Annotated in this window: 55 protein-coding genes (1 of these 55 cut by a window edge); 32 read left to right on the top strand and 23 right to left on the bottom strand. The window is 61.1% G+C overall.

The genetic code is table 11. The features are described 5' to 3' along the window. The 4 genes from AC19YS_RS17875 to AC19YS_RS17860 form a co-directional block, all read left to right on the top strand. Positions 1-294, top strand: partial view of an N-acetylglutaminylglutamine amidotransferase gene (locus AC19YS_RS17875; protein ID WP_119742388.1) — the final stretch only. It extends 1,479 nt beyond the left edge of the window; only the last 294 of its 1,773 coding nucleotides appear in the window; its start codon lies off the left edge, out of view; it ends in the stop codon at positions 292-294. A 3-nt stretch (positions 295-297) separates the two neighbouring features. Then, on the top strand, positions 298-2,046 hold the full coding sequence (gene ngg, locus AC19YS_RS17870; RefSeq protein WP_106576547.1) for an N-acetylglutaminylglutamine synthetase: 1,749 nt from the start codon (positions 298-300) through the stop codon (positions 2,044-2,046). Positions 2,047-2,379: 333 nt separating this feature from the next. Next, the gene (locus AC19YS_RS17865) at positions 2,380-3,564 is read left to right on the top strand and encodes an osmoprotectant NAGGN system M42 family peptidase (protein ID WP_106576546.1); all 1,185 of its coding nucleotides are present in this window, start codon (positions 2,380-2,382) and stop codon (positions 3,562-3,564) included. 73 nt (positions 3,565-3,637) lie between these two features. After that, positions 3,638-3,865, top strand: a complete 228-nt coding sequence (locus AC19YS_RS17860; protein ID WP_064453367.1) for a YheU family protein — start codon at positions 3,638-3,640, stop codon at positions 3,863-3,865. Positions 3,866-3,872: 7 nt separating this feature from the next. Here AC19YS_RS17860 and csrA read toward each other — a convergent pair whose 3' ends face one another. Both csrA and AC19YS_RS17850 read right to left on the bottom strand, forming a co-directional pair. Then, the gene (gene csrA / locus AC19YS_RS17855; protein WP_124418124.1) at positions 3,873-4,064 is read right to left on the bottom strand and encodes a carbon storage regulator CsrA; all 192 of its coding nucleotides are present in this window, start codon (positions 4,062-4,064) and stop codon (positions 3,873-3,875) included. A 228-nt stretch (positions 4,065-4,292) separates the two neighbouring features. Next, complete coding sequence (locus AC19YS_RS17850) at positions 4,293-5,108, bottom strand: SDR family oxidoreductase (RefSeq protein ID WP_106576544.1); 816 nt, start codon at positions 5,106-5,108, stop codon at positions 4,293-4,295. 331 nt (positions 5,109-5,439) lie between these two features. On the opposite strand from AC19YS_RS17850, the gene AC19YS_RS17845 reads away from it, so the two are divergent. Next, entirely contained in the window at positions 5,440-5,592 is a 153-nt protein-coding gene (locus tag AC19YS_RS17845) for a DUF3309 family protein (protein WP_003236711.1), read from the top strand. Positions 5,593-5,646: 54 nt separating this feature from the next. On the opposite strand, the gene AC19YS_RS17840 is transcribed toward AC19YS_RS17845, so the two are convergent. The 5 genes from AC19YS_RS17840 to AC19YS_RS17820 all read right to left on the bottom strand — a co-directional run bounded on the left by AC19YS_RS17840 (position 5,647) and on the right by AC19YS_RS17820 (position 11,436). After that, a complete protein-coding gene (locus AC19YS_RS17840; protein ID WP_106576543.1) occupies positions 5,647-7,734 on the bottom strand; it encodes an LTA synthase family protein in 2,088 nt (695 codons plus the stop codon). 417 nt (positions 7,735-8,151) lie between these two features. Continuing rightward, the gene (locus AC19YS_RS17835) at positions 8,152-8,343 is read right to left on the bottom strand and encodes a PLDc N-terminal domain-containing protein (protein WP_003172956.1); all 192 of its coding nucleotides are present in this window, start codon (positions 8,341-8,343) and stop codon (positions 8,152-8,154) included. A gap of 67 nt (positions 8,344-8,410) precedes the next feature. Beyond that, on the bottom strand, positions 8,411-8,941 hold the full coding sequence (locus tag AC19YS_RS17830) for a hypothetical protein (RefSeq protein WP_119742386.1): 531 nt from the start codon (positions 8,939-8,941) through the stop codon (positions 8,411-8,413). Positions 8,942-8,982: 41 nt separating this feature from the next. After that, a complete protein-coding gene (locus tag AC19YS_RS17825) occupies positions 8,983-9,498 on the bottom strand; it encodes an ankyrin repeat domain-containing protein (RefSeq protein ID WP_169367304.1) in 516 nt (171 codons plus the stop codon). A 111-nt stretch (positions 9,499-9,609) separates the two neighbouring features. Beyond that, the gene (locus AC19YS_RS17820; protein WP_200625010.1) at positions 9,610-11,436 is read right to left on the bottom strand and encodes a long-chain-acyl-CoA synthetase; all 1,827 of its coding nucleotides are present in this window, start codon (positions 11,434-11,436) and stop codon (positions 9,610-9,612) included. Positions 11,437-11,830: 394 nt separating this feature from the next. Here AC19YS_RS17820 and AC19YS_RS17815 point away from each other — a divergent pair, with 394 nt between their 5' ends. Next, positions 11,831-12,109: a DUF3509 domain-containing protein gene (locus tag AC19YS_RS17815; RefSeq protein WP_016970113.1), complete on the top strand. Its 279-nt coding sequence runs from the start codon at positions 11,831-11,833 to the stop codon at positions 12,107-12,109. A gap of 58 nt (positions 12,110-12,167) precedes the next feature. On the opposite strand, the gene AC19YS_RS17810 is transcribed toward AC19YS_RS17815, so the two are convergent. From AC19YS_RS17810 to aroC, 4 genes are all read right to left on the bottom strand, one after another. Further along, positions 12,168-12,434 (bottom strand): response regulator transcription factor, encoded by a 267-nt coding sequence (locus tag AC19YS_RS17810; protein WP_200625011.1) that lies wholly within the window; start codon positions 12,432-12,434, stop codon positions 12,168-12,170. 208 nt (positions 12,435-12,642) lie between these two features. After that, entirely contained in the window at positions 12,643-13,173 is a 531-nt protein-coding gene (locus AC19YS_RS17805; protein ID WP_200625012.1) for an acireductone dioxygenase, read from the bottom strand. Then, on the bottom strand, positions 13,170-14,336 hold the full coding sequence (locus AC19YS_RS17800) for an MFS transporter (protein WP_234452690.1): 1,167 nt from the start codon (positions 14,334-14,336) through the stop codon (positions 13,170-13,172). The genes AC19YS_RS17805 and AC19YS_RS17800 overlap by 4 nt, the downstream gene beginning before the upstream one ends. A 52-nt stretch (positions 14,337-14,388) precedes the next feature. Beyond that, complete coding sequence (gene aroC, locus AC19YS_RS17795; protein WP_106576536.1) at positions 14,389-15,480, bottom strand: chorismate synthase; 1,092 nt, start codon at positions 15,478-15,480, stop codon at positions 14,389-14,391. A gap of 143 nt (positions 15,481-15,623) precedes the next feature. Here aroC and AC19YS_RS17790 point away from each other — a divergent pair, with 143 nt between their 5' ends. Together AC19YS_RS17790 and AC19YS_RS17785 are read left to right on the top strand one after the other, a co-directional pair. Further along, positions 15,624-16,586 carry an alpha/beta hydrolase gene (locus AC19YS_RS17790; RefSeq protein ID WP_106576535.1) on the top strand — a complete coding sequence of 321 codons (963 nt, stop codon included), beginning with the start codon at positions 15,624-15,626 and terminating at the stop codon, positions 16,584-16,586. A 99-nt stretch (positions 16,587-16,685) separates the two neighbouring features. Further along, positions 16,686-17,492 carry a hypothetical protein gene (locus AC19YS_RS17785; protein ID WP_200625013.1) on the top strand — a complete coding sequence of 269 codons (807 nt, stop codon included), beginning with the start codon at positions 16,686-16,688 and terminating at the stop codon, positions 17,490-17,492. A 137-nt stretch (positions 17,493-17,629) separates the two neighbouring features. Here AC19YS_RS17785 and prmB read toward each other — a convergent pair whose 3' ends face one another. After that, complete coding sequence (gene prmB / locus AC19YS_RS17780; RefSeq protein ID WP_106576533.1) at positions 17,630-18,538, bottom strand: 50S ribosomal protein L3 N(5)-glutamine methyltransferase; 909 nt, start codon at positions 18,536-18,538, stop codon at positions 17,630-17,632. Between the two features lie 239 nt (positions 18,539-18,777). Between prmB and AC19YS_RS17775 the strand changes: the two genes are divergently transcribed. The 5 genes from AC19YS_RS17775 (at position 18,778) to AC19YS_RS17755 (ending at position 21,561) form a co-directional block, all read left to right on the top strand. Next, complete coding sequence (locus tag AC19YS_RS17775; protein ID WP_106576532.1) at positions 18,778-19,368, top strand: cysteine hydrolase family protein; 591 nt, start codon at positions 18,778-18,780, stop codon at positions 19,366-19,368. Between the two features lie 141 nt (positions 19,369-19,509). Beyond that, complete coding sequence (locus AC19YS_RS17770) at positions 19,510-19,830, top strand: hypothetical protein (RefSeq protein WP_106576531.1); 321 nt, start codon at positions 19,510-19,512, stop codon at positions 19,828-19,830. 75 nt (positions 19,831-19,905) lie between these two features. Next, positions 19,906-20,463, top strand: a complete 558-nt coding sequence (locus AC19YS_RS17765) for a Smr/MutS family protein (protein WP_106576530.1) — start codon at positions 19,906-19,908, stop codon at positions 20,461-20,463. Positions 20,464-20,541: 78 nt separating this feature from the next. Then, a complete protein-coding gene (gene folE / locus AC19YS_RS17760) occupies positions 20,542-21,087 on the top strand; it encodes a GTP cyclohydrolase I FolE (RefSeq protein ID WP_003442011.1) in 546 nt (181 codons plus the stop codon). Positions 21,088-21,189: 102 nt separating this feature from the next. Beyond that, positions 21,190-21,561 carry a glutathione S-transferase N-terminal domain-containing protein gene (locus AC19YS_RS17755; RefSeq protein WP_200625014.1) on the top strand — a complete coding sequence of 124 codons (372 nt, stop codon included), beginning with the start codon at positions 21,190-21,192 and terminating at the stop codon, positions 21,559-21,561. Between the two features lie 103 nt (positions 21,562-21,664). Here AC19YS_RS17755 and AC19YS_RS17750 read toward each other — a convergent pair whose 3' ends face one another. Genes AC19YS_RS17750 through AC19YS_RS17740 form a run of 3 tightly spaced genes read right to left on the bottom strand, consistent with a single transcriptional unit; the run spans position 21,665 to position 24,601 of the window. Next, positions 21,665-21,985, bottom strand: coding sequence for an AtuA-related protein (locus AC19YS_RS17750; protein ID WP_106576528.1), 321 nt, complete (start codon positions 21,983-21,985; stop codon positions 21,665-21,667). Continuing rightward, entirely contained in the window at positions 21,982-23,307 is a 1,326-nt protein-coding gene (locus AC19YS_RS17745) for an acyclic terpene utilization AtuA family protein (RefSeq protein WP_500602305.1), read from the bottom strand. The genes AC19YS_RS17750 and AC19YS_RS17745 overlap by 4 nt, the downstream gene beginning before the upstream one ends. 1 nt (position 23,308) lies before the next feature. Continuing rightward, the gene (locus AC19YS_RS17740; protein ID WP_200625015.1) at positions 23,309-24,601 is read right to left on the bottom strand and encodes a CitMHS family transporter; all 1,293 of its coding nucleotides are present in this window, start codon (positions 24,599-24,601) and stop codon (positions 23,309-23,311) included. A gap of 125 nt (positions 24,602-24,726) precedes the next feature. Here AC19YS_RS17740 and AC19YS_RS17735 point away from each other — a divergent pair, with 125 nt between their 5' ends. After that, positions 24,727-25,623, top strand: a complete 897-nt coding sequence (locus AC19YS_RS17735; RefSeq protein WP_500602304.1) for a LysR family transcriptional regulator — start codon at positions 24,727-24,729, stop codon at positions 25,621-25,623. 100 nt (positions 25,624-25,723) lie between these two features. Here AC19YS_RS17735 and AC19YS_RS17730 read toward each other — a convergent pair whose 3' ends face one another. Both AC19YS_RS17730 and AC19YS_RS17725 read right to left on the bottom strand, forming a co-directional pair. Beyond that, a complete protein-coding gene (locus tag AC19YS_RS17730; RefSeq protein ID WP_106576524.1) occupies positions 25,724-26,326 on the bottom strand; it encodes a glutathione S-transferase family protein in 603 nt (200 codons plus the stop codon). 10 nt (positions 26,327-26,336) lie between these two features. After that, positions 26,337-27,503: an aminotransferase-like domain-containing protein gene (locus AC19YS_RS17725; protein ID WP_500602303.1), complete on the bottom strand. Its 1,167-nt coding sequence runs from the start codon at positions 27,501-27,503 to the stop codon at positions 26,337-26,339. An 81-nt stretch (positions 27,504-27,584) separates the two neighbouring features. Between AC19YS_RS17725 and AC19YS_RS17720 the strand changes: the two genes are divergently transcribed. From AC19YS_RS17720 to AC19YS_RS17710, 3 genes are all read left to right on the top strand, one after another. Beyond that, positions 27,585-28,019 (top strand): MarR family winged helix-turn-helix transcriptional regulator, encoded by a 435-nt coding sequence (locus AC19YS_RS17720; RefSeq protein ID WP_106576523.1) that lies wholly within the window; start codon positions 27,585-27,587, stop codon positions 28,017-28,019. 188 nt (positions 28,020-28,207) lie between these two features. Further along, the gene (locus tag AC19YS_RS17715; protein WP_500602302.1) at positions 28,208-29,554 is read left to right on the top strand and encodes an NCS2 family permease; all 1,347 of its coding nucleotides are present in this window, start codon (positions 28,208-28,210) and stop codon (positions 29,552-29,554) included. 67 nt (positions 29,555-29,621) lie between these two features. Beyond that, the gene (locus AC19YS_RS17710) at positions 29,622-30,263 is read left to right on the top strand and encodes a LysE family translocator (RefSeq protein ID WP_169367315.1); all 642 of its coding nucleotides are present in this window, start codon (positions 29,622-29,624) and stop codon (positions 30,261-30,263) included. Here the strand turns inward: AC19YS_RS17710 and AC19YS_RS17705 are convergent. Both AC19YS_RS17705 and uraH read right to left on the bottom strand, forming a co-directional pair. Further along, entirely contained in the window at positions 30,238-35,514 is a 5,277-nt protein-coding gene (locus tag AC19YS_RS17705) for a dermonecrotic toxin domain-containing protein (RefSeq protein WP_500602301.1), read from the bottom strand. The two genes, AC19YS_RS17710 and AC19YS_RS17705, sit on opposite strands and share 26 nt — an antisense overlap. Positions 35,515-35,665: 151 nt before the next feature. Then, the gene (uraH, locus tag AC19YS_RS17700; protein WP_106576519.1) at positions 35,666-36,019 is read right to left on the bottom strand and encodes a hydroxyisourate hydrolase; all 354 of its coding nucleotides are present in this window, start codon (positions 36,017-36,019) and stop codon (positions 35,666-35,668) included. A gap of 388 nt (positions 36,020-36,407) precedes the next feature. Between uraH and puuE the strand changes: the two genes are divergently transcribed. The 7 genes from puuE to AC19YS_RS17665 all read left to right on the top strand — a co-directional run bounded on the left by puuE (position 36,408) and on the right by AC19YS_RS17665 (position 43,670). After that, a complete protein-coding gene (gene puuE, locus AC19YS_RS17695) occupies positions 36,408-37,334 on the top strand; it encodes an allantoinase PuuE (RefSeq protein ID WP_106576518.1) in 927 nt (308 codons plus the stop codon). After that, on the top strand, positions 37,331-37,846 hold the full coding sequence (gene uraD / locus AC19YS_RS17690; RefSeq protein WP_106576517.1) for a 2-oxo-4-hydroxy-4-carboxy-5-ureidoimidazoline decarboxylase: 516 nt from the start codon (positions 37,331-37,333) through the stop codon (positions 37,844-37,846). Before puuE ends, uraD begins: the two co-directional genes overlap by 4 nt. 78 nt (positions 37,847-37,924) lie before the next feature. Further along, positions 37,925-38,920, top strand: coding sequence for an allantoicase (gene alc / locus AC19YS_RS17685; protein ID WP_119742360.1), 996 nt, complete (start codon positions 37,925-37,927; stop codon positions 38,918-38,920). A 126-nt stretch (positions 38,921-39,046) separates the two neighbouring features. Beyond that, a complete protein-coding gene (locus tag AC19YS_RS17680; RefSeq protein WP_106576515.1) occupies positions 39,047-39,550 on the top strand; it encodes an ureidoglycolate lyase in 504 nt (167 codons plus the stop codon). 50 nt (positions 39,551-39,600) lie between these two features. Next, on the top strand, positions 39,601-40,902 hold the full coding sequence (locus AC19YS_RS17675) for a urate hydroxylase PuuD (RefSeq protein WP_500602300.1): 1,302 nt from the start codon (positions 39,601-39,603) through the stop codon (positions 40,900-40,902). A 194-nt stretch (positions 40,903-41,096) separates the two neighbouring features. Further along, positions 41,097-42,440, top strand: coding sequence for a nucleobase:cation symporter-2 family protein (locus tag AC19YS_RS17670; protein WP_106576513.1), 1,344 nt, complete (start codon positions 41,097-41,099; stop codon positions 42,438-42,440). Between the two features lie 444 nt (positions 42,441-42,884). Further along, positions 42,885-43,670, top strand: a complete 786-nt coding sequence (locus AC19YS_RS17665) for an outer membrane protein OmpK (protein WP_119742358.1) — start codon at positions 42,885-42,887, stop codon at positions 43,668-43,670. 109 nt (positions 43,671-43,779) lie between these two features. Here AC19YS_RS17665 and AC19YS_RS17660 read toward each other — a convergent pair whose 3' ends face one another. Together AC19YS_RS17660 and AC19YS_RS17655 are read right to left on the bottom strand one after the other, a co-directional pair. Then, on the bottom strand, positions 43,780-44,928 hold the full coding sequence (locus AC19YS_RS17660; protein ID WP_119742357.1) for a patatin-like phospholipase family protein: 1,149 nt from the start codon (positions 44,926-44,928) through the stop codon (positions 43,780-43,782). Between the two features lie 28 nt (positions 44,929-44,956). Continuing rightward, complete coding sequence (locus AC19YS_RS17655) at positions 44,957-45,892, bottom strand: lipid A biosynthesis lauroyl acyltransferase (protein WP_500602299.1); 936 nt, start codon at positions 45,890-45,892, stop codon at positions 44,957-44,959. 117 nt (positions 45,893-46,009) lie between these two features. On the opposite strand from AC19YS_RS17655, the gene minC reads away from it, so the two are divergent. The 8 genes from minC to AC19YS_RS17615 all read left to right on the top strand — a co-directional run bounded on the left by minC (position 46,010) and on the right by AC19YS_RS17615 (position 54,197). Then, positions 46,010-46,747: a septum site-determining protein MinC gene (gene minC, locus AC19YS_RS17650; RefSeq protein ID WP_106576509.1), complete on the top strand. Its 738-nt coding sequence runs from the start codon at positions 46,010-46,012 to the stop codon at positions 46,745-46,747. A 199-nt stretch (positions 46,748-46,946) separates the two neighbouring features. After that, entirely contained in the window at positions 46,947-47,759 is an 813-nt protein-coding gene (gene minD / locus AC19YS_RS17645; protein WP_003175251.1) for a septum site-determining protein MinD, read from the top strand. Between the two features lie 3 nt (positions 47,760-47,762). After that, a complete protein-coding gene (gene minE / locus AC19YS_RS17640) occupies positions 47,763-48,017 on the top strand; it encodes a cell division topological specificity factor MinE (RefSeq protein ID WP_003175252.1) in 255 nt (84 codons plus the stop codon). Positions 48,018-48,113: 96 nt separating this feature from the next. Continuing rightward, positions 48,114-48,749: an RluA family pseudouridine synthase gene (locus tag AC19YS_RS17635; RefSeq protein WP_106576508.1), complete on the top strand. Its 636-nt coding sequence runs from the start codon at positions 48,114-48,116 to the stop codon at positions 48,747-48,749. Positions 48,750-48,919: 170 nt separating this feature from the next. After that, positions 48,920-50,209 carry a M18 family aminopeptidase gene (locus AC19YS_RS17630; RefSeq protein WP_094951467.1) on the top strand — a complete coding sequence of 430 codons (1,290 nt, stop codon included), beginning with the start codon at positions 48,920-48,922 and terminating at the stop codon, positions 50,207-50,209. Between the two features lie 210 nt (positions 50,210-50,419). Next, positions 50,420-50,596 carry a hypothetical protein gene (locus AC19YS_RS17625; protein WP_164487957.1) on the top strand — a complete coding sequence of 59 codons (177 nt, stop codon included), beginning with the start codon at positions 50,420-50,422 and terminating at the stop codon, positions 50,594-50,596. 72 nt (positions 50,597-50,668) lie between these two features. Next, positions 50,669-52,834, top strand: coding sequence for a mechanosensitive ion channel family protein (locus AC19YS_RS17620; RefSeq protein ID WP_200625025.1), 2,166 nt, complete (start codon positions 50,669-50,671; stop codon positions 52,832-52,834). 16 nt (positions 52,835-52,850) lie between these two features. Then, positions 52,851-54,197, top strand: a complete 1,347-nt coding sequence (locus AC19YS_RS17615) for an amidohydrolase (RefSeq protein ID WP_200625026.1) — start codon at positions 52,851-52,853, stop codon at positions 54,195-54,197. 113 nt (positions 54,198-54,310) lie between these two features. On the opposite strand, the gene AC19YS_RS17610 is transcribed toward AC19YS_RS17615, so the two are convergent. Then, positions 54,311-54,535: an MbtH family protein gene (locus tag AC19YS_RS17610; protein ID WP_028617283.1), complete on the bottom strand. Its 225-nt coding sequence runs from the start codon at positions 54,533-54,535 to the stop codon at positions 54,311-54,313. Between the two features lie 83 nt (positions 54,536-54,618). Further along, complete coding sequence (locus tag AC19YS_RS17605) at positions 54,619-56,031, bottom strand: aspartate aminotransferase family protein (protein ID WP_119742353.1); 1,413 nt, start codon at positions 56,029-56,031, stop codon at positions 54,619-54,621. Positions 56,032-56,479: the final 448 nt, after the last annotated feature.

Here is a 56,479-nt window from a genome sequence, read left to right as displayed (position 1 = left end):
CCCGACGGTGGCAAGCAAGTCTTGAAAGAAGCCGCGCGCCGCGTGATCCCGAGTGAAGTCATCGACCGCAAAAAAGGCTACTTCCCGGTGCCGGGCCTCAAGCACTTGCAGGGTGACACCTTGAACTGGGTGCGTGAACTGCTGCTGGACCCAAGCCAGGATCGCGGCCTGTTCAACCCGGCCATGCTGGATCGCCTGCTGACTGACCCACAAGGTCAACTGACGCCGCTGCGCGGTTCAAAGCTGTGGCAACTGGCGGCGCTGAACCTGTGGCTCAGCGAACAAGGAATCTGATTGATGAAACCTCTTGCAGCGGCTTACAGCCAACGCTTGCTGAAGGGCCAGGCGCCGACCTACGAGCGCCTGCAGGCCCGCCTGGCTGAAGATGGCAGCCCGTTGGGCGCCGAACCGATTGCCGTGCATTGCGGATGGGGCCGGTTGTTGATCGGCCATACCTTCCCGGACCCGGCAAGCCTGGCCCAGGAACTGCTCAAGGAACAGCCTGGCGAGCGTGACATCGCCCTGTACGTGGCAGCGCCCCAGCAGATTCTGGGGATCGACCCGCAGCAGCTGTTCCTCGACCCCTCCGACACCCTGCGCCTGTGGTTCAGCGACTATCGCCCCGCTACCCGCGTGTTTCGCGGTTTTCGGATTCGCCGGGTGCAGACCGAAGCTGATTGGGCGGCGGTCAACGTGCTCTACCAGGGGCGCGGCATGTTGCCGGTCGACGCTGAACGTCTGACCCCGCGCCATCAAGGCGGCCCGGTGTATTGGCTGGCCGAAGACGAAGACAGCGGCGCGGTGATCGGCAGCGTGATGGGCCTGAACCATCAGAAGGCTTTTCACGACCCGGAAAACGGCTGCAGCCTCTGGTGCCTGGCGGTTGATCCGCAGTGCACGCGCCCTGGCGTGGGTGAAGTGCTGGTGCGCCACTTGGTGGAGCACTTCATGAGCCGCGGCTTGAGCTATCTCGACCTGTCGGTGCTGCACGATAACCGTCAGGCCAAGAGCCTCTACGCCAAGCTGGGTTTTCGCGCGCTGACCACCTTTGCGATCAAACGCAAAAACGGCATCAACCAGCCACTGTTTCTTGGCCCGGGCCCGCAGGCCGGCTTCAATCCCTATGCGCGCATCATTGTCGAGGAAGCCCACCGACGCGGTATCGATGTGCACGTGGATGACGCCGATGCCGGCCTGTTCACCCTCAGCCATGGCGGGCGCCGCGTGCGTTGCCGTGAATCGCTGAGCGACCTGACCAGCGCCATCAGCATGACCTTGTGCCAGGACAAGAGCCTGACCCACAAAGTGCTCAAAGCCGCTGGTTTGAACCTGCCGTCGCAGCAATTGGCGGGCAGTGCCGACGACAACCTGGAGTTTCTCGACGAACATCAGCGCATCGTGGTCAAGCCGCTGGATGGCGAGCAAGGCCAGGGCGTGGCGGTGGATCTGCAGACCATCGAGGACGTGCAGAAAGCCATTGAAACAGCGCGCCAGTTCGACAGCCGCGTGTTGCTCGAGAGCTTCCATGAAGGCCTCGACCTGCGCATTCTGGTGATCGGTTTTGAAGTGGTTGCCGCTGCGATTCGGCGCCCGGCCGAGGTGACCGGCGACGGCCAGCACTCCATCGGCGCCTTGATCGAAGCCCAAAGCCGTCGTCGCCAAGCGGCCACCGACGGTGAAAGCAAGATCCCACTGGACGCCGAAACCCAACGCACCCTGCACGCCGCCGGTTTTGACTACAGCAGCATCCTGCCGCGTGGCCAGACCCTGGCCGTGCGCCGCACCGCCAACCTGCACACCGGCGGCTGCCTGGAAGACGTCACGGCGATTTTGCATCCCACATTGGTGGACGCTGCCGTGCGTGCGGCGCGTGCGCTGGACATTCCCATGGTGGGCCTGGACCTGATGGTGCCTGCCGCCGATCAACCCGAGTATGTGTTTATCGAAGCCAACGAACGGGCCGGGCTGGCCAACCATGAGCCGCAACCGACGGCGGAGAAGTTTGTGGATTTGCTGTTTCCGCACAGTCAGCCGACCGCCCAATAACCTGTGGCGAGCAGATCTCGTAGGGCAAGCCCGCTTGTTGTGGCGAGCGGGCCTGCTGTGGCGATCAGGCTTGTCGTGGCGAGTGGGATTGATGTGGCGAGCGGGCTTGCCCCGCGTTGGGGCGCGAAGCGGCCCTGACCCTGGCACCCCAGTCTTTCAGCCATAACGCGTTGGCAGGTTTTGGGGGCCGCTTCGCAGCCCAACGCGGGGCAAGCCCGCTCGCCACATCAAGCCCGCCCGCCACACGACAGGCCCGCTGCCGCCACGAGCCGTCCGCCACAACAGGCCCGCTCGCCACACAAATCCGCTCGCCCCCATTCATCAGGAGTCTTTATGAGCCGAACCATCCCAGAACCGGATCTCACCTACCTGCAGAAGGTGCTGCTGGAAATGCTCGCCATTCCCAGCCCTACCGGCTTCACCGACACCATCGTGCGCTACGTCGCCGAGCGCCTGGAAGAACTGGGGATCCCCTTTGAGATGACCCGGCGCGGCACGATTCGCGCCACCCTCAAGGGCCAGAAAAACAGCCCCGACCGTGCCGTCTCGGCCCACTTGGACACCATCGGCGCCGCCGTGCGTGCGATCAAGGACAACGGCCGCCTGACCCTGGCGCCCGTCGGTTGCTGGTCCAGCCGTTTTGCCGAAGGCAGTCGCGTCAGCCTGTTCACCGACAACGGCGTGATCCGTGGCAGTGTGCTGCCGCTGATGGCCTCAGGGCATGCCTTCAACACCGCCGTGGATGAAATGCCGGTGAGTTGGGACCATGTCGAACTGCGCCTGGACGCCTACTGTGCCACCCGCGCCGACTGCGATTCGCTGGGCATCAGTATTGGTGACTACGTGGCGTTTGACCCGCTGCCCGAGTTCACCGACAGCGGCCACATCAGCGCGCGCCATCTGGACGATAAAGCCGGCGTGGCTGCACTGCTCGCCGCGCTCAAGGCGATCATCGACAGCGGCGAACCGTTGCTGATCGACTGTCACCCGCTGTTTACCATCACCGAAGAGACCGGCAGCGGCGCCGCCGCGGCATTGCCTTGGGACGTGAGTGAGTTTGTCGGCATCGACATCGCTCCGGTCGCGCCCGGTCAGCATTCGAGCGAACACGCAGTGAGTGTGGCGATGCAGGATTCCGGCGGGCCGTACGACTATCACCTGTCCCGGCATTTGTTGCGCCTGGCCTCGGACAACGACCTGCCCGTGCGTCGCGACCTGTTCCGCTATTACTTCAGCGATGCGCATTCGGCGGTCACCGCCGGGCACGACATTCGCACCGCCCTGCTGGCGTTCGGTTGCGATGCAACCCACGGCTACGAGCGCACGCACATCGACAGCCTGGCGGCATTGAGTCGCCTGCTGAGCGCGTACATCCTCAGCCCGCCGGTCTTTGCCAGCGATGCGCAACCGGCGCAGGGTTCGCTGGACCGCTTCAGTCATCAGATCGAGCACGAAACGCAGATGGAGAGCGATACGCGAGTGCCCTCGGTGGACAGTCTGGTAGGACAGAAGTCCTGAGGCTGGCAACCTGATACTGGCAAGACGGGTCCCGGCGCAGTAGCATCGCCGGGATTCCACCTCTGAGGCTTTTATGCTGATTCCCTACGACGCACTTGAAGTCGACACCCTGACCCGGCTCATCGAAGACTTCGTCACCCGCGACGGCACTGACAATGGCGATGAAACGCCCTTGGAGACCCGCGTGCTGCGCGTGCGCCAGGCGCTGACCAAAGGGCAGGCGCTGATTGTGTTCGACCCTGAAAGCGAGCAATGCCAGTTGATGCTCAAGCACGATGTGCCCAAGCATCTGTTCGATTGAGAAAGCTCTAGGGGTTGGTTTCAGGTTGCGTGACTTGGCGCTCGAGGATTTTCTGATACACCTCGGCGCGGTGCACATTGACCCCTACCGGTGCCTGGATGCCGAATTTCACCTGGGTTCCGTTCAGCTCGAGGATATGCAAGGCGATGTCATCGCCGATGGAAATGATTTCGCCTACGGCGCGGCTTAAGACCAGCATGGCGGTTGTCCTTTTGGAGTGACAGGACCTTGACCATGCGCGCTCGGAGGGGGGGCGACAATGGCTTGCCACTAAATCAGGCGAGGCCTACGCGGGCTGGTAATTTGCCTGACAGACATCAGCTGCATCGGGCTGGCCGGGTACCTATCCGTTACCGGGTTGACGCCGGGTGAAGCGCCATCCAGCGGCGCCGCTACCGGCATAACGCCTAGGTACACGCCCAACACTTCAAGCCTTAACCGCCTGAGCCTTGGCCCGCATCTTGTCTGCCATGCTGGTCATCTCGTCATACAGCACTTGCGGATTTTTCTGCTTCAACGCCCAGGCCATGCGCCCCTGCTCGTGGGGCAAAATCATGAATTCGCCCTGTGCCACACGCTGGTAGATATAGTCGGCAATGTCAGCCGCCGAAATGGGCGAACTCTCCAGCAACTTGCCCACCTGCGCCTTCATCGCCGGGGTCGGCCCGCGAAACGAATCCAGCAAGTTGGTCTGGAAAAACGACGGGCACACCACGTGCACGCCAATTTCCTGATGCTTGAGCTCGACCAGCAAGCTCTCCGACAACGCCACCACCCCAGCCTTTGCCACGTTGTAATTACTCATGGCCGGCCCCTGCATCAATGCCGCCATCGAGGCAATATTGATGATCCGGCCCCTGCTCTTCTCCAACAACGGCAGGAACGCCTTGCAGCCCTTGACCACGCCCATCAGGTTAATCGCGATCTGCCAGTCCCAATCTTCCAGCGACAACTCGGCAAAGAAGCCTCCCGACGCTACGCCGGCGTTGTTGACGATCACATCGATACCGCCCAATTTCACCTCGCACGCCTGTGCAAAGGCGGTGAGCTGGCTGTAATCACGCACATCGCAGCGCTGCACAAACCCATCGCCACCTGCCTCGCGCACCAGTTTGAGCGTTTCCTGCAGGCCCGGCTCGCTGACATCCGACAAGGCCAACTGCCAACCCTCACGGGCCCAGCGCAGCGCGATTTCGCGGCCCAGGCCGGACCCGGCGCCGGTGATCATCATGCGATTTTGCATAGGAAATAAGCCTTGTGGTTCACGTAGGAAGTGATCGGCAGTGTAGCGAAGGTTTTTCCGACACCCACGCACCATCCAATTGATGAATACCTCGGGAAAACCTGAGGCCCGGTGCGAGGGATGGCGTATAGCGTAAGTTCAATAATTTTCAACTAAGCGCACGTAATTGCGAACGCATTAAAAGAAATAAGCAACTTTGCAAAATGCTTTAAAAAAGCAGGGAATTTTCTTCGAAGTGACAGAGTCGGAGTTATTAAGGCGTCCGTACTTAAACTCACGGGCCTGTCGTTAATAACCGGTCTTTTCAGAAGGCCCTATAAGGAAAAAAACCATGAGCCTCATTCTGATCATTATCTTGATCCTGTTGTTGGTCGGCGGCCTGCCGGTGTTCCCGCACTCGCGTAACTGGGGCTATGGCCCGTCGGGTATCCTGGGCGTTGTCCTGGTAGTGCTGGTGGTATTGTTGCTGCTCGGTCGGATATAAATTCCGCACAAAAAAAGAGGCCTCATTGAGGCCTCTTTTTTTATGCCCGGTTAATTAATCCGGCTTGCCGTCAATCACGCCGGCAGTGTTATCCAACAGGCTCTTGGTGGCCGTCTGCAGGAACGACTCGAGTTTCTGCTTCAGCGCCGCCTCGTCCGGTGACTCGGGAATCACTTTACCGGTCGGGTTCGCGCCCAGTTCATATTCCCACAGCTTGGGTGGCATCTCCTTGGGCAGTACCAGAATGCGGTCTGCGGTAACCAGCGCCACCGTCTGATCGCTACCCGACGGCTTGATCACGCCAAAGCCCTTGTCGCCTTCCGGCAGGTTCAGCAGGTCACGGCCCCAGCACTGGTGCAGGGTGTCGCCACCGAGGCGGCCCATGATGGTCGGCACGATGTCGATCTGAGTGCCCACGGTGTGGTCACGCTCGCCGAACTTCTCCTGCATGCCCGGCGCAATCATCAGCATCGGCACGTTGAAGCGGCCCAGGTCCATTTCGGTGATCTGCTGCTCGTTGCCAAAACCATGGTCGCCCACAATCACGAACAGGGTTTCCTTGAAGTACGGCTCTTTACGGGCCTTTTCAAAGAACTGGCCCAAGGCCCAGTCGGAGTAACGCATGGCCGTCAAATGCTCGTTGAGGCTGCCACGGTCGGTGACTTTCTCGACCGGCAATGGCGTCGGCAACGCGTACGGCGTGTGGTTGGACAGGGTTTGCAGCAGTGCGTAGAACGGCTTGCCGCCTTCGCGGGCTTTCAACTCTTCCAGGCCACGGTTGAACATGTCCTGGTCGGACACGCCCCACGTCGGGTCGGAGAACACCGGGTTGACGAAGTCATTACGCCCGATGAAGTTGGTCATGCCCTGGTTGCTGAAGAAGCCCGACTGGTTGTCCCAGGCGAAATCGCCGTTGTAGACATACACGTCGTCAAACTTGCGCGCGCTGAGCAACTGCGGCAGGCCCGACAGCTTGTGGCTGCCTTCCGGGGTCTGCATCAGGTATTCGAAGCCTGGCAGGTTCGGGAAGCACGCCATGGTGGCGAACATGCCCTGGTGGGTGTGCGTGCCGTTGGAGAAGAAGCGGTCGAACAGCAAGCCTTCCTTGGACAACTTGTCGAAGTACGGCGTGATATTGCCCGGGCGGCCCAGGGCGCCCACCGAGTGACCGGCGAAGCTTTCCATCAGGATGACCACGACGTTCTTGATCGGCAGGGTCTTCTCGGCCGGTGGCGTATAGTCACGGCGCACGGCGGCGGTGTCGGTATCCACCAGTTTCTCTTGCGGCAGCACCAACATGTCACGCACGGTCTGGGTGGCCAGCGGCTGGTCCAGGGTGGCCTTCCAGATATTAGAGCGTTCCTCGGAGAAGCGCGCCTTGGCTGCAGCGATCAGCGACAGCGTGCCGTTGAGGCCCAACTGGTTGGCGAAGTTCGATTCGGTGGTGTAGACATCACCCCAACGCAGCGGCGGGCCTTGGCGCAAGGTGCCGCGGATGGCGACCACGGCGATCAACAGGCAGACCACAAACACGGCGATGCGGCTGTACCACGGCGCCACTTGGCGGGTACCGATGCTGCCGCCGCTGAACGGGCCGCGGGGGCGCGTTGCACGGTCGGCACCTTTGAAGGCCATGCTCAGGATCAGCGTGCCCACAGCCCAGGCCAGCAGGTAACGCACAACCGGGAAACCGTACCAGAGCATGCTCATCACGGTTTTCGGGTCTTCCTTTACATACTGGAAGACCAGGCCGTTGAGGCGCTGGTGGAATTCGCGGTAGAAGTCCATTTCCATCAGGCCCAGGAACAGGGCAATGCTGGACGCGACGGTCAACCACAAACGGAAGAACCCGCGTGCCGCCATCGCCCGTACGCTGAACAAGGCCAGCAGCAGCGGGACCAGCACGTACATCACCAGGCGTATGTCAAAACGCAGCCCGTTGGCGAACGCTTCCAGGAACGTCGAGGCCGGCGTGTCGAGGATCATCTCGCGGTTGTAGACCAGCAGCGCCAGGCGCAGCAGGGAGAACATCACCATCATGACCAATGCGCAGAGCAGCGTGTACGCCAGATGGGATTTGACGGTCGGTTGCAGCAGGCGATTTGAAGCTCGCTGCTGACTCAGGGCGTCCGGGTTTGCCATGTCGTTTCAGGACCCATTGGAAGTTTAAGTTGCGAAAAAATGCAGTGGCGTCCGTCCCTCGCCCAGGCTGGCTGGGGTAGGCGGTTAACGCGGTGGCGCAAATGGTGCCCGATCAATGGCATCAACGCCATTAATTACTGAACGTGCGCCGCGCTTGTACCTTTAACGGCACTCGAGATAGAGCCTTGGCAGCGTGATAAAGCCGGCGGATTGTCTTGGAAAAGATGTGAAAATTTCGTGCAGCGAATACTTTCGACACACAAAACGCTAAATACCCTGGAAACGAATGTGGGAGCGGGCTTGCCCACGACAGCGATGTATCAGCCCGCACAACTGTGGCTGATAAACCGTTATCGCGGGCAAGCCCGCTCCCACATTTACCGTGCCCACTCAGGATTAGAGCGGGCCCAGGCGTCGTCAGATCCGCACGTTACCGCGTGGCCCGGCGATTGCCCAGATGATCAGGCCCAAGACAGGCAGCAACAGGATCAGCAAAATCCACAGCACTTTGGCACCGGTGCTGGCGCCGCTTTTGAACACGTTGATGATCGCCCAGATATCCAGCGCCAGGATGATCAGGCCAATCAAGCCATTAAAGGTGGAACCCATGGTGTCGCTCCTAAGTGAGGGCATGCACTTGTAGGATAGTCAGCCCTGGCAGGGGTTCCGTTTTATTTCAGACGTGGACGGCAACGCGCAGGGCTTCCAGGGACGGCTCGGCCTTGATGCCGACTTCAGCGCACAGTTCCAGCACGCGCGGCAGGTCGTTGCCGTAGACCAGCACCGCCTGAATCTCGTCATCCAGCAACTGACTGAAGTTGAGCAGCACATAGCCACCGTCTTGCGGGCTCAGCGCGCTCATCTGGATCTGGATGCGGTTCAGCGCCGTCAGGTCTTCAGTCTTGGCCAACTGCTTGGGCTTGAGCGTGAACGCCACGCCCGGGCCGAACGACGCGACGATCTGTGCAAACAGGTCGCCGTAGGTGTCGGCTTGAAACAGCACCGTGTCCGGCAGGCTACCGACCACGACCCACTCACCCAGAGGAATCGGGAAAGTGTCGTCGTAGTTGATATCCGGGTTGGCCGCCAGAAAAGCAGCCGGGTCCGCGTAGGCCTGGGCCGCTTCCTCGGCGATGCGTGCCACTTCGTCCTCGCCCATGACGCCGGCGCTGATTTTGCTGATGAGTTCAACGAGGGCGGTTTGCATGGGAAAGTCCTGTGGCGAGCTGGTTTTTGAGGGCGCGTAGCCTACACCAGTTTTTGCAACTGCGCCGCCGTATCCGCCGCGCCCATGGTGTGCGCCGCCGCCAGTGCGGTCGCACCCTGGGCATCGGTGGCTTTGGGGTTGGCACCCTGGCCGAGCAGGTAGTCGAGCATTTCGACACGGTTGAACATCGCGGCCATCATCAACGCCGTGCGGCCGTCCGAGGAGGCGCCGTCCACCGGCGCGCCGCCCTCGATCAGCGCCTTGACCACGGGCAGGTTGCCCTTGAACGCCGCACCGGCCATCGGCAGCTGGTTCTTGTCGTTGGCGATCAGCGGGTCAGCCTTGAATTCCAGCAGCACTTTTACTGCGTCGGCGTGACCGTGATAGGCCGCGAGCATGAGCAAAGTGTCGCCATTGTGATTGCGCAGGTTAGGCGGCAAGCCTTTGGCCAGCAGTGCGGCGAGCATGGCGGCATCGCCTTTGCGGGCCACGTCGAAGACCTGCTCGGCAAATTCAGCGGCTTCGTCTTCGGTCATTTGTTTAGGCTGGTCTGACATGTGGGGCTCCTTGTCTGGTTGCTTTATAGGCGCCCAGTGTCGCGATGGAGTTCCCCACTGTCATGGCTTTTTTGCCGAAAGCGGTCATAGGCAGAATCAATAGCGCTGCTTTTAATAGCGGAAATGTCCGCCCTGAATCTGCGCCAACAAGTGGCCGGTGACCGGCACGTAGCAATCCGACCCCGGCAGCCAGGCATACACCGGGTCATTGCCGGCCTTGCCCGGGTCGAAGGCCTCCTCTTTGAGGCGCACTTTCTGATACTTGAAGGTGCCGGTGGTTTCCATCTTCACCTTGATCCGCAGGAACAACGGCACCGCGTAATGCGGCAACTGGCCATGGGCGAATTGCAGCAATTCACGCATGTCCAGCGAGGCCAGGGATTCACTTGGGGTGATGGCGACCATGCCAGCCCGGCCGTTGGTGTTTTCGATCTCGACACCGTAGGCCACCACTTCGGCAATCTGCGGATGTTGCAGCAGCACGTTCTCCACTTCGGTGGTCGACACGTTTTCGCCCTTCCAGCGATAGGTATCGCCCAGGCGATCGACAAATTGCGCATGGCCGAAGCCGATGCTGCGCAACAAGTCGCCGGTATTGAAATAGCGGTCGCCCTTTTCGAACACGTCGGTCAGCACCACTTTGCGGTTCTTTTCCGGGTCGGTGTAGCCGTCGAACGGTGACTTTTCATCGATCCTGGCCAGTAACAACCCCTGCCCGCCTGTTTGCACCTTGCGCATGAAACCGTCGCTGCCGCGCACCGGTTCACCGCTGTCGTTGTTGTAGTCCACCAATGCCCAATGCTGCAGGCAAAAGCCGATGGTGTTGTCGAAATTCAGTACGTTGGTGAACCCGATGTTGCCGTCACTGGCGGCATACAGTTCGCAGATATGCTCAACGCCATAACGTTGCTTGAACTGCGCCCACACGCCGGGACGCAGGCCATTACCGACCATCTTGGTCACGCGGTTATCGAGATCCTGAGCGCTGGCGGGCTGATCGAGCAGGTAGCGGCACAACTCGCCGACATAGCCCAGGGTGGTTGCGTTGAATTTGCGCGCATCGTCCCAGAACTGGCTGGCGCTGAATTTACGCCGGATGGCAAAGCCCGAAGCCCCGACAATCGCCGAGCCCCAGCACACGCACAGGCCGGTGGCGTGGTACAGCGGCAACGTGCAATAGAGGACGTCATCCGGACCCATGTCCAGCGCAATGCTGCCGAAGCTGACGGCGGTTTTGGTCCAGCGCCCGTGCTTCATGATGCCGGCCTTGGGCAAGCCGGTGGTGCCGGAGGTGTAGATATAGAAGCAGGGGTCGTTGAAGAACACTTGTCCGGTACTGGCGGGGTTGTCCACCGAGCCGTCGGCACTGGCGGCCATCAGGTCGGTATAGCCTTCAGGCAGCGTGCTTGACTGCTGATCGGCGACAAACCAGGTCCTGTGCGCCGCGATTGTCACGTGCTCACGCACGCTCGTGTAGGCCGCTACCAACTCTGCGCCCACCACGATTGCCACCGGACTCACCAGATTCAGGCTGTGCACCAGCGCCGCCTGGGTTTGCGACGTATTGAGCATTGCACAGATACCACCCAGCTTGGCCACGGCCAGCACGCTCAACAGCAGTTCGGGGCGGTTTTCGATGAACAACGCGACCACATCCCCCTTGCCGATGCCCTGCTGGTGCAGGTGATGGGCGATGCGGTTGGCACGCTGGTTGGCTTGGGCGTAGCTGAGCACACTATCGCCATACAACAGCGCCGCGCCATCTGGGTTACGAGAGGTGGCCTGTTCGAATTGCCACCCCAGGCCGCAGGGCTGGCTGGGATCGGTGACGTTCGCGGCGCGCATGCCGCGCACCACGCGTGGCAGGGCCCGAACTATCGCCGGCACCTTACGCAGTAGCTTGCCCCAAGTAATCATGTCGTCGTGCGGATGGCTCATGGCGGAACGTCCTTTTTCTTATTCTTCATATGATCCAGACACCGCATCGGCCCTGTAGGAAGAGGACGGATGCTTTGCAGGAAAATACGCCTGCCATTCTTCAGCTGTACATGTGGGATTTGAAAAGTTTTGTATCCCATGCCGCCCAGCATCAAAAAGGGAATTGCGCGGCGCCGACGCGGTCATTAACTGTAACGAGGGAGCGAAATGCCCGGCCTCGATAGCGCAAAATGCAGGATGCACGATGGCCTTTCATGCAAATTGCACGAAAGTGAAAAAACTGAAAAATTTTAAGTGCCTGATTTATAACGATTTTTTAGACAATCCAATACTGGCACAATCACTGCACCTATCACTCCATGCTTGCCAACTTGAGCCAACGGAGCTGATAGACATGAGCCTGATCCAAGATAAATTCGCTTCTGTATTCTCCCAATACGACGTCACCACTCAGCCACGCCCAGACGGCGGGATCCTGTTGACCCTGCGCAACAGCGAAGGCAAACAGGTCAAGCGTTCGATTTCGTACCAACAACTGCACACCGCTGACCAGCTGACCTGGGTCATCAGCGCCATTCGCCGCGACCTGGCCGAACAAGCCAGCGAACTGCCACAGATCTCGATGCTGCAAAGCCAGAATCGCTTTGCCCTGCCGACCTACCATTCGGCCTGAGTAATCTGAGCAAAAAAGGCCGCGACGCCGTTGAGCGTCGCGGCCTTTTTTTGTGCCTTCAACAAAGCCCCTGTCGGGCTGCTGCATTCATCGCCTGCACGCGGTTGGTGACTTGCAGCTTGAGGTAGATGTTGCGCAGATGGAATTTAACCGTGGCTTGGGAAGTGGAGCGAATCTGGCTGATTTCCCAGACGGTCTTGCCTTCCGAGGCCCAGCGCAGGATTTCCAGCTCTGTCGGCGTCAGGGGTTTGCCGCACAGGCTCAGGCGTTTTCCAACGGCGCTCGGCACGGCAAGCGCGCGACACGGCTGCTCTGGGCCACTCATCAATCTCTCTCCTGTATCAGTGGATGCCATACCACCTTTCGGATTCCTGCGATTGACAGGTGATATAAACATTGAGTCGGCAGAGAGTTACATAACGAATGGATTGAAAGCATAAGGCGCCGCATAAACAGCTACGTCTTACATTTAATTGAGTTCCTTCCCACAACAACTTCCAACCTGCCGGGATTGAACCTTTAACTATTCGCGCTTAATCGTCCAAGCCTGGAAAGCCAGCGGCACTGTCCTGGTCAGTGAACTGAGGCACACAGCCTTCGGCTGTATGGAATAAACGTAGCGCCACACAGTGCGGATTCTCGCCCACGTCGAGCCAATGCGGCATTCCGGCCGGAACCACCAGCACGTCATTCTTCTCACAACGCACGGCGTAGACATATTCGCCCACGAGCAGGCAGAACAAGCCTTGGCCCGCGATGAAGAAATGCACGTTGTCGGCGCTGTAGCGACGCGCCTTGAGGCCTTCAGCGCGCAACTCGGCGCGCTGCGGATGGTCGCCCGTTACGCTCAATACATGAGCAGAGCCGTAGCCGAGGGCATCGATCTGCGACTGGTACGCGGCGATCATCTCTGCGTCACTGGCGCCTTTTTCAATCGGGCTGGGCTGCCAGCGGTCAAAACCCACGCCGTGCTCAACCAGGGTCGAGACGATGTCGTCGAAATGGGTCAACACCTTGTTCGGGGTATCGGGTGTGGCGAGCGGATAAACAGCGACATAACTCATTGCACGGTTCCTTTATTCGGCTCTTGCAATCGAAAGCCAATGATGAGGGCGGCGGCCAGGGCCGCGACACTGGCGATGCTGAAGGTCAGGGTCGGCCCCAACAGATTCCAGCTATAACCGGCATACAGCGCGCCCAATGCGCCGCCAGTGCCGGCCAGTGCGGCATACAGCGCCTGGCCCTGGCCTTGCTGGCGGGCGCCGAAGCTGCGTTGCACAAAGGCAATCGCCGCCGCATGAAAACTGCCAAAGGTGGCCGCGTGCATCACCTGCGCCAGCAGCAGCACCCAGAAAAATTCGGCGAATGAGCCCAGCAGCAACCAGCGCACGGCGGCCAACAGGAAACTTGCCAGCAGCACCCGTCGCACCGAAAAGCGCGTGAGGATGCGGCTCATGGCCAGAAACATCAGCACTTCTGCGACCACGCCCAAGGCCCAGAGCATGCCGATCACGCCACGGCTGTAGCCCAGATGTTCGAGGTGCAGGGTGAGGAAGGTGTAATACGGGCCGTGGCTCATTTGCATCAGCGCCACGCAGGCATAAAACGCCAGTACCCCAGGGCTGCGCAATTGCCTGAGAAAACCGTCACCGGCCAGGCGATTGTCGTGGGTCGCGGGTTGCGCATTCGGTACCCACAGGCTGGCACCGATGATGCCGGCCATGATCACCACGACCACCACCGGGTAAATGTCCAGGCTCAGCCAGTCGAACAGGCGGCCCATGATCACCACGGTGAGGATGAAACCAATCGAGCCCCACAGGCGGATCTGGCTGTAGCGCGAGGTTTGCTTTTGCAGGTGGGCCAGGGTGATCACTTCAAACTGCGGCAACACGGCGTGCCAGAAGAACGCATGCAGGGCCATCACCAGCGCGAGCCAGGCGTAGGTCTTGCTGAAGAAAATCAGTGAAAAGCTGGCCAGCGTACACACTGCGCCAAACCGGACGATGGCCAGGCGCCGCCCGGTGTAATCGCCGAGCCAGCCCCACAGGTTGGGCGCCACGCAGCGCATCAGCATGGGGATAGCCACCAACTCACCAATGCGTGCGCTGGAGAACCCGAGATGATCGAAGTACAGCGCCAGGAACGGCGCCGTCGCCCCGAGCAGGGCGAAGTAGAACAGGTAGAAGCTGGACAGGCGCCAGTACGGGAGGGTCGGGCTCACCATGGACGGGGCCGCTTCGCGGCCCTGCCTGAGCACGCCCGCCCGCCACAGGCTGTCACAGCTGGCCCAGCACCGGCGTATTCACGCGTACCTCGGCATTTTGCCCGCGGTTGCGCAGCAGGTGGTCCATCAACACGATGGCCATCATGGCTTCGGCAATCGGCGTGGCACGGATGCCGACACACGGGTCATGACGGCCCTTGGTGATCACATCCACCGGATTGCCGTGCACATCAATCGAGCGGCCTGGCGTGGTGATGCTCGACGTGGCCTTGAGGGCCAGGTGCGCAACGATCGGTTGGCCCGAGGAAATACCGCCCAGGATGCCGCCCGCGTTGTTGCTGAGGAAACCCTGCGGGGTCAGTTCATCGCGGTGCTCGGTGCCGCGCTGGGACACACAGGCGAAACCGGCGCCGATTTCCACGCCCTTCACCGCGTTGATGCTCATCAGCGCATGGGCCAGCTCGGCATCGAGGCGGTCGAAGATCGGCTCGCCCAAGCCAGGTTTGACGCCTTCTGCAACCACGGTAATCTTCGCGCCGACGGAGTCCTGGTCGCGGCGCAACTGGTCCATGTAGGCTTCCAGTTCCGGCACTTTGTCCGGGTCGGGGCTGAAGAAAGCGTTGTCGTCGACGCTGTCCCAGGTCTTGAACGGGATCTCGATCGGACCCAGCTGGCTCATGTAGCCGCGGATCACGATGCCCTGGGTGGCCAGGTATTTCTTGGCGATGGCACCGGCGGCCACACGCATCGCGGTTTCGCGCGCCGAGCTGCGGCCACCGCCACGGTAGTCGCGTTCGCCGTATTTGTGATGGTAGGTGTAGTCGGCGTGTGCCGGGCGGAACAGGTCCTTGATCGCCGAGTAGTCCTTGGACTTCTGGTCGGTATTGCGAATCAGCAGGCCGATGGCGCAACCGGTGGTGCGGCCTTCGAACACGCCGGAGAGGATTTCGACTTCATCGGGCTCCTGGCGCTGGGTGGTGTGGCGGCTGGTGCCGGGCTTGCGGCGGTCGAGGTCGCGCTGCAGGTCTTCCACAGACAGCTCGAGGCCTGGCGGGCAGCCGTCGACAATGGCGACCAACGCCGGGCCATGGCTTTCGCCCGCGGTGGTGACAGTGAACAGCTTGCCGAAGGTATTGCCGGACATGCAGGGCGCTCCGTGAAATCAGTTGAATCAAGTCAACCGTAATAACTTAAGGCGGCCAGTATACGCAGGCTAACCGACTAGTTCATCCTCGAAACCTTACCGGTAGACGTTGGTCCAACCGGCACCTTCCTGATGATGGCGCGATGATGCTGCGAGTTCTGCTTTTAACCCTCACCCTGTTTTCCAGCCTGGGCTTCGCCGCCTCCCCTGTCGTGCTGCAACGGCCGATCAGCCTGGACACCGGCAACGGCGAGCTGTTTGGCTCGCTTTTACTGCCCCAATCCGACAAGCCGGTGCCGGTGGTGTTGATCATTGCCGGCTCCGGGCCTACCGACCGTAACGGCAACAGCGCCGACGGTGCACGCAACGACAGCCTCAAGCGGCTGGCCTGGGTGCTTGCCCGACACAACATTGCCAGCGTGCGCTACGACAAGCGCGGCGTGGCCGCCAGCCTGGCGGCCACGCCGGATGAACGCAACCTGACCCTGGACGCCTACGTATCCGATGCCGTGGCCTGGGGCAAGCTGCTCAAGGCCGACAGCCGCATGGGTCCGCTGATCGTCCTGGGCCACAGCGAAGGCGCGCTGGTTGCCGCGCTCGCCGCACCGCAACTGAATCCGGCCGGCGTCATTTCTTTGTCTGGCAGTGCGCGACCGGTGGATCAGGTGATCCGCCAGCAGTTGGCCGACCACCTGCCCCCTGCCCTGTTGCTGCGCAGCAACGAGATCCTCGACCACCTCAAGGCCGGCCAAGTGGATGCCGATGTGCCGGGCCCGCTGGAAGGTATTTTCCGACCCAGCGTGCAGCCTTATCTGATCAGCCTGTTTCGCGCCGACCCGTCAGCCGCGTTCGCCAAGCTGAACATGCCGGCCCTGATCATCCAGGGCACCAACGATATTCAGGTCGGCGTCGCAGATGCACGGCAACTGAAAAACGCCAAGCCCGACGCGCACTTGACCGTGATCGAAGGCATGAACCACGTCATGCGCATCGTGCCCAAGGACGTGAAAGAGCAACTGGCCTCCTACAACGACCCGAAACTGCCGCTTGCCGCCGAGCTGGGTGAGCGCATCGTGCGCTTTATCGACGGACTTCAACCCCGTTAAGCGACTATCTACCTCCAGTCCTGAGAAAAACGGCCGATAAGCCCAGGGTCGACAGTAAAAAGACTGTCGACCCGCAGGGCTTGGACAGGATCGCGCCGCATGACAACCACAGAAGCTACACCAGAACCTATTGCCGACACCCCGGCTGAAAAAACCGAGGCCGTCGAAGCAGCGGCCCTGCCGTGGGCGGACGTGCAGGCCGAACATTTCAAGATGCTACGCCTCGCGCCCCTGGCCACCGACCGTGCCACCGGTGCGCGGCCGTTGCGGTTCGTGCAGTTCGGCTATGCCGAACGCAATGACAAACACCACAGCCTGTTGCGCATGGTCATCCAGTTGCCGGGCCAGCGGGTGCGCCGCGAGCAGAACCACTTGGATATCTGGGTCGATCACGATAAGCACCGCGTGCACTTCGGCCCGGGCAACAGCCTGGAAATCGAACCGGCCAACCGGGGAATCGGTCGCTTCCTCGTCGCTCAAGGCGCGGCGTGGGCGAAAAAGAAGTGGTCACACTACCGCGTCGACGGCGTGGACCTGGCCAATAAAGACGCGCTGAACGAAGCCACGCGCTTGCGTCGCGATCACTTCCTGCGCATCCAGGGTTTTGATGTGGCCTATGCCGATGTGCAACACCTCAAAGGCAACGTGCAGCCGTGCAAAGTCAGCGCAGTGCTGGACAGCTGGAACACCGAGAAGGTGCAGTTCGTGGAAATCCTCGAAGCCGCGCAGATGCTGCAACAGGCCGAGCAGAACCTGGCCGAGCAGGAAGTGAAACTGCGCAAGGAAGAGGAAAAGGTCACCAAGTTCAAGCGTGAGGACAGCGGGCTGCGCTTTACCATCACCTGTTTGGTGGCGTTTACGGTGTTTCAGGCAGGGTTGTTGATCTGGATTGCCACGCACCGCTAGCCCGTTGGAACGCAATCAAAATGTGGAAGCGGGCTTGCTCGCGAAAGCGGTGTATCAGTCACTGATAAGTTGACTGTCATACCGCATTCGCGGGCAAGCCCGCTCCCACATTCAGGGTCAGTTTCAGTTGGGTCGGTTTACACCCGAGCAGCAAATACCGCTTGATGCGCGCGGCACTGCTCGGCCGTCAACATGAACACACCGTGCCCACCGCGCTGGAACTCCAGCCAGGCAAAGTCGACTTCCGGGTACAACGCCTCAACGTGCACCTGGCTGTTGCCAACCTCGACAATCAACAAGCCTTTCTCGGTGAGGTGGTCCGCAGCCTCAGCCAACATCCGTCGCACCAGGTTCAAGCCATCATCGCCGCAGGCCAGGCCCAACTCCGGCTCGTGCTGGTATTCGTCGGGCATATCGGCGAAGTCTTCGGCATCCACGTACGGCGGGTTGGACACGATCAGATCAAACCGCTGACCCGGCAAACCGTCGAAGCCGTCGCCCTGCACGGTGTAGACGCGCTCGTCGACGCCATGGCGCTCGATGTTCTGGTTGGCCACCTCCAGCGCCTCGAAGGACAGGTCGCCCAGCACCACTTCGGCGTCCTGAAACTCGTAGGCGCACGCGATGCCAATGCAACCGGAGCCGGTGCACAGGTCGAGGATGCGCGCCGGTGGCTGAGCCAGCCAGGGTTCGAAGCGGTTTTCGATCAGTTCGCCAATCGGTGAACGCGGGATCAGCACACGCTCGTCGACAATGAACGACATCCCGCAGAACCAGGCTTCCTTCAACAGGTAAGCGGTGGGTACGCGCTCATGGATACGGCGGTGCAGCAAGCGCTGCACGTGGGAAATTTCCTCTTCTTCCAGATTGCAGTCCAGGTAGCTGTCGGCAATTTCCCAAGGCAGGTGCAAGGCGCCGAGCACCAATTGCCGGGCTTCGTCCCAGGCATTGTCGGTACCATGGCCGAAAAACAGGTCTTCCCCATGGAAACGGCTGACAGCCCAACGGATATGGTCGCGCAGTGTGCGCAGGCGGGATGTGATCACGGGGGCAAGCTCCTGGAAAAAACGACTGGCGATTCTAACAGCCTTCGCCTGTACCGACGATGTACGAAACCCCTTCGCCATCCGTCGGTTTTCATCCAATTTGCCATCGCAGGCTTAAACAAGCCGCCCACTTGACATGGCTGCACGCCAACAACGGCGTACCTTACGATGGTAGCGATTCACAGAACCGCTCAGCCAGTGGACAATGTCGCAAAAGCCCCCCTCACAGGAGCCCCAGAATGTCCGTTCCAAAGACGATGTTTCAACTCAGCGGTCGCGGTTACGCAGCAGCCAACCTGAACCATGCGACCCTCGTGATCATCGACGCCCAAAAGGAATACCTCAGCGGTCCACTCGCCCTCTCGGGCATGGACGCGGCGGTCGAAAACATCAAGCAGTTGGTTGCCGCCGCGCGCAATGCCGGGCGTCCGATCGTGCATGTACGCCACCTTGGCACCGTCGGTGGCCTGTTCGACCCGCAGGGCGAGCGCGGCGAATTCATTCCCGGCCTGGAACCGCTCGGTGACGAAACCATCATCGGCAAACTGCTGCCGAGCGCATTTCACGGCACAGGACTGGAAAAACACCTGCAGGACCTCGGTTCCCTGGACCTCATCGTCTGCGGTTTCATGAGCCACTCCAGCGTCAGCACGACCGTGCGCGCCGCCAAGAACCTGGGCTTTCGCTGCACCCTGGTCGAAGACGCCTGCGCCACGCGCGACCTGCCTTACAAAGGCGGCATCCTGAGCGCTGAACATGTGCAACAGACCGAAATGGCCATCATGGCCGATAACTTCGCGACCCTCGCGCTGACCAAAGATCTGATCTGATCGACCTTCTGATGAGCGGCGCGGCGTGTTTATTGCCCCGCTCATCCGCAAAACCTTTTCATTTTCTGCAATTGCCTCTGGTACAGGAACAACCTGTGTATCTTCCGGTCGAAGGGCCGATACCCTGGAGGAAAGGTCGGAATGAAGATATCCGATGGTTTTGACGCTCGTCGCTTGCGCCCCAAGGGCCCGAGCAACTGGCGTCTGCGCCTGGTGGCGGGCTTTGCCGCGCTGCTGGCCATTGTAGGTTTGCTGCTGGCAGGTGCCGGCGGCGCCGGTTTTTTTGGTCATTCGCCAGCACTCGGCGAACTGAATGCCAGCCCGGGCGGCTCGGCAATTTTGTTGGTGATCGGCCTGTTGGTACTCTGGTTGGGCGTCTGGTTATGGCGTCGCAGCCGTCGGCGGATGCGTCAGCCGCTGTCGCTGAACATCGCCTCACACCTGATGAAAAAGCACGACTGATGGCGCTTGGATAGCGTTTCCTGCGCCCCGGCCGCCGCGATTTAGGTAAACTGCCCGCCCTTCGCGGAGGCTGACATGCAAGACGATGATTTTTCCCTGTTCAAAAACGAGCTGCGCGGCGTCAAGCCGATCAAGCACGACCGTGCCGACACTGGCAAACCCAAGACCGACCGGGCGCAAATCGCCAAGCTGCGCCAGGCTGCGACAGTGCGCACCGATGCCACCACCGTGGATGGCCTGTCGGACCAGTTCGTAATCGACGTAGGCCCCGAAGACGAGTTGATGTGGGCCCGCGACGGCGTGCAGGAAAGCCAGATGCGCAAGCTCAAGGCCGGCCAGATCCCGTTCGAGGGCAGCCTTGACCTGCACGGCATGAACGTCGAAAAAGCCCGTGAAACCCTCTGGGCCTTCCTGGCCGAAGCGACCAAATTCGAAATCCGCTGCGTGCGCGTCACCCATGGCAAGGCCGTGCGGTTGGATGGCAAGCGGCCGATGATCAAGAGCCACGTGAACACCTGGCTGCGCCAGCATTCCCAAGTGCTCGGTTTTACCTCCTGCCAGGCCCGCCACGGCGGCGCGGGCGCGGTGTATGTGATGCTCAAGCGCACCATGATGGAGGGGCGCGACGAGTAACAAGTGCCATCGTCAGGCTTGCAGCGATGTGTCCGCCACCGTAACCTTGCGCTTTGCGAAAATCCCACAGGTAGTTTCATGTCCCTGGAACAGAATTACACCGCGATCCTCGGCCAACTCGGCGAGGACGTTTCCCGCGAGGGCCTGCTCGACACGCCAAAGCGTGCCGCCAAGGCGATGCAGTACCTTTGCCGCGGCTATGAACAGACACTCGAAGAAGTCACCAACGGTGCCTTGTTCAGCTCCGACAACAGCGAAATGGTGCTGGTCAAGGACATCGAGCTGTACTCGCTGTGCGAACACCACCTGCTGCCGTTTATCGGTAAAGCGCATGTTGCGTATATCCCGAGCGGCAAAGTGCTGGGCCTGTCGAAAGTAGCGCGGATTGTCGACATGTATGCGCGCCGCCTGCAAATCCAGGAGAACCTCAGCCGTCAGATCGCCGATGCCGTGATGCAAGTCACCGGCGCGCTGGGCGTGGCCGTAGTGATCGAAGCCAAGCACATGTGCATGATGATGCGCGGTGTAGAGAAACAGAATTCCTCGATGATCACCTCGGTGATGCTGGGTGAGTTCCGCGAAAACGCGGCCACGCGCAGCGAGTTTCTCAGCCTGATCAAGTAACAGGCTGCGTAGGAAAAAGCCGGCGTTCATCGCCGGTTTTTTTTCGCCTGCAAATTTCAGGTAAGCTGCGGCCCCTTCTTCATGGGCAAGAGGTTTTCAGCCATGTTCGTCAAAGCACTTCGAGTGGGCCTCGGCCACGTCATCATCGCGGGCGACTTCATTACCCGCCCACGCAAAAAGCAGCGCCCCGCCGAACAACAGGCGCAGGTGAACGCTGCGGCCAAGAACCTGACCCTGTATCAGTTCCACGCCTGCCCGTTCTGCGTGAAGACCCGTCGTACGTTGCACCGCCTGAATGTGCCGGTGGCGTTGAAGGATGCGAAGAACAATGCGCAAGATCGCCAGACCCTGCTGGAGCAAGGCGGCAAGATCAAAGTGCCGTGCCTGCGCATTGAAGAAAATGGCCAGACCACTTGGATGTATGACTCCAAAGTGATCATTGACTACCTCGACAAGCGGTTCGCCGCGGTCTGATAAACACCGCGGTCAATGTGGGAGCTGGCTTGCCTGCGATGCAGACACCTCGATTTATCAGTGATACCGAGGTGACGCTATCGCAGGCAAGCCAGCGCCCACATTAGTTCGGCATCGCCAATTCGATAGCCAACAAGGCCGAGCCCAGGCACTTGCCGTGGGCATCCAGCGCCAGCGAGCGGGTAACGCCGCCGCGCAAGATGCCCGGCAACACAAAGTTCAGCGCCTGCACATTCGGCAGTTCATAACGCCGCACCGGCGCCGCGCCGGGTTCGCGCAAACCGGCAAAAAACTCGGCGACGCGCTCCGCCGTGAGCTGCTCGCACAGCAGCGGATAATCCTCAGCGCGATAGGCAATGATCGAGATGTTCGAGGTGTCGCCCTTATCGCCGGTGCGGGAATGGGCCAGGGTGTGCAGTTTCATGCTTCGATCCTCGGGTTGACCGCGCTTCGCGCCAGCAATAACGACGCCACCGCTACCACTTGCCGCACGCTTTTGCTCGCGCCGCCGCCGCCCGACGGGCCGTTGGTGTAAAGGGTTTCCACTTCATTGCCGACCCGCACCGCGTCGCTGCGTGCTTCACAGCGCGCGGCCACGCGCAGGCGCACTTCCCAGGGTTCGACGTTGCTGCGTGGGCCGTGCAGTGAATCCATGCCGATCAACTCGGCGCGCACCTCCTGCATGTTGACGCCCATCAACTCCAGCCGCTTGAGCACGATATCCCGCGCCAACTGCGCCCGTGCGACAGCTCCCGGACCGCCGTAGGACATCTGTCCCTCGCCGATCCAACCGTCCAAATAGCCGACGCTGACCTTCAATTGCTCAGGCCGCGCACGGCCATCGGCGCCCAGGGCGCGCACGCGGTCGAGGCCTTCCTCGACAAAACTCACGTGAGAAAAGTCGGCAGTGACGTCCGGCGTCAGGTAGGCCGCCGGGTCATGCACTTCATAGATCAGTTGCTCAGTACAGGTAGCGCGGCTGACCCGCCCACCAGAACCCGCCACTTTGGTGATCACCGCTTCGCCGTCGGCGTTGATCTCGGCCAACGGGAAGCCCAGGCGCGCCAGGTCATCCACGTCCTTGAAACCTGGGTCGGCAAAATAACCGCCGCTGACCTGACCCGCGCATTCGAGCAAATGCCCCACCAGCGTACCGCGGCCCAGGCGTTGCCAATCGTGCGCGGCCCAGCCGAACTCGAACATCTGCGGCGCCAGGAACAGCGAGGGGTCGGCCACGCGTCCGGTGATCACCACATCGGCATCGGCGTGCAGCGCCTCCAGTATGGCGTCGACGCCCAAGTAGGCATTCGCCGAAATCAGCCGCTCGCCCAACGAGCCGAGGGTCTGGCCGTTGTCCAGCATTAGCTCGGGCTGCAAAACCTGCAGCACGTCATCGCCCACCACCGCCACGACGTTGAGGTGCAGGCCCAATTCATCGGCAATCCGCCGCACTTCGATGGCCGCTGACACCGGGTTGGCGGCGCCCATGTTGGTGATCACCCGCAGCCGACGCTGGCCATCACGCCGGCCCACAAACGGCAGCACGCGGCGCATGCGTTCACTCAGCAACGGGTCATAACCGCCCTGTGGATCGCTGATACGTACCTGCTGCGCGAGCGCGATGGTGCGCTCGGCCAGGCATTCGAAGACCAGATAATCCAGGTCGCCCCGGCTGGCCAACTCCACGGCAGGTTCGATACGGTCGCCGGAATAGCCGGCGCCGGAACCGATGCGCAAGGTTTTCATCTCAAATCACTCCCAGGAGCAACGCGGTCAGGGTCATCAACACCGACGCGGCAAACAGAAAAGGAATGGTGAAGCGCTGGTGGTCGGCCAGTTCGACCTTGCACAGGCCCACCAACAAAAACGTCGCGGGGGTCAGCGGGCTGACCGGAAAGCCGGTGGTGTGCACGCCCAGCAATGAGGCCTGGGCCACTTGCAACGGGTCGACGCCCAGGGCCTTGCCGACTTCGGCGATCACCGGCATCACGCCGAAATAGTAGGAATCGGGGTCGAACAGCAGGCTCAGCGGCATGGAAATGAAGCCCACCACCGCCGGGATCAACTTGCCGTGGCCGGCTGGAATCTGCGCCACCGCCACTTCGGCCATGGCCTTGAGCATGCCTGTGCCTTGCATGATGCCGGTGAACACCCCGGCGGCAAGCAGGATGCTGGCCATGGTCAGGGCGGTCTTGGCATGCGCATCGATGCGTGCGCGCTGGGCGTCCACGTTCGGGTAGTTGATGCACAGTGCCACCACGGTGCCGAGCATGAACATCACCACCGGGTCGACCCAGCCGGCAATCATCACCACCATCACCAGCACGGTGAGCATCAGGTTGACCCAGAACAGGCGTGGGCGACGCAACAGGCTGTCAGCGTCGCTGAGCACGCGTTGCGGCACCGCATCGACCGTGGAACCGGCACCCAGGCCCAGGCGTTTTTCTTCGCGGCGGCCCAGCCACCAGGCACAGGCGAATACAAACATCAGCCCGACGATCTGCACCGGGATCAGCGGCTGGAACAGGTCGGCCACCGGCACGTGCAAGGCGGCCGATGAGCGCAGCACGGGGCCGGTCCAGGGCAGGAAGTTGACCCCGGCGGCCATCGCGCACACACAGGCGAGGATACGTTTGTCGATGCCCAGCCGTGTATACAGCGGCAGCATCGCCGGCACGGTCACCAGAAACGTCACCGCCCCCGAGCCGTCCAGGTGCACCAGCAGCGCCAGCGTCGCGGTGCCGACGACAATGCGCGTAGGGCGCGTCCCGACTGTGCGCAGGATACGGTCGATGATGGGATCGAGCATGCCGGCGTCGGTCATGATCCCGAAAAACAGGATCGCGAACACAAACATGCCCACCACGGGGGCGACGTTCTTGATACCGGTAATGATGAAGACGCTGGTTTGCAGGCCGAACCCGCCGAGCAAGGCGGCAATGATCGGCAAGGCGATCAGCGCCACCAGTGGCGAGAGGCGTTTGCTCATGACGGCGGCGAGCAGGCACAGGATGGTAATGACACCCAGGGTAGCGAGCATGGGTTACTCCAGAGCGGCCTTGATGGCCGGTTATTGTTTTCCCCGGAGTATTGGAAGCGGGTTAGTCTTTGTAAATTGGAATATTCAGCCGCTCACGTTCGGAAAAACAAAATGAAGCTACTCCCATGAAAAACAGCATCCAGCATATTCAGGCTTTCCTGGCCGTGGCGCGCACCGGCAGCTTCACCAAGGCCGCCAATGAACTGCATCTGTCTGCGTCAGCACTGACCGTACAAGTTCAGCAGTTGGAGGACTGGCTCGGCGTCGCCCTGCTCGACCGCAGCCCGCGCCACGTGAGCATCACCGCCGCCGGCCAGGAAGCGCGCGGGCCCATGGAAAAACTGCTGCTGGACCTGGACAACATCGTCACCGGCTCGCGCGACCTCGCCGCGTTGCGCCGTGGTGTAGTGACTATCGCCGCCCTGCCCTCGGTGTGCGCCGGTGCCCTGCCCCCGGCCTTGCGCCAGTTTCGCGAGCACTTCGCCGGCATCGAGGTGCGCCTGCATGACCTGGTGGCTCACCGTATTCATGCCGAAGTTCGCGCCGGCGAGGTGGATTTCGGTATCGGTGTGCGCGCACGGTTAAGCCATGGCCTGGCGTTCGAGCCGGTGTTGAATGATCGGCTGTGTGCGTTTGTACCGCTGGATCATCCCCTCGCCCGCCATCCTCAGTTGACCCTGGAGCAATTGGCGGATCAACCGATCATTCTTACTGGACGCGACAGCAGTGTGCGTGAGCAGGTGGATGCGTTGTTCGACGAGACGCGCCTGAGCATGAACGCCGGCATGGAGGCCAACTATATGTCCACAGTGCTGGCGCTGGTGCGCCAAGGGCTGGGCATCAGTGTGTTGCCGGAGTCGGCGGCGGACAGCCTGGAGGGGTTAAAGCGCATCACCATCGATCATCCCGGGGTGAACCGGGAGATCGGCTTGATCAGGCGCAGCGGCATGGGCTTGAGCCCGGCGGCGCAGCGCTGTTTTGACTTGCTGAAGGATCAACTGTCTGCCACAACGGACAGCTAAAGGTGGGAGCGGGCTTGTTCGCGAAAACGGTGGATCAGTCCAATCATCAGTGACTGCCCTCCCTTCGCGAGCAGGCCCGCTCCCACCTGTGGACCTGTGTTCAGTCCAGCATCGCCACATGTTTTGGATGGCTGGCCACACGCTTGAGCCACGCCTGCACCGCCGGGTATGGCGTCAGGTCAAAACCCCCTTCATGGGCCACGTGGGTGTAGGCATACAGCGCGATATCGGCAATCGAATATCGCTCGCCCACCAGGTAGGGCGTGGCTTGCAACTGACGCTCCATCACCCTCAAGGCCTTGTAGCCGCCCTTATGGGTGGTTTTGTATTCCTCCAATCGGTCTTCCGGCATGTTCAGGTAGAACTGGATAAACCGCGCCACCGCGATATACGGCTCATGGCTGTATTGCTCGAAAAACTGCCATTGCAGCACTTGGGTACGCAGGCGTGGCTCAGCCGGCAGAAACTCGCTGCCGTCCGCCAGGAAGTTGAGGATCGCGTTGGATTCCCACAGGCAGGTGCCATCTTCCAGTTCCAGCACCGGGATCTTGCCATTGGGGTTCTTGGCCAGGAATTCAGCGGTCTGGGTGTCGCCCTTGAGAATATCGACATCAATCCATTGGTACTCGATGCCCAACAGATTGAGCATCAACTTGACCTTGTAGCAGTTGCCCGACTTGTAATCGCCATAAACCTTGTACATGGGGCTCCCCTTATGCCGCTTGCGCGTGCTGTGCTTGACGGACCACCGCGGCCAGGCGCTTGAGACCTTCGTCCAGACGGGCCGGGTCGATATGGCTGAAATTGAGGCGCAACGAGCCGAAGTGTTGATCGGGCTCGGAAAAGAACGGTTCACCAGGCATGAACGCGACGTCCTGATCCAATGCTTGCGCCAACAAGGTGCGGGTGTCGAGCGGTTGTTTCAAGGTCAGCCAGAAGAATAATCCGCCCTGAGGCGTCTGCCAGTCAGCCAGATCGCCAAAATGACGCTCCAGCGCGGCCTGGAATGCATCGCGGCGCTCGCGGTAAAAGCGGCGCAGTTCCGCCAGGTGCTGCTGGTACTTCGGGGTGCCGATCCACTGCATGGCCTGCCACTGACCGACGCGGTTGGTGTGCAGGTCGGCCGATTGCTTGAGCTTGAGCAGATGCGGGAACAGATCCGGGCTGGCAATCAGGTAGCCGACGCGCAGGCCCGGCAGCAGAGTCTTGGAGACGGTGCCGGTGTAGATCCAACTGGCTTTTTTCAGGCGCCCGGCGATGGGCTGCGCACTGGCGCCGTCAAAGGTCAGTTCGCGGTAGGGTTCGTCTTCGATCAGGGTGACGCCGAACTCATCGAGCAACGCGGCGACGGCAGCGCGCTTGGCCTCGCTATAGCGTACGGCCGAAGGGTTCTGGAACGTCGGAATCAGATAGATGAACGCCGGGCGATGGCGTTCAAGGAGGGTGCGCAAGGTGCCCAGGTGGGGACCGTCGGCCTCCAGTTGCACGGTCAGGCAATCGGCGCCGAACAGTTGGAAGATCTGCAACGCCGCCAGGTAAGTCGGGCCTTCCAGCAGAACCTTGGTGCCTTTGTCGATATACAGTTTGGCGGCCAGGTCCAGGGTTTGCTGGGAACCGCTGACCACCAGCACCTGGCTCGCCTGGCACGGTACGCCCAACGCGCGGGCCTGGGCGGCGAGCAGTTCGCGCAACTGCGGTTCGCCTTCGCTCATGCCATATTGGCCGATGGTGAGCGGCATGCTGTCCCAGTTCAGTGCGAGCAGCATGGCTTCGGCCGGCAGGCCACCGGCGAACGACATCACCTCCGGGCGCTGGGCCGCGGCAAGGATTTCACGGATCAAGGAGCTTTTGAGGCGCGTAACACGTTCAGAGAAGGCCATAAGGTCACCGGTGGCAAAGCGCATGAAAAATACGTCAAACTGCTTGACCGAAATTACGACGACTTGAGTAGATACGTCAATATGCTTGACCTTAAAACCCAGAACAGCCAGCAACAGGCCATGGAAGCGTTCTTTTTCGGCTACCAGGCTTTTACCGCCAAGGCCGACGAGATGCTCGAGCGCCGAGGCTTGAGCCGTGTGCACCAGCGCATCGTGTTTTTTATCGCGCGCTACCCTGCCTTGAGCGTGAAGCAACTGCTGGAGTTGCTCGGCGTGAGCAAGCAGGCGTTGAACATGCCGTTGCGACAGCTGCAGGAAATGCACTTGGTAAACAGCGTGGCCTCCGAGGCTGACAAGCGTAAACGCCTGTTGGAATTGAGCGAGGAAGGCCAGCGCTTCGAGCAGTCCTTGCGCCGTGAACAGGTGAAATTGTTGCAGCGCGCCTTCAGCGAAGCCGGCGAAGACGCGGTCGCGGGATGGCTGGCGGTGAATCAGGCGCTGAGTGCCGCGAATTAGCCTTTCATCTTGTTTCGCACACACAACCGAAAACATTATTTGCTTTATCTGTATACAAAAGCATAATTCGCTTCGTGCGAGTTCCTGACCTATTGGTCAACAAAAACCCGCCAGTACCTCAAAGCGCTGTTGCCCACACCTGTGACCGGCGCTGGAAATAACAATAAAACTCTTGAGGAGTACTCGCTGTGGAAAGCCGCAAATCCGAAGCCCCAACGCTGGACCTCTCCCCGCCGCACGGCGGCTGGCTCGAACGCCTGTTCAAACTGCGTTTGCATGGCACCACAGTGAAGACCGAACTGATCGCCGGCCTCACCACGTTCATCACCATGGCCTACATTATCTTCGTCAACCCGAACATCATGGCCGATGCCGGCATCGACCACGGTGCGGCGTTTGTCGCCACGTGCATCGCCGCTGCGCTCGGTTGCCTGTTGATGGGCCTTTACGCCAACTGGCCCGTGGGCCTGGCGCCGGGCATGGGTTTGAACGCGTTTTTCACCTACACCGTGGTCGGCACCATGGGCTATCACTGGGAAACGGCGCTGGGCGCGGTGTTTGTTTCCGGGGTGTTGTTCATGGGCCTGACCCTGTCCCGTGTGCGTGAGTGGCTGCTCAACAGTATTCCCGTCAGCCTGCGCCACGCCATGGGCGCCGGCGTCGGTCTGTTTCTGGGGGTGATCGGCCTGAAAACCGCCGGCATCATCGTCGACAGCCCGGCCACGCTGATCAAGCTGGGGTCGCTGCACCAGCCCGCGCCACTGCTGGCGGCGGTGTGCTTTTTGCTGATCGCGATCCTCAGCTACCACCGGGTGTTCGGCGCAATCCTCATCAGCATCATCGCGGTCACCCTGGCCGGTTGGGGCCTGGACCTGGTGCACTACAACGGCATCCTCTCCACCCCGCCCAGCCTGGCGCCGACCTGGATGGCCATGGACGTCAAAGGTGTATTCAATGTCAGCATGATCAGCGTCGTGTTTGCATTTCTTTTTGTACACATGTTCGACACTGCCGGTACACTGATGGGCGTTGCGCAACGCGCCGGGCTGGTGGGCGCCGATGGCAAGATTCATAACCTGTCCCGCGCGCTGAAGGCCGACAGTGCCTCCAGCGTGTTTGGCGCCATGGTCGGCGTGCCGCCGGTGACCAGCTATGTGGAAAGTGCTGCCGGTGTGGCCGCGGGCGGTCGCACCGGGTTGACCGCCGTGACCGTGGGCGTGCTGTTTGTGGCGGCAATGTTTTTCGCGCCCTTGGCCGGCATGATCCCCGCCTATGCCACCGCCGGTGCGCTGATTTACGTCGCCATGCTGATGATGGCGAGCATGGCCCATATCAATTGGGACGAAGCCACCGACAGCATCCCCGCCATCGTGACCGCGATCATGATGCCGCTGACGTTCTCGGTTGCCGACGGTATCGCACTGGGCTTCATCACGTATGTGGCGCTCAAGGCCGGCACCGGCAAGTACCGCGAGATTTCCATCAGCCTGTGGGTGCTGTGCGCGATTTTCGTCGCGAAGTTTATCTTCCTGTAGTTCGCAGGAAACGGCCGAAAACCGCCTCACCTTCGGGTGGGGCTTTTGTACGAATGGAGGACTGTAAATGACCCTGGAAACCTGGCTGCTGTTCAGTGGCGCTGCATTGATCGTGATCCTGATCCCCGGCCCGCTGTCGCTGTTGATGATCAGCAACAGCCTGAACTACGGCCTGCGCCGTTCCTACCCGGCGTTTCTGGGCGGCGTGTTCGCCTCGATCTGCCTGTTGAGTGCCTCGGCATTGGGGCTGGGTGCGTTGCTGTTGGCCTCGGAGCAGTTGTTCAGCGCCCTGAAGGTTGTCGGTGCGCTGTACCTGTTTTACCTCGCCTGGCAGAGCTGGCAGCAATCGCGCCAACCGGCCCAGGGCGCCGTGGTGCCCCAGGCCGTGGCCACACCGCGTTTTCGCGCCTTGTTCGGTCGCGCATTTGTGCTGGGCGCCAGCAACCCCAAGGACATCCTGTTCTTTGCCGCCTTCTTGCCGCAGTTTCTCAGCAGCGAGCACGCGTTCCTGCCGCAGTTGCTGATCATGATTGCCACCTGGACCGTACTCGACTTGCTGTGCAAGCTGGCCTATGGCCTGGGCGCCCATGGGGCAGCGCGCTACCTGCGCAGCGGCAGTGGCCAGAGCTGGTTCAACCGCGTCAGCGCCGCACTGTTCGGCGCCGCTGGCATGGTGTCGCTGATCAAGGCGAGGACGGGCTCACTTTGACAAAGTAGACGCTCGGGCGGGCCGCGGGCGTGGTGGGCCATTGAATGCCGGCAACGATCCGAGCCAGGCGATTTTCGTTCATGGCGCTCTTGACGCCCATCAAGGCAACCGACCGGGGATGTGCGTTGATTGCGGCGTCAAACCAACGGTCCGTCAGCCTGGTTTCCAGCCTCACTGAGCCTTTCTCGATCCAGTGGATGGACACGTAGTACAGCGTGTTCGAAGGCGAGGAAGGATGGGTCGCGATCAACTCATGCGTCGGCTTTCGCCCATGCCTGAGTTGCAGCTCCTGCACGCTGAACCCCTGCTGCTCCAGCGCGCGCTTGACCGCGGCGCGCTGCGCCAAGATTCGCTGAGGCTTGACCTCACGACCGCCGGATTGCAACGCAGCGTCCAACCCCGCGGCCCGGAAGTCGACCCGCGTGAAGCCCGGGGCCTTGCCTTCGTAACCGATGTGCAGCGACCTGCCCGTCCTTTCGGTGGGCCGTAGCATTCTCAGTAAATCATCGGTCTGACCCGGCCCGTTGGGGGTCGAAACCAGCCAATTGTCCAGCGTCGAGCGGATATTGAGCAGGTGCGTGGCCGTCGCCGAGCGCGAAGAGTCGGTCAGTTCAATCAGCCTTGCGGCGGCCAATGTCTGGCTGCGACGGGTCATGCTGGGAAACGCCTGCCCCACTGATTGCTCCAGCGGCCGGTCAAACAAAGGGGCATGCACCTGCCACTCACCCGATACGCTGCGTGATACCGGAATGGGCTGTTCGCCCATCGCAGTGCTGGTCCAACGTTCAATATCAACACGGGCCAGCGAAACCAGCGGCTCATTGCGGGTGATGAACGCGATGCCATTCCAGGGCGCATTGTCGCCCTGATGAAGCACCCTGTAATAACCCGCCCCCGATGCGGCGAGGCTGTCATATTGGGGCCCGATGTAGACCGCGTCGTAGGGAAAGCCCGGCGGCTCCCTGTGCACATGAAACGTGCCGAACGCCGAGAGGCCGGACACGTGCCCCGTCGCATCCTGAACACGCCACTCGAACCAATAGGGGTTGGGCGCCGGTGACCGATAAATGCGGTTTTGCGTGGCGGCGCGCACCGTGGGTGGCTGCCAGTCCGGTGGCGCCTGCACGGGCGCACGCCACGGGCTGAGCACCGTCGAGCTCGACCCCGCCACCGGCTGAGGCGCATCCGCACCCAGCAACCATTCCCTGGGCTGGTGCACGTGCACAATCAGTTCGTCTTGCCCCGGCGCCTGCCGGTTTTTCAGGCGCAACGCGTGTTCGTCGCCACGCCGGTAAAGCGGGTAATGGTGTGTGTCATCCGCCACGAACAGCTCGCCATCCAGTACATACACGCCTTTTTCACCAACACCTTTCAATGCCACGGCCCCTTGAGGCACCCCGTTGATCTTGAAACGCTCCAGCCCCTTGAGTTGAGCCACCGGTGGCGGCGCCAGGCGCTCAAGTCCGCGGGCCGTCATGCGCAGCCGATGGATACGCCCCAGCACTGCCCGCGTGGCCGGCCGCACCATTCGGGCCGCCGCCACCGGCATCCTCTTGGGGCCGGGAATAAAGTTAAGCAACACATCGATCGCCAGAAACGTGCTCATAAAGCCCACATCGACCGCAGCGTGGGCGTCGCCAAAGCGGTGATAGCGCCGCGCCATAAGCAGCAGCTCATGGAATTGATTAAAAATCCCGTACAGCGGGCAGAAAAAACCCACCAGCGCCCGCGTACGTGTCTCGCTTTGCTCACCTAGGCGACGGGCCCGATAAGCCTGCAGCGCCTTGCCAGAATGGCTGGCGGCTTGCGTGCGGCGCTGCAGGTCAAGCACGCTGGCGTGGTAGAGCAATGCGCGAGCGTCGCTGTGAGAGGTGGCGACAATCGCCAGCCAGCCCTGCGGGTCACTGGCAACCTGCTCACGGGCCTGGGCTTCAATCTCATCCAGCAACGCCGTCGGCTCCAGATGCTTGATGCCGAAGGAGCGAATAAAGCCGAGCCCCCGCCAAATCCCCTTCACCATAAAAAATGCAGACGGCAGATCAAGTGTGTTGAACAGGTGGCCTGGGCTATCGGCGCGGTCCGGATGATGAGTGATTGCCTCAAATGCCCAGCCTGGTGCGACTTGTCGCGCGAGCACTCTGGCGTTATCCGCCGATGCGCCGACACGGTTCAATGCGGCTTGGGCCTGTTGCAGGTCGCTGTACTCGGTGAGGACCCAGGCTTGCGGGGCATCGGGCCAATAGACCACGCAACATTCGGAACGCTGGTCCTGCACCACCACAATGCCTGCGACATAGCGGTCGTGCTGCATCGTATGGCCCACCAGATGCACCACGTGCAGTTGCAACTCATGCTGGTTTTTCAGCAAGTCTGGCGGCATGCGGGCCGCCATGGCGGTGCTAAACACACTTTGCGCGTTCGCCGACAGCCCGCCTTGCCGCGCCAGGAACAGGTGATGGTCAACGCCTGCGTGCAACGCGCGATTCAATAAGGGCGGGATGCGTCCTTCGCTGAGCGCGCGGTCGGTGCCGGCAGGCGGATAAAAAGCGCGGTTGATCAATGTGTCGTACTGCCCGCCGATATCCAGCGAAGCGACCATCTGGATCAAATAGCCGGCATTGAGCCGGTGTCGCCATTCAGGTTGCAGAAAGCGGGCGCGGTTCAATCGCCATTGCGTCCAGGGTGCCAGTGGGTCGAGGTTGTGCAGCGCCAATTGCAGCAGACTGAAGGAGGTACGCGTCGAGGTGGCAGTGAGGACAATGCCGCGATTGCCGACCGTGCAGCCGCTTGCCCATCCACAAAAGCGGCCATGAACATCGTCGGGCATTTCAATAAAAGGCTGGTCGATCAGCCACGACGCAGGGACACCGTCCTGCTGCAAACGGGCGGTCAAGGCACGGCGGGCAAACGTGTCCAAATCGGGCAGGTGCTGCTCAAGCCGCGTCTGGAAGGCCAACGCACTGCTGAGGTAAAGACGCTGCGAACGTTTGAAGTCTTTGCGCTGGGCACGCGTGGCGCCCACCCACCCCGCCGGCAATTTCTGCGCGTCAGATGCGGCCTTGCGCAGTAATTCGATGTTCGCCTGGGCCTGGCTCAGGGCATTATTGGCCGGCACCTTGAGCTGTTGCGCCAGCGCCGCCAGCAGCAGCGCGCGACTGAACCCGACCTCCGTCACTTCGCTGAAAATACGCGTGATGTCTTCAGTGCTTTTGTGCAGGCGATCGTAGCAACCCAGCAATTTTTTCAACGCCGCCAGTGCAGGCTTGCCGTCGATGGGAGCGTAGCGCACAGCCAAGGTTCCACGCAGCGCATGTGCGCGCAAATCGCTGCGCTTGTCATGCTCGACACAGCGCCACAGCACCGAGCCGTCCCGGCTGCCGAGGCTCGCCTTGACGCTTCGGGTCAAGGCCTCCAGCCCGGCAAAACCGAGTACCCCGCCCTCTTCCCCAAAGGCGTAGAGCACCACCGGAAGCTGGCGGGTCGGCACCCGCAGCGCGGCCGCTGTGGTCACCAGCCACACATTATGCAGTGGATAAAAAGCATCGGGCTCACTGCCCACGGCGATTGAAAGCACCTGGGTTTGACTGCCCGGGCGCGCCGTGGGCGAAGGCGGGTCCAGCACGTCGATCATCAGGTCGCGGTGGGCGGTGCCCAGCAGCTTGAGACGGTGTTGCACCTGAACCTCGCAGCGCAGCGCCTCGGTTTGAGCATGCATGAACAACCAGGCACGCCTGGGCGTCTGCGCGCCGCCGGGGCGCGCGGCCCAGAATTTCAGGTCGAGCAGTCGGTGCTCTGCACCCTGCAGCAACGAATTCAGCGCCTGGGCATGCACCGCGAGCTGCCCCTTCAGCGTGATGAATTGCTGATAAGCGAGGGTCTCGGTGCCGGGTTCATACGGATCCAGCAAGGCCAGCAGACCTTTTTCGTAACGCTTGACCTGCTGCTGCGCGGTGCGCAAGGCCAAGCCGGATGAGGTACTGGCAAAAATTATTTCCGCGCTGCGTCGTTGCTGGTCCCATTTGAGTAACGGGTCGGCAAGAGCGCCAAGCCGGGTGCTGCCGACCCATCGTTTTCGCTCCCCTTCCACCTGCGCGAGTAACGCTGCGACAGCCACCGGCCGAGGCGGTTGTGCCGATAAAACAAAGGGGGGATCGATGCTCACGGCACACGCCAATTCGTTGTCCCACTGCCCGCGCAACAACGCTTGCGCGCCCAGCGCCAACGCATCGTCGAGCACTTCCAGGCCGCGCACAAAACCGCTCGCCGCAGACAACTGCGCGGGCTGGCATAACCCCGTGCGACGACCTGACGCCAAGCATTGCCAGAGGACATGCAACTGCGCACGGTCCAACCGCAACAGGCCCTCCTGCAGGGCGGCGAAAGACGGGTACTCGTAGAACGTGCGGGCCACACCCGGCAGGTACACCACCTGCGGCGACTGTGCGGGATCACCCTCACGATAAAGGTGCAATACGCCAGGGATTACCACCGCAGGCGTGCCGGGCCACATCAGTTGCCCTACCCGTACGCTGGCCCAATCCCCGCCTGCACGGTGGCGTGCAGGCGCGGTCGGGGCATCGATCACCGCCTGCACCAGGCGCATGCCCGCCGGTGATAGCTCATCCAATTGCCGCGCCATGAAGGCCCGGTCAGCGAACAGTTCTGCGTGCAGCTCAACCCAGCGCTCGCGGCGTGTGAGCCAGGAGCCTTGCGCCAATGTGTCCCAATAGCGGTCTGCCACCTGCGCCAGCCGCTCAAAAAGGCGCATCGCAATGACTCGCTGCAACGCTTGCAAAGGGGTATAGGACAACCGACGGCTTGGCTGCCCTTTTATGCTGAGCGTGGTGAATTGATTGACATTGATAGGCACCGAGGGCCGCGCCAGCAGTGATAAGGCCCGCTCGGTCAAGCTGTTGATGATCTGCGGTGCGCCCGGGCGCTTGGGCTCGGTAAACAGCAGAGTGTCCGGTTCAATCTCAAATGCTTTGCGCAGTTGAGCACGGATCACGCGCAGGATTTTGGGCGAGCGCCCTATCAGCTGTGCCAGTGCGCGCACCGATTCGCTTAAGCGCCAATCGGCAAGAGCGAGCTGATTGATCAGACGGCTGGGATGGGTAAACCGGTTGATCCGCCGGGTCAGTTGATCTCGAATGGCCTGCAATTGGGCTTCGGCGGCGACAACAGCGTCAACGTCTTCGGGCACGGAAGTGAAAGAGGGCAAAACGCCTGGGTGATCTGGGGACGAGGCCATTTGTGTTTTCTTCTGAGGAAAACGCCAGCCTAGGCATCACCGACATTCAGAGGGGCTAGATAGTTGAACGCGCAACAGGCAAAAAAAAGCCCGCAGTGTGGGCGGGCGAAAAACCAACGAAGAGCTTTGGGGGTGTGAAGCGAGGTGACGCTCAGCTACCGCGATAGGTGGAATAGCTGTAAGGCGAAATCAGCAGGGGCACATGGTAATGGTCCTGTTCAGCGCTGATGCCAAAACGCAGCACCACCACATCCAGAAAAGCCGGCTCGGGAAGCTGCACACCGCGGGCCCGGTAATAATCGCCGGCGCTGAATTGCACCTGGTACACACCGCTGCGGTAATCGTCACCTTGCAGCAAAGGCGCGTCGCAACGGCCGTCGCTGTTGGTCACGGCGGTGGCGACCAGTTCCAGCTGCGCGCCCTCGACGCGGTACAGTTCGACCTTGATTGCGCTGCCGGGGCAGCCATGTGCGGCGTCCAAAACGTGTGTGGTCAAGCGTCCCATGGCGTCTTTGCGCCTCCCGTAGGCAGTAGAAAAGTGATCCGCACTTTTTCAGGGCAGTGAAAAAGCCGGTGACGGCTGATTAAGACACTTTCTAAAAAAATTGTACACAATAAATTCAATAAATATCCCGCGCCTCGCTGCCGCCGGCTCGCCGACCACAGCGTTGCAGCCGATAAAACCAATTCAGACGATCGCCGGCCAGCCAGCGCCCACCGCTGCGCATCCGAGAAAATCTTTTTAGCGTTTAGCTGACCAGTCAGGCAGGTTTCTTGCAGTAACTTGAACGCAAGCCGTTCAGAAAAAATGCAGAAATGCGGGCTTACAAAGTCGGCGATAAGTTGTATACAATCACTCATCGCTACTACGACGAACAAGAAGGAAGACTGCAGTGAGCGCTGACTACCCACGCGACCTGATCGGTTACGGCAGTAACCCTCCTCACCCCCACTGGCCGGGCAAGGCACGCATCGCGCTGTCTTTCGTACTCAACTACGAAGAAGGCGGTGAGCGCAACATTTTGCACGGCGACAAAGAGTCCGAGGCATTCCTTTCGGAGATGGTCTCGGCCCAGCCGCTGCAAGGCGAGCGCAACATGAGCATGGAGTCGCTGTATGAATACGGCAGCCGTGCCGGCGTGTGGCGCATCCTCAAATTGTTCAAAGAATTCGACATCCCGCTGACCATCTTCGCCGTGGCCATGGCCGCCCAGCGCCACCCGGATGTGATCCGCGCGATGGTCGCCGCCGGCCATGAGATCTGCAGCCACGGTTATCGCTGGATCGACTACCAGTACATGGACGAGGCCCAGGAGCGCGAGCACATGCTCGAAGCCATCCGCATCCTCACCGAGCTGACCGGCGAGCGCCCATTGGGCTGGTACACCGGACGCACCGGCCCCAACACCCGGCGGCTGGTGATGGAGGAAGGCGGCTTTCTGTACGACTGCGACACCTACGACGACGACCTGCCCTACTGGGAACCCAACAACCCCACCGGCAAGCCGCACCTGGTGATCCCCTACACCCTGGACACCAACGACATGCGCTTCACCCAGGTGCAGGGTTTCAACAAGGGCGATGACTTTTTCGAGTACCTCAAGGATGCCTTCGACGTGCTGTATGCCGAAGGCGCCGACGCACCGAAAATGCTTTCCATCGGCCTGCATTGCCGCCTGATCGGCCGCCCGGCGCGCCTCGCCGCCCTCAAGCGGTTTCTCGAATACGCCAAGGGCCATGAGCACGTCTGGTTCACCCGCCGCGTCGACATTGCCCGCCACTGGCACGACACCCACCCGTACACGGGAGCGGCGAAATGACTGCGTTCCAAACCTTGAAACCGTCGAGCCTGAGCCGCGAGGCATTCGTGACAGCCTTCGCCGACATCTACGAACATTCGCCATGGGTGGCCGAAAAGGCCTTCGACCTGGGCCAGGACGCGTCGATCGACCAGATCGAAACCCTGCACCAGCGCATGAGCGACATCCTGTTGAGCGCCGATCATGCCAGCCAGTTGGCCCTGATCAACGCTCACCCGGACCTGGCCGGCAAAGCTGCCGTCCAGGGCCAACTGACCGAAGCCAGCACCCATGAACAGGCTGGCGCCGGTATTCACCAATGCTCGAGCGAGGAGTTTTCTCGCTTCACCGAGCTGAACGATGCCTACAAGGCCAAGTTCAAGTTTCCCTTCATCATGGCGGTAAAAGGCAGCAACCGGCACCAGATCCTCGCCGCGTTCGAAACGCGCATTCACAACTCGGTAGACGCCGAATTCAAATGCGCCCTGGCCGAGATCAACAAAATCGCGTTGTTCCGATTACTGACCCTTTAGCAGACCTGGCCCGAGCGCTCATGACGCCCAGGGCCTGGCGAGCATCCCAAGCCACTCTATTTAAGGCAGACAAGAAGAATGAAAGCTTACGCCGTACCTTTCGAGAAGTTCGTCAACTTGGCCGACGCCCGTCTGGGCACCAAGATCCTTTCGGTGACCGATGACTGGTTCGCTGACGCCAACCGCCTGTTCCAGCCGACCCCGGCTGTGTGGAAGGAGGGCGTTTTCGATGATAACGGCAAGTGGATGGACGGCTGGGAGTCGCGCCGCAAGCGCTTCGAAGGCTACGACAGCGCGGTGATCCGACTGGGCGTGCCCGGCTCGATCAAAGGCGTGGACATCGACACTTCATTCTTCACCGGCAACTTCCCACCGTCGGCGTCCCTGGAGGCGTGCTTCCTGGCCTCGGGCGATCCTGATGAAAACACTCAGTGGGTGGAAGTGCTGTCGGCCGTCGAGCTGCAAGGCAACAGCCACCACTACCACGAGATCAACAACGACAAAGCGTTCAGCCACCTGCGCTTCAACATCTACCCGGATGGCGGCGTAGCCCGTCTGCGCGTCTACGGCGTGCCGTTCCGCGACTGGTCGTCGGTGGGCGACAACGAACAAGTCGACCTGGCCGCTGCCTTGAACGGTGGTCGTGCGCTGGCCTGCTCCGATGAACACTTCGGCCGCATGAGCAACATCCTCAACCCTGGGCGTGGCATCAACATGGGCGACGGCTGGGAAACCGCACGTCGTCGCACGCCAGGCAATGACTGGGTGATCGTCGCGCTGGGTCACCCGGGCGAGATCGAAAAAATCATCGTCGACACCCTGCACTTCAAGGGCAACTACCCGGACACGTGCTCTATCCAGGGCGCGTTCGTGAAGGGCGGCACCGACAGCCAGATCGAAACCCAATCGCTGTTCTGGCGCGAACTGCTGCCGGCGCAGAAACTGGAAATGCACGCTGAACACACCTTCGCCGAGCAAATCAAGGCGCTGGGCCCGATCACTCACATTCGCCTGAATGTGTTCCCGGATGGTGGTGTGAGCCGCCTGCGGGTTTTGGGCAAAGTAGCTAAATAAGCGGTGAGCCCATCGCAGGCAAGCCAGCTCCCACATTTGAATGTATTCGCACATCAACAGGTGGGAGCGGGCTTGCTCGCGAAGGCGCCAGAACACACAACACAGAATCCGGATAAGAAGACAGCCATGCGCACACTAGTGATCGAACCCCTGACCAAAGAAGCCTTCGCCCCTTTCGGAGACGTTATCGAAACCGATGGCAGCGATCACTTCATGATCAACAACGGGTCGACCATGCGCTTTCACAAGCTGGCAACGGTAGAAACCGCGCAGCCTGAAGACAACGCGATCATCAGCATCTTCCGCGCCGACGCGCAGGACATGCCGCTGACCGTGTGCATGCTGGAGAGACACCCGCTGGGCAGCCAGGCTTTCATTCCGCTGCTCGGCAACCCCTTTCTGATCGTGGTCGCGCCACTTGGCGATGCACCTGTATCGGGCTTGGTCCGCGCCTTCGTCACCAACGGCAGGCAGGGCATTAATTACCATCGCGGCGTCTGGCACCACCCGGTGCTGACGATCGAAAAGCGGGATGACTTCCTGGTGGTTGATCGCAGTGGCACCGGCAATAACTGCGATGAGCATTTTTTCAAAGAGGATGAGCGGTTGATCCTCGCCCCCCACCAATAAGAGAAGGTCTGATCACTCGACAACAGAGTGACAGGCGAGAGGTAAAGACTGTGGAAGCACATTTGATGGAATGGCTGAACCTGAGCGTGCGCTGGGTTCACATGATCACCGGCGTCGCCTGGATCGGCGCTTCGTTCTACTTCGTCTGGCTGGAAAACAACCTCAATCGCGTCAACCCCAAGGACGGCCTCGCCGGTGACTTGTGGGCGATCCACGGTGGCGGTATCTACCACCTGGAAAAATATAAACTGGCCCCGCCGACCATGCCGGACAACCTGCATTGGTTCAAATGGGAAGCCTATTTCACCTGGATGTCCGGCATCGCGCTGCTGTGCGTGGTGTTCTACGCCAACCCGACCTTGTACCTGCTGGCCCCGGGCAGCAGCCTCAGCGGTCCGGAAGGTGTGTTGCTGGGCCTCGGCTCGCTGCTGGTCGGCTGGTTCATCTACTCCTTTCTGTGCGACTCGGCCCTGGGCAAGCGCCCTGCCCTGCTCGGCCTGATCCTGTTCGTGCTGTTGATTGGCGCTGCATACGGCTTCAGCAAAGTGTTCAGCGGCCGTGGTGCGTACCTGCACGTGGGCGCCGTGATCGGCACCATCATGGTCGGCAACGTGTTCCGCATCATCATGCCGGCCCAGCGTGCGCTGGTAGCGGCGATTGCCGAGAACCGCACGCCGGACCCGGCACTGCCCGCCAAAGGCTTGCTGCGCTCACGGCACAACAACTACTTCACCCTGCCGGTGCTGTTCATCATGATCAGCAACCACTTCCCGAGCACCTACGGCAGCCAATACAACTGGCTGATCCTCGCAGGTATCGCGGTGGCAGCCGTGTTGGTGCGGCACTACTTCAACACCCGTCACAACAGCCAGAAGTACGCGTGGACCTTGCCGGTTGGCGCATTGGCGATGATTTGCCTGGCGTACGTGACCGGCCCAAAACCGGTGTCGACTGCTCCGGAGGTGGCCAAGGCTCCGGCGGCCATCGAGTACCAGCCTCTGCCGGAAACGGCACTGGGTGGTGGGCTCAAACCGGCTGCGCCAGCGGCACCCGCACCGGCCCCCGCCGAAGCAGCACCGGCCCAGGCATCGATTGATTTTGACAAGGTGCATGGGGTGATTCAGGAACGCTGCGCCGTGTGCCATTCGGCCAAGCCGACCAGCCCCTTGTTCAGTACCGCGCCGGCGGGCGTGATGTTCGATACGCCCCAGCAGATCCAGCAATTGGCCCCGCGCATTCAGGCGCAAGCCGTCGCCAGCCAGATCATGCCGCTGGGCAACATCACCCAGATGACTCAGCAGGAGCGCGACCTGATCGGCACCTGGATCAATCAGGGGGCGCGCACAAACTGACAGCCTGATGCAGATCCAAATGGGGGAGCGGGCTTGCTCGCGAATGTGATCGTTCAGTCACTGATGAGTTGAATGACACACCGCTTTTGCGAGCAAGCCCGCTCCCACAGGGGATTTGCGTCGATTTACCGATCGCGTTCCAAATGGCAATTGAATGCCAAACAACACAAAAATAAAAAGATTCGAGGTGTTGCATGTCCCAGTTAGAACCGCAGACTCCTGCCGCGCCCGCCATGGTGCGGCTGCCCCTCTTGCAACTGATTCTGGTAGGCCTGCAACACGTCTTGCTGATGTACGGCGGCGCCGTCGCCGTGCCCCTGATCATTGGCCAAGCCGCCGGTTTGAGCCGTGAAGAAATCGCCTTTCTGATCAACGCCGACCTGCTGGTTGCCGGTATCGCCACCCTGGTGCAGTCGTTCGGCATCGGCCCGGTGGGCATCCGCATGCCGGTGATGATGGGCGCCAGTTTTGCCGCCGTCGGCAGCATGGTGGCGATGGCGGGCATGCCCGGTATCGGCTTGCAGGGGATCTTCGGCGCAACCATTGCCGCAGGGTTCTTCGGCCTGTTGATCGCGCCGTTCATGTCCAAGGTGGTGCGTTTTTTCCCGCCGTTGGTCACCGGCACCGTGATCACCGCCATCGGCCTGTCGCTGTTTCCAGTGGCCGTGAACTGGGCCGGCGGAGGCAGCGCCGCCGCCACGTTCGGCTCGCCGGTCTACCTGGCGATTGCCGCACTGGTATTGGGCACCATCCTGCTGATCAACCGTTTCATGCGCGGCTTCTGGGTGAACATCTCGGTGCTGATCGGCATGGCGCTCGGCTATGGCCTGTGCGGCATGATCGGCATGGTTGACCTCAGCGGCCTGGCCCAGGCGCCGTGGGTGCAGGTGGTGACGCCGTTGCATTTCGGCATGCCCCGGTTCGAGCTGGCGCCGATCCTGTCGATGTGCCTGGTGGTGGTCATCATCTTTGTCGAGTCCACCGGCATGTTCCTCGCCCTGGGCAAAATCACCGGTCAGGACGTCACCCCAAAAATGCTGCGCCGTGGCCTGCTGTGTGATGCCGGCGCCTCGTTTTTTGCCGGCTTCTTCAATACGTTTACCCATTCCTCGTTCGCGCAGAACATTGGCCTGGTGCAGATGACGGGCGTGCGTTGCCGCTCGGTGACGATCATGGCCGGCGCGTTTTTGATTGTGCTCAGCCTGTTGCCCAAAGCCGCCTTTCTGGTGGCCTCGATTCCACCGGCGGTCCTCGGCGGCGCGGCAATTGCCATGTTCGGCATGGTCGCGGCGACCGGGATCAAAATCCTGCAGGAAGCCGATATCACCGACCGGCGTAACCAATTGCTGGTGGCGGTAAGCATCGGCATGGGCCTGATTCCGGTGGTGCGTCCGGAGTTCTTCGCGCAATTGCCCTTATGGATGAGCCCGATTACCCACAGCGGAATTGCCATGGCCACCCTCAGCGCGCTGTCGCTGAATGTACTGTTCAACATTCTGGGAGGTGCTGAACGCCCCGTTGTCGCCCACACGCATTGATTCCACCTGTTTTTAAAAACAACAAAAATAATAAACAACAGGAAACACGCACATGCACGCCATCCACCCGGGGCCGGCCACACGCCGCGCCCTATTCTTGCCCCACGCGCTCTCTAACAGCGCACTTGAGCCAAGGCCTGGGAGCCAGTATTCTCCGCGCCCGCTCGAATCGACTCAAAAAAAAACAGCGAATGTAAAAGCTGACTGCAGGGCCAACTTATCCCGGCCCCGCAGTGGCTGCCAAAGTGCGCAAAAGTCCCCGGAATTCGACTGCAGTTTCTGCAGCCGACGGGGATTTTTTGGCTTTTTAAACACCTTGGCGCAGCTCTTGCTAAAAGCATTAAAGCTGACCAGACAGACGATTTTTGCAGCGAACCAAAAGGCGCCACACCAGAGCGCCTGCGTAGAAAAACAACCATAAAACTTTGACTCGGGAGCAACCGAATGAAACCTATGTTGAAAGGCCTGATGCTGGCAGGATCCCTGCTGGCCGGTGGCCAAGCCGTTGCGGGCGATCTGTTGCAGTGGCAAAACAACAGCCTGACGTATCTATGGGGCAAGAACTTCACCGTCAACCCGCAGATTCAGCAGACCGTCACGTTTGAACATGCCGATGCCTGGAAGTACGGCGACAACTTCTTGTTCGTCGACCGCATCTTTTACAACGGCAAGGAAGACGGCAACGTCGGCCCAAGTACCTACTACGGCGAGTTCAGCCCGCGTTTGTCGTTCGGCAAGATTTTCGACAAGGATTTGTCATTCGGCCCGATCAAAGATGTATTGCTGGCCTTCACTTACGAGTTCGGCGAAGGCGATAACGAGTCGTACCTGTTGGGCCCGGGTTTTGACTTGAACATCCCGGGTTTCGACTACTTCCAGTTGAACTTCTATCAACGTCAAACCGAAGGCAATCGCCCGGGTGATGGCGTCTGGCAGATCACCCCGGTCTGGTCGTACACCCTTCCAGTGGGCAACTCCAACGTGTTGATCGACGGCTTCATGGACTGGGTGGTGGACAACGACAAGAACGCCCGTGGCACTTACCACGCCAACCTGCACTTCAACCCACAGGTTAAATACGACCTGGGCAAGGCGCTGCACTGGGGCGAGAAACAGTTGTATGTGGGTTTTGAATACGACTACTGGAAGAACAAGTACGGGATTGAAGATTCCGGCGCGTTCAAGACCAACCAGGACACCGCAAGCTTCCTGGTCAAGTACCACTTCTAAATAACACGGCAAAACAAAGGTGGGAGCGGGCCTGCTCGCGAAAGCGGTGTGTCAGTCACCCAATCTGCGGGCTGATCCACTGCCTTCGCGAGCAAGCCCGCTCCCACCTTTATAGCGGCGACAGGCCCAAGAACCTCGACAGTTCCGCGCGCTTGGCCAACGCATCCTTCCTGCCCAACTCGATCAACTCGCTGCAATACCCCGCCTCGAACAACAGGTAACTCAGCACCCCTGCCCCGCTGGTTTTGGTCGCACCCGGCCCGCGCAGGAACAGGCGCAACGCCGCCGGCAATTCCTGGCGATGCCGCGCGGCGATCTCGTCGATCGGCTGGCTCGGCGCAATCACCAATACCTCCACCGGGGCCAGGCCCTGGATCGCCGCATCCACCGGCAACACGTGGCTGAACTGGTTCAGACGCTCGAGCAATTCGATATCGCTCTCCAGGCTGTCAATGAACGTGCTGTTGAGCATGTGCCCACCGATCTGCGCCAGGGTGGGTTCCTGGCCGGTGTAGGTGCGTTGCGTGGAAGGCTCATTGCCGCGCGGATTGCCACTCACGCCCACCACCAGCACCCGACTGGCGCCCAGGTGCAAGGCCGGGCTGATCGGCGCGGATTGGCGCACCGCGCCATCGCCGAAATACTCCTGATCGAGTTTGACCGGAGCAAACAGCAAAGGGATCGCCGAACTGGCCAGCAAGTGTTCAACCGTGAGTTGGGTGGGCATGCCGATACGCCGATGGCGCAGCCACGCATCGATAGTGCCGCCGCCCTGATAGAACGTCACTGCCTGCCCGGACTCATAGCCGAAAGCCGTGACCGCGACCGCGCGCAGGTGGTTGTTACGGATGGCCGCATCGATGCCGTCCAGGTGCAGCTTGTCTTTGAGCAATGCGCGCAACGGCGTGCTGTCGAGCAACGCGACCGGCACCTGAGCCCCCAGGCCGAGCAAGCTGTGGATCAAGAAACGACTGGCCTGGCGGATAACCCCGGGCCAGTCGCTGCGCAGCACCCGATGGCTGCGAAAGCCCTGCCAGAAGGCCGTGAGGCGCTCGATGGCAGCGGTGAAATCAGTCGCGCCGCTGGCAAGACTCACCGCATTGATCGCCCCTGCTGACGTGCCGACAATCACCGGAAAGGGATTGGGCGCCCCTGGCGGCAGCAATTCGGCAATCGCTGCCAGGACCCCCACCTGATACGCCGCTCGCGCCCCGCCGCCGGAAAGAATCAAGCCTGTGACCGGTTCAGTTGGGCGCATTGCATCACTCCATGTGGGGCAGAAAGCGTTATCGACGGCGTTTTTCGTACAGCTTGGGTTCACCCGGTGGCCGGCTCTTGAAACGCCGATGGGTCCACAGGTATTGCTCCGGGCATTCGCGAACCGACGCCTCGACCCACTGGTTGATGCGCAGGCAGTCGATCTCATCGGTTTCGCCCGGGAAGTCGGTCAACGGCGGGTGGATCACCAGGCGGTAACCACTGCCATCGGCCAGGCGTTCCTGGGTGAACGGCACCACCAGCGCCTTGCCCAGGCGGGCAAATTTGCTGGTGGCGGTGACGGTGGCGGCCTGAATGCCGAACAGCGGCACAAAAATACTTTGCTTGGCGCCGTAGTCCTGGTCCGGTGCGTACCAGATGGCGCGGCCGGCGCGCAGCAACTTGAGCATGCCGCGCACGTCTTCGCGTTCTACCGCCAGGGAATCGAGGTTATGCCGCTCGCGGCCACGGCGCTGAACTAAGTCGAACAGCGGGTTACCGTGCTCGCGGTACATGCCATCAATGGTGTGTTTCTGGCCGAGCAGCGCTGCGCCGATTTCCAACGTGGTGAAGTGCAGGGCCATAAGAATCACACCCTTGCCATCCAGCTGCGCCTGCTTGAGGTGCTCCAGCCCTTCGACATGGGCCAGGCGTGCCAGGCGCTGACGTGACCACCACCAGCTCATGGCCATCTCGAAAAACGCGATGCCGGTGGAGGCGAAATTTTCCTTGAGCAGCTTCTTGCGCTCTTTGGCGGATTTTTCCGGAAAGCACAGTTCCAGGTTGCGCGCGGCGATGCGGCGGCGTTCGCCAGCCACGCGGTACATGCCCGCGCCTAATAAACGACCAATGGTCAACAACGCGCGGTATGGCAACTGGGTGATCAGCCACAGCAGGCCGAGCCCCAGCCATAGCAGCCAAAAACGCGGGTGAAAAAATACAGCTCGAAAACGCGGGCGATCCATTACAGATTCCGGTAAAGACAGGGCCGCGCATTCTACAACGTTCGACTCGGCTTGCGGCCCGTGGATGTTCTCGTTATAAGTCTCGACACTTTTCGTGACAAGCCGCTTTTGCCGACCATGAGCCAAACCGAACCGCTAGACCAAGATCCCGTGTTCCAGCTGAAAGGCAGCATGCTCGCCATCACCGTGCTGGAACTGGCCCGCAATGACCTCGATGCCCTGGACCGCCAACTGGCCGCCAAGGTCGCCCTGGCGCCGAACTTCTTCAACAATGCCCCGCTGGTATTGGCCCTGGACAAACTCCCGGCCGGCCAGGGCGCGATTGATTTGCCCGGGCTGATGCGCGTTTGCCGCTCGCATGGTTTGCGCACCCTGGCGATTCGCGCCAGCCGTATTGAAGACATCGCTGCGGCAATCGCTATTGAACTGCCAGTACTGCCGCCGTCGGGTGCCCGCGAGCGACCGCTGGACCCGAGCGAAGGTGAAGTGAAGAAAAAACCGGAGAAACCGCCGGAGCCCACCGTCAAGCCTACAAAGATCATCACCTCTCCCGTACGCGGCGGGCAGCAGATTTACGCCCAGGGCGGCGACCTGGTGGTGATCGCGCCTGTCAGTCCGGGCGCGGAACTTCTCGCCGATGGCAACATCCATGTATACGGCCCGATGCGCGGACGTGCCCTCGCCGGCATCAAGGGTGATACCAAGGCGCGTATTTTTTGCCAGCAGTTGACCGCTGAGCTAGTGTCCATCGCAGGCCAGTACAAGGTTTCAGAAGATTTGCGCCGTGATCCGCTGTGGGGGGCCGGGGTACAAGTCAGCCTGTCGGGCGATGTGTTGAACATCATCCGTCTTTAACGGATACTGCCGCATTTTCCAAGCATCTCTAGACTCTGATAGCACAGCGAAACCGGCAAGATTTGCGTAGGAATATTCGAAGTTGGCGTTTCCCCTTGGGAAACCACATCTTTTCCTACAAAGGCTGTCCGCCTGCAGCGAGTTCCAAGAGATGTTTTTCAGGGGCTGAAAAGTCCTTTTTCCTTAGGGGTGAAACACCTTGGCCAAGATTCTCGTGGTTACATCCGGCAAGGGTGGTGTGGGTAAGACCACCACCAGCGCCGCTATCGGTACCGGCCTCGCTCTGCGCGGCCACAAGACAGTCATCGTCGACTTCGACGTCGGTTTGCGTAACCTCGACCTGATCATGGGCTGCGAACGCCGCGTGGTGTACGACTTCGTCAACGTGGTGAACGGCGAAGCCAACCTGCAACAGGCTTTGATCAAGGACAAGCGCCTTGAGAACCTGTACGTACTGGCCGCCAGCCAGACCCGCGACAAAGACGCGCTGACCAAAGAAGGCGTAGGCAAAGTACTCGCCGAACTCAAAGAAACTTTCGAATACGTGGTATGTGACTCGCCGGCCGGTATCGAAACCGGTGCTCACCTGGCGATGTACTTTGCCGATGAAGCCATCGTGGTGACCAACCCGGAAGTCTCCTCGGTACGTGACTCGGACCGCATGCTGGGCCTGTTGGCCAGCAAGTCCAAGCGCGCCGAAGAAGGCCAGGACCCGATCAAGGAGCACTTGCTGCTCACCCGCTACAACCCTGAGCGCGTCAGTAACGGCGAAATGCTTGGCGTTGAAGACGTGAAGGAAATCCTCGCAGTGACCCTGCTGGGCGTGATCCCGGAATCCCAGGCCGTCCTGAAGGCTTCCAACCAGGGCGTTCCGGTGATTCTTGACGACCAGAGCGACGCCGGCCAGGCGTACAGCGATGCCGTTGATCGCTTGCTGGGCAAGACCGTGGAACATCGCTTCCTCGATGTTAAGAAGAAGGGATTCTTCGAGCGTATCTTTGGAGGCAACTAAACAATGAAATTTCTCGACTTCTTTCGCGCCAACAAAAAGCCAAGTACCGCGTCGGTAGCGAAAGAGCGTCTACAGATCATCGTGGCGCACGAACGCGGCCAACGCAGCACCCCGGATTACCTGCCAGCCTTGCAGAAGGAACTGGTCGAGGTGATCCGCAAGTACGTCAATATCGGCAACGATGACGTGCATGTCGCCCTGGAAAACGACGGCAGCTGCTCGATTCTGGAACTCAATATCACCCTGCCTGATCGTTAATCGAACAGGCGGCCGCCACGGCGGCTCGGTCACCTTGATCCCTGTTGGGGAGCCGGGTGGGCGAGCCGCCGTTGGCGTTTGTTACGAGGCTGTTTAATGCCGCTGTCCACTATCCATATCCTGCACCAGGACGACGCTGTCCTGGTGGTGAACAAGCCGACCCTGCTGCTCTCGGTGCCCGGCCGTGCCGATGACAACAAGGACTGCCTGATCACCCGGCTGCAGGAAAACGGCTACCCCGAAGCCCGTATTGTCCATCGCCTGGACTGGGAAACCTCAGGGATCATCCTGCTCGCGCGGGACGCCGATAGCCACCGCGAACTGTCGCGCCAGTTTCACGACCGCGAAACCGAAAAGGCCTACACCGCCCTGGCGTGGGGCCAGCCGGCACTGGACAGCGGCAGCATCGACCTGCCCCTGCGCTACGACCCGCCGACCAAGCCCCGCCATGTGGTCGACCACGAGTTCGGTAAACACGCGCTGACCTTCTGGAAGGTATTGGAGCGTTGCGGCGACTGGTGCCGCGTCGAGCTGACGCCGATCACCGGGCGTTCGCATCAGTTGCGCGTGCACATGCTGTCGATCGGGCATCCACTGCTCGGTGATGGCCTGTACGCCCACGAACAAGCGCTGGCCGCCTGGCCACGCCTGTGCCTGCACGCGAGCATGCTGAGCTTTACCCATCCGCAAAGTGGCGAGCGTTTGCGCTTCGAGTGCCCTGCACCGTTCTAAAGTTGGCAATGCATTAAATGTGGGAGCGGGCTTGCTCGCGAATGCGGTGTATCAGATACACATTCAGTGACTGACACACCGCATTCGCGAGCACGCCCGCTGCCACATTTGTTATGTGCAGTTCTCGCCATCGAACGGTAAACTCCGCGCATTGCTGTCTGGAGCTATTTATGCGCGAAGCGTTGAATCAAGGCCTGATCGACTTCCTCAAGGCCTCCCCTACTCCTTTTCATGCCACTGCCGCCCTCGCCCAGCGCCTGGAAGCGGCCGGTTATCAGCGTCTCGACGAGCGCGAAACCTGGACCACCGAGGCCAACGGCCGTTACTACGTGACCCGTAACGATTCGTCGATCATCGCCTTCAAGCTCGGTCGTCATTCGCCGCTGCAAGGCGGGATTCGCCTGGTCGGCGCCCACACCGACAGCCCGTGCTTGCGCGTCAAGCCCCAGCCGGAGCTGCAACGCCAAGGCTTCTGGCAATTGGGCGTGGAAGTCTACGGCGGCGCGCTGCTGGCGCCGTGGTTCGACCGCGACCTGTCGCTGGCCGGCCGCGTGACCTTCCGCCGTGACGGCAAAGTCGAAAGCCAACTGATCGACTTCAAGCTGCCCATTGCCATCATCCCCAACCTGGCCATTCACCTGAACCGTGAAGCCAACCAGGGCTGGGCGATCAATGCGCAGACCGAGCTGCCACCGATCCTCGCGCAATTTGCCGGTGACGAACGCGTGGACTTTCGCGCCGTGCTCACCGAGCAACTGGCGCGTGAACATGGTTTGAACGCCGACGTGGTGCTCGACTACGAGCTGAGCTTCTACGACACCCAAAGCGCCGCGGTGATTGGCCTCAATGGTGACTTCATCGCCGGTGCGCGCCTGGACAACCTGCTGTCGTGCTATGCCGGCCTGCAAGCCTTGCTCACCAGCGAAACCGACGAAACCTGCGTGCTGGTGTGCAACGACCACGAAGAAGTCGGCTCCTGCTCGGCGTGCGGTGCCGATGGCCCGATGCTGGAACAGACATTGCGCCGCCTGTTGCCTGAGGGTGATGAATTCGTACGCACCATTCAGAAATCACTATTGGTGTCAGCGGACAATGCTCACGGTGTGCACCCCAACTATGCCGAGAAACACGACGCCAACCACGGCCCGAAACTCAACGCGGGTCCGGTGATCAAGGTCAACAGCAACCAGCGTTACGCCACCAACAGCGAAACCGCCGGCTTCTTCCGCCACCTGTGCATGGCTCAGGAAGTCCCGGTGCAGAGCTTCGTGGTGCGCAGCGACATGGGCTGCGGCTCGACCATCGGCCCGATCACCGCCAGCCACCTGGGCGTGCGCACTGTAGACATCGGCCTGCCGACGTTTGCCATGCACTCGATCCGTGAACTGTGCGGCAGCCACGACCTGGCGCACCTGGTGAAGGTGCTGGGCGCGTTCTATGCGAGCCGCGATCTGCCCTGATCTGAAAGGCTGAACGCAGTCAAAAATGTGGGAGCGGGCGTGCTCGCGAATGCGGTACATCAGTCAACAGATTCAGTGACTGACGCTGCGCATTCGCGCGCAAGCCCGCTCCCACATTTGGTTAGGCACAAACCTGACCCATATCACGCCCACTTCTAGCAATCCGACCTAGACTTGTCAGTATTCCCACTCTGACAAGGCCGTCGCCCCATGATCTCCATGTCCTCCTTCCACGCCATGCTCATCCCGATCATCATCGGCATGATCCTGCTGACCGTCGGCTTCAACTTTCGCGACAAGCCGGTCGGCGTGTTTGGCATGTGGATTGGCATGCTGCTGATCCTCGGCACCGTGGTGTACAAGATCCTCGCCAAACTGGCGGAATGACAAATGCACTCGCATTGGGCATAACGGCCTCGTACACTCCGTCAATTCGTCGTTTTCAAGGTTGACCGCCTCGTGCTCTCGCGTCTTTTTGCTCTGCCCTCTTACTGCCTGATCGCCCTGCTGATGTTGCTGCCAATAGCGCCTGCCCAAGCCGTGGGCTTGCCCGGCCTGCTTGGCAGCGCCAACAAGACTCCACCCCAGGCCGATGTGCCGCTGGGGCAGTCGCTGGACGAAGTGATCAAGACCCTCGAAAACGACCAGCAGCGCACCCAGCTGTTGAGCGACCTGAAGAAACTGCGCGAAGCCACGCAAAAAGCCCAACCCGCCGCCGAACAAGGCGTGCTCGGGTTGATCGGCAGCACGCTGTCCGGCCTCGAGCAGCAGTTCTCCGGCGCCGACAGCCCGGTGCAACGCTGGTCCAACGAGGTCGACCTGGCCAAGGATGAACTCGGCGCCCTGATGCTGCCCGCCAGTGAATGGCTGCCAATCATTTTCGGTTTTGCCGTGATCCTGGCGGTGTGGAGCCTGCTGGCCGCGGCGCTGATCTGGCTCAGCCACCGTGTGCGCGAGCGCTTCGGGCTGCCCGAGGAACTGCCGCAACACCCGCGCACCTGGGACATGCTGCGCTTCGCCCTGCGCAAACTGGGGCCGTGGTTGATCGCGCTGGTGATCACGGTGTACCTGAGTTACGCCCTGCCTTCTTCGCTGGGTAAATCCTTGGCGATGGTGCTGGCTTACGCGTTGGTGGTCGGTACCTGCTTCTCGGCCATCTGCGTGATTGCCTTTTCGGTACTCGACGGCCCGCACCGCCACCGCGCGCTGTACATCCTGCGTCATCAGGCCTTCCGCCCGCTGTGGCTGATCGGCAGCTTTGCCGCTTTTGGCGAGGCGCTGAGCGACCCGCGGATGATGCAGGCCCTCGGTCAGCATCTCGCCCACACGGCGGCGACCATCGCCAATGTGATGGCCGCGCTGTCCACCGGCGTGTTTATCCTGCGGTTCCGCCGGCCCATCGCGCACCTGATCCGCAACCAGCCATTGTCGCGCCGCCTGACGCGTCGTGCCCTCACCGACACACTCTCGATCATCGGCAGCTTCTGGTATTTGCCGGCGCTGCTGCTGGTGGGCATCTCGCTGTTTGCCACCTTCCTGTCCGCCGGCGATACCAGCACGGCCCTGCGTCAGTCATTGTTGTGCACGGTGTTGCTGGTGTTGTGCATGGTGATCAACGGCCTGGTGCGTCGTCACGCGCTCAAGCCGCAGCGTGGGCACAAGCGCCATGCGCTGTACTCCGAGCGCCTGAAAAGCTTCGTTTATACCCTGGCCCACCTGGTGGTGTGGCTGGTGTTTATCGAACTGGGCCTGCGCGTATGGGGCTTGTCGCTGATCCGGTTTACCGAAGGTGACGGCCATGAAATCAGCGTCAAGCTGTTCGGCCTCGGCGGCACGCTGCTGTTTGCCTGGCTGATCTGGATCCTCAGCGACACCGCCATCCACCACGCCCTGACCCGTTCGCGAAAAGGCCTGGCCAACGCTCGCGCGCAGACCATGATGCCGCTGATCCGCAACGTGCTGTTCGTGACCATCTTTATCATTGCCGCCATCGTCGCGCTGGCGAACATGGGCATGAACGTCACGCCCTTGCTGGCCGGTGCCGGTGTGATCGGCCTGGCCATCGGTTTCGGTGCGCAGTCGCTGGTGGCGGACTTGATCACCGGCCTGTTCATCATCATCGAGGACTCCCTGGCGATTGATGACTACGTGGACGTCGGCGGCCACCTCGGCACGGTCGAAGGCCTGACCATCCGCACCGTGCGCCTGCGCGACATCGACGGCATCGTGCACACCATCCCGTTCAGCGAAATCAAGAGCATCAAGAACTACTCGCGTGAATTCGGCTACGCGATCTTCCGCGTGGCGATCCCCTACAACATGGAAATCGACGACGCGATCAAGTTGATGCGCGATGTCGGCCAAAAAATGCGCAACGACCCACTGCAACGCCGCAACATCTGGTCGCCGCTGGAGATTCAAGGCGTGGAAAGCTTTGAATCCGGCAGCGCGATCCTGCGGGCGCGCTTCAAGACTGCGCCGATCAAGCAGTGGGAAGTCTCGCGGGCCTTCAACCTGTCGCTCAAGCGCCATCTGGACGAGGCCGGGCTGGATCTGGCCACGCCGCGCTTGAGCGTGCAGGTGGTGACCGCAGGCTCCGTGCAGGAGAAAGATCCACAACAATAAAAAGGAAGAGCTGCTTATGCGTTTGAATGGTCTGACACACCCCTGGGTTTTCGGTGCACTGTGCGCGGTCGCCAGCAGCGCCGTGATTGCCGCCAGCAGCGGCCAGGACAGTGCCCGGGAGGAAATCGCCGCCCAGGCCAAAATCCTCGAACCGGCCCTGCTGGAAACGCGCCGCGATATCCACGCCCACCCCGAATTGGGCAACACCGAAACGCGCACGGCCCAATTGGTTGCCAAGCAACTGCGCGACCTGGGCCTTGAGGTAAAAACCGGCGTGGCCCGCACCGGCGTCGTCGCCGTCCTCAAAGGTGCACTGCCCGGCCCCACCGTCGCCCTGCGCGCCGACATGGACGCGCTGCCGGTCAAGGAAGTCGCCGACCTGCCCTTCGCCTCCACAGCCAAGGGCACCTACCTGGGCAAGGAAGTCGACGTGATGCACGCCTGCGGCCACGACGCCCACACCGCAATCCTGCTGAGCACGGCGAAGATTCTCACTGGCATGCGCGACCGTCTGCCGGGCACGGTGGTGTTTTACTTCCAGCCGGCCGAAGAAGGCCCAAGCGACTTTATCCCCGACGGCAAAAACACCTGGGGCGCGAAGATGATGGTGCAGGAAGGCGTGATGCAAGCGCCCAAGCCCGACGCCGTGTTCGGCCTGCATGTATGGGCCGGCGTGCCTGCCGGGCAAATCGCCTACCGCCCGGGCCCGACCCTGGCCAGCTCCGATGACCTGCGCATCAAGATCCTCGGCAAACAGACCCACGCCGGCCGCCCGTGGGACGGCATCGACCCGATCACCGTCGGCGCGCAGACCATTGTCGGCCTGCAAACCGTGGTCAGCCGTCGCACCGACATCTCGTCATTTCCATCGGTGGTGAGCATTGGCACCATCAACGGTGGCACGCGCTACAACATCATTCCCGAGTCGGTGGACATGAGCGGCACCATCCGCTCCTACGACTACGGCATTCGTCAGAAGCTGCACGCCGACGTGCGCCAGACGGTAGAGAAAATCGCCGAGAGTGGCGGCGCCAAGGCCGAAGTCACGATCATCGAGAAGTACGACCCGACCATCAATAACCCGGCGCTGACCGAGCGCATGCTGCCAAGCCTGCGCTGGGCGGCCAGGGATGATGTGGTGCAGGCCCCATTGGTGGGCGGCGCAGAGGACTTTTCGTTTTATGCCAAGCAAGCGCCGGGGCTGTTTGTGTTTCTGGGGGTGACGCCGAGGGATCAGGACATGAGCAAAGCCGCGCCGAATCATAATCCGGGCTTCTTTGTGGATGAATCGGCGCTGGTGGTGGGGGTACGGACGTTGGCGTCGTTGGCGACGGATTACCTGTACACCAACCCACCGCAATAACGCTTTATGTGGGAGCGGGCTTGCTCGCGAATGCGGCAGGCCAGTCACCGAATGGGCCAGCTGATACACCGCATTCGCGAGCAAGCCCGCTCCCACATTGGATTTGCAGCGGGTCAGCCCGCCAGCGCAGCGCCATCCATCTTCTGGCGCAGGCTCAGCGGGCGCATGTCGGTCCAGACTTCCTCGATGTAAGCCAGGCACTCTTTCTTCATGCCGCTCTTACCCACGGTGCGCCAGCCTTCCGGCACGGCCTTGTAGTCGGGCCAGATGGAATACTGCTCTTCGTGGTTGACCACTACCTGAAACAGGATGTCGTCGCGGTCAAATACTGAGGTCATTGCTGTTCTCCATCGCTCATAGAACTGGCTGCGCACCACGCGCAGCGCTGATATCTGTAGAAACGTACCAAGCGTGCGAAAAATTAGAGGGTGGCGACCGCTGCCGCCAGGGCGCGACCGAAGATCTCGGCAACGCGGTCGATTTCGGCGGCGGTAATCACCAGCGGCGGCAGGAAGCGCACCACACTGCCGTGCCGGCCGCCCAGCTCCAGAATCAGGCCACGCTTGAGGCATTCGCGCTGCACCAGCGGCGCCAGTTGGCGATGCACAGGCGGATGGCCCTGGATATCGACTGCGCCGCTCGGGTCTACCAGTTCCACGCCGAGCATCAGCCCACGCCCACGAATATCCCCCAACTGCGGGAAGTCCCGCTGCAGAATGCGCAAGTGCTCGCCCAGGCGTTCGCCCATGGCGGCGGCGTGGCCGGCCAGGTCGTGTTGCTTGAGGTAGCGCATCACCGCCGAGCCCGCCGCCATCGCCATCTGGTTGCCACGGAATGTTCCGGCGTGTGCGCCCGGCAACCAAGTGTCGAGCCAGTCGCGATACACCACCACCGCCAGTGGCAAGCTGCCGCCGATGGCTTTGGACATCACCACCACATCCGGGATGATGCCGGCGTGCTCGAAGGCAAACATCTTGCCGGTGCGACCGAAGCCGCTCTGGATTTCATCGACGATCAGCGCCACACCGGCTTGCTCGGTGATGCGTCGCAGGCCGCGCAGCCAGTCGAGATCGGCCGGAATCACGCCGCCTTCACCCTGCACCACTTCGACAATCACTGCCGCCGGCAACAACACGCCGGCTTCCGGGTCATTGAGCAGGTTTTGCAGGTAATGCAGGTTGACCCGCACGCCTTCGGCGCCGCCCAGGCCGAAGGGGCAACGGTAGTCGTAAGGGTAAGGTAGAAATTGCACGCCATTGCCGAGCAAAGCGCCCAAGGGCTTTTTCGGCCCCAGGCTGCCCATCAGGCTCAGCGCGCCCTGGCTCATGCCGTGATAACCGCCCTGGAAAGACAATACGGTGCTGCGCCCGGTGGCAGTGCGCACCAACTTCAGTGCGGCTTCGACGGCATCGGTACCGGTGGGGCCGCAGAACTGAATTTTCGCTTCACGTGCCAGTTCGGTGGGCAGCAGGCCGAACAGGTCTTGCACGAACTGGTCTTTCACCGGAGTGGTCAGGTCGAGGGTGTGCAGCGGCAGTTCGTCGCTCAGTACCTGCTGAATGGCGTCGATCACCACCGGGTGGTTGTGGCCCAACGCCAGGGTGCCAGCGCCGGCCAGGCAGTCGATAAAACTGCGGCCTTCGACATCTTCCACATAGATGCCCTTGGCGCGCTTGAGCGCCAGCGGGATACGCCGAGGGTAGCTGCGGGCGTTGGATTCCTGCTGGCGTTGGCGGGCCAGTATCGGGGTTTCTTCGAATTGGTAGAGTGTTTCTGCGGACGCCGGGCTGGCGTGCACCGGGGCGTCTTCGATACGGCTGGTAGCGACTGACATCTCTCGATCCCTCAATACGCGGGTGGGGTGACCAAACTGGCGATCCGCGCGCGCGCGGATTTCATGTTCTGGAGACGCACCAGGCGGTGGGGGATTTAGGCTTGTTGTGGTTTTTTGAGGTCGGGGGATATCCGGCTTTTTGGTAATGGCGGATAGGGATTCCGCTCTTACGGCGGCCTTGTGGTTAGATCAAAAGCGAAAGCGAGGCGGCCTGATTTTGGAAGCTGGGACTCAAACAAATGTGGGAGCTGGCTTGCCTGCGATGGCATCAACCCGGTGTGCCTGACACACCGAGGTGCCTGCATCGCAGGCAAGCCAGCTCCCACAGAAAAGCCAAGCAGAGCAGTGTTGGCGGTTGAACTCGGTCAACTTGTGGGAGCGGGCTTGCTCGCGAAGGCGGTGGGTCAGTCAACTCATGTGTAGCTGACACACCGCCTTCGCGAGCAAG

It is taken from the genome of Pseudomonas sp. MF08831 (genome assembly GCF_059862645.1).
Note: the sequence above shows the minus strand (reverse complement) of the source record. Positions and strands in the feature narration are given on the sequence as shown.

Excerpts from the sequence above, each read along its gene's own strand:
- csrA (WP_124418124.1), bottom strand. The coding sequence starts at position 4,064 with ATGCTGGTCTTAAGCCGCGCCGTAGGCGAAATCATTTCCATCGGCGAT.
- AC19YS_RS17660 (WP_119742357.1), bottom strand. The coding sequence starts at position 44,928 with ATGCGCCCAACTGAACCGGTCACAGGCTTGATTCTTTCCGGCGGCGGG.
- AC19YS_RS17745 (WP_500602305.1), bottom strand. The coding sequence starts at position 23,307 with ATGAAAACCTTGCGCATCGGTTCCGGCGCCGGCTATTCCGGCGACCGT.
- minE (WP_003175252.1), top strand. The coding sequence starts at position 47,763 with ATGAAATTTCTCGACTTCTTTCGCGCCAACAAAAAGCCAAGTACCGCG.
- ngg (WP_106576547.1), top strand. The coding sequence starts at position 298 with ATGAAACCTCTTGCAGCGGCTTACAGCCAACGCTTGCTGAAGGGCCAG.
- AC19YS_RS17775 (WP_106576532.1), top strand. The coding sequence starts at position 18,778 with ATGTCCGTTCCAAAGACGATGTTTCAACTCAGCGGTCGCGGTTACGCA.
- AC19YS_RS17670 (WP_106576513.1), top strand. The coding sequence starts at position 41,097 with ATGTCCCAGTTAGAACCGCAGACTCCTGCCGCGCCCGCCATGGTGCGG.
- AC19YS_RS17825 (WP_169367304.1), bottom strand. The coding sequence starts at position 9,498 with ATGTCAGACCAGCCTAAACAAATGACCGAAGACGAAGCCGCTGAATTT.
- AC19YS_RS17790 (WP_106576535.1), top strand. The coding sequence starts at position 15,624 with ATGATGCTGCGAGTTCTGCTTTTAACCCTCACCCTGTTTTCCAGCCTG.
- AC19YS_RS17810 (WP_200625011.1), bottom strand. The coding sequence starts at position 12,434 with ATGAGTGGCCCAGAGCAGCCGTGTCGCGCGCTTGCCGTGCCGAGCGCC.
- AC19YS_RS17605 (WP_119742353.1), bottom strand. The coding sequence starts at position 56,031 with ATGTCAGTCGCTACCAGCCGTATCGAAGACGCCCCGGTGCACGCCAGC.
- AC19YS_RS17665 (WP_119742358.1), top strand. The coding sequence starts at position 42,885 with ATGAAACCTATGTTGAAAGGCCTGATGCTGGCAGGATCCCTGCTGGCC.
- AC19YS_RS17835 (WP_003172956.1), bottom strand. The coding sequence starts at position 8,343 with ATGGGTTCCACCTTTAATGGCTTGATTGGCCTGATCATCCTGGCGCTG.
- AC19YS_RS17730 (WP_106576524.1), bottom strand. The coding sequence starts at position 26,326 with ATGTACAAGGTTTATGGCGATTACAAGTCGGGCAACTGCTACAAGGTC.
- AC19YS_RS17735 (WP_500602304.1), top strand. The coding sequence starts at position 24,727 with ATGAAAAACAGCATCCAGCATATTCAGGCTTTCCTGGCCGTGGCGCGC.
- AC19YS_RS17740 (WP_200625015.1), bottom strand. The coding sequence starts at position 24,601 with ATGCTCGCTACCCTGGGTGTCATTACCATCCTGTGCCTGCTCGCCGCC.
- AC19YS_RS17720 (WP_106576523.1), top strand. The coding sequence starts at position 27,585 with ATGCTTGACCTTAAAACCCAGAACAGCCAGCAACAGGCCATGGAAGCG.
- AC19YS_RS17840 (WP_106576543.1), bottom strand. The coding sequence starts at position 7,734 with ATGGCAAACCCGGACGCCCTGAGTCAGCAGCGAGCTTCAAATCGCCTG.
- AC19YS_RS17680 (WP_106576515.1), top strand. The coding sequence starts at position 39,047 with ATGCGCACACTAGTGATCGAACCCCTGACCAAAGAAGCCTTCGCCCCT.
- aroC (WP_106576536.1), bottom strand. The coding sequence starts at position 15,480 with ATGTCCGGCAATACCTTCGGCAAGCTGTTCACTGTCACCACCGCGGGC.
- AC19YS_RS17865 (WP_106576546.1), top strand. The coding sequence starts at position 2,380 with ATGAGCCGAACCATCCCAGAACCGGATCTCACCTACCTGCAGAAGGTG.
- AC19YS_RS17655 (WP_500602299.1), bottom strand. The coding sequence starts at position 45,892 with ATGGATCGCCCGCGTTTTCGAGCTGTATTTTTTCACCCGCGTTTTTGG.
- AC19YS_RS17830 (WP_119742386.1), bottom strand. The coding sequence starts at position 8,941 with ATGCAAACCGCCCTCGTTGAACTCATCAGCAAAATCAGCGCCGGCGTC.
- AC19YS_RS17615 (WP_200625026.1), top strand. The coding sequence starts at position 52,851 with ATGCGTTTGAATGGTCTGACACACCCCTGGGTTTTCGGTGCACTGTGC.
- AC19YS_RS17630 (WP_094951467.1), top strand. The coding sequence starts at position 48,920 with ATGCGCGAAGCGTTGAATCAAGGCCTGATCGACTTCCTCAAGGCCTCC.
- AC19YS_RS17805 (WP_200625012.1), bottom strand. The coding sequence starts at position 13,173 with ATGAGTTATGTCGCTGTTTATCCGCTCGCCACACCCGATACCCCGAAC.
- alc (WP_119742360.1), top strand. The coding sequence starts at position 37,925 with ATGAAAGCTTACGCCGTACCTTTCGAGAAGTTCGTCAACTTGGCCGAC.
- AC19YS_RS17710 (WP_169367315.1), top strand. The coding sequence starts at position 29,622 with ATGACCCTGGAAACCTGGCTGCTGTTCAGTGGCGCTGCATTGATCGTG.
- AC19YS_RS17770 (WP_106576531.1), top strand. The coding sequence starts at position 19,510 with ATGAAGATATCCGATGGTTTTGACGCTCGTCGCTTGCGCCCCAAGGGC.
- AC19YS_RS17635 (WP_106576508.1), top strand. The coding sequence starts at position 48,114 with ATGCCGCTGTCCACTATCCATATCCTGCACCAGGACGACGCTGTCCTG.
- AC19YS_RS17850 (WP_106576544.1), bottom strand. The coding sequence starts at position 5,108 with ATGCAAAATCGCATGATGATCACCGGCGCCGGGTCCGGCCTGGGCCGC.
- AC19YS_RS17750 (WP_106576528.1), bottom strand. The coding sequence starts at position 21,985 with ATGAAACTGCACACCCTGGCCCATTCCCGCACCGGCGATAAGGGCGAC.
- AC19YS_RS17705 (WP_500602301.1), bottom strand. The coding sequence starts at position 35,514 with ATGGCCTCGTCCCCAGATCACCCAGGCGTTTTGCCCTCTTTCACTTCC.
- AC19YS_RS17860 (WP_064453367.1), top strand. The coding sequence starts at position 3,638 with ATGCTGATTCCCTACGACGCACTTGAAGTCGACACCCTGACCCGGCTC.
- AC19YS_RS17820 (WP_200625010.1), bottom strand. The coding sequence starts at position 11,436 with ATGAGCCATCCGCACGACGACATGATTACTTGGGGCAAGCTACTGCGT.
- AC19YS_RS17765 (WP_106576530.1), top strand. The coding sequence starts at position 19,906 with ATGCAAGACGATGATTTTTCCCTGTTCAAAAACGAGCTGCGCGGCGTC.
- uraH (WP_106576519.1), bottom strand. The coding sequence starts at position 36,019 with ATGGGACGCTTGACCACACACGTTTTGGACGCCGCACATGGCTGCCCC.
- AC19YS_RS17610 (WP_028617283.1), bottom strand. The coding sequence starts at position 54,535 with ATGACCTCAGTATTTGACCGCGACGACATCCTGTTTCAGGTAGTGGTC.
- AC19YS_RS17725 (WP_500602303.1), bottom strand. The coding sequence starts at position 27,503 with ATGGCCTTCTCTGAACGTGTTACGCGCCTCAAAAGCTCCTTGATCCGT.
- AC19YS_RS17845 (WP_003236711.1), top strand. The coding sequence starts at position 5,440 with ATGAGCCTCATTCTGATCATTATCTTGATCCTGTTGTTGGTCGGCGGC.
- folE (WP_003442011.1), top strand. The coding sequence starts at position 20,542 with ATGTCCCTGGAACAGAATTACACCGCGATCCTCGGCCAACTCGGCGAG.
- AC19YS_RS17625 (WP_164487957.1), top strand. The coding sequence starts at position 50,420 with ATGATCTCCATGTCCTCCTTCCACGCCATGCTCATCCCGATCATCATC.
- AC19YS_RS17800 (WP_234452690.1), bottom strand. The coding sequence starts at position 14,336 with ATGGTGAGCCCGACCCTCCCGTACTGGCGCCTGTCCAGCTTCTACCTG.
- AC19YS_RS17755 (WP_200625014.1), top strand. The coding sequence starts at position 21,190 with ATGTTCGTCAAAGCACTTCGAGTGGGCCTCGGCCACGTCATCATCGCG.
- minC (WP_106576509.1), top strand. The coding sequence starts at position 46,010 with ATGAGCCAAACCGAACCGCTAGACCAAGATCCCGTGTTCCAGCTGAAA.
- uraD (WP_106576517.1), top strand. The coding sequence starts at position 37,331 with ATGACTGCGTTCCAAACCTTGAAACCGTCGAGCCTGAGCCGCGAGGCA.
- AC19YS_RS17815 (WP_016970113.1), top strand. The coding sequence starts at position 11,831 with ATGAGCCTGATCCAAGATAAATTCGCTTCTGTATTCTCCCAATACGAC.
- AC19YS_RS17785 (WP_200625013.1), top strand. The coding sequence starts at position 16,686 with ATGACAACCACAGAAGCTACACCAGAACCTATTGCCGACACCCCGGCT.